The sequence below is a fragment of the Rhizobacter sp. OV335 genome (assembly GCF_900142965.1).
Classification (GTDB): Bacteria; Pseudomonadota; Gammaproteobacteria; order Burkholderiales; family Burkholderiaceae_C; genus Rhizobacter.
In genome coordinates, this window is record NZ_FRCQ01000018.1 from 1 (window position 1) to 55319 (window position 55319).

General features: G+C 70.0%; 55 protein-coding genes (1 of these 55 running past the window's edge). 24 read left to right on the forward strand and 31 right to left on the reverse strand.

Features of this window, described 5'->3' with window-relative positions; genetic code table 11:
* Positions 1-167 precede the first annotated feature (167 nt).
* Positions 168-1274 carry a substrate-binding domain-containing protein gene (locus tag BUE42_RS18455; RefSeq protein ID WP_235002446.1) on the reverse strand — a complete coding sequence of 369 codons (1107 nt, stop codon included), beginning with the start codon at positions 1272-1274 and terminating at the stop codon, positions 168-170.
* 160 nt (positions 1275-1434) lie between these two features.
* Between BUE42_RS18455 and BUE42_RS18460 the strand changes: the two genes are divergently transcribed.
* The 5 genes from BUE42_RS18460 to BUE42_RS18480 all read left to right on the forward strand — a co-directional run bounded on the left by BUE42_RS18460 (position 1435) and on the right by BUE42_RS18480 (position 8173).
* Positions 1435-3108: an OFA family MFS transporter gene (locus BUE42_RS18460; RefSeq protein ID WP_073466723.1), complete on the forward strand. Its 1674-nt coding sequence runs from the start codon at positions 1435-1437 to the stop codon at positions 3106-3108.
* Positions 3109-3186: 78 nt separating this feature from the next.
* Positions 3187-5541 (forward strand): FdhF/YdeP family oxidoreductase, encoded by a 2355-nt coding sequence (locus BUE42_RS18465; protein ID WP_073466724.1) that lies wholly within the window; start codon positions 3187-3189, stop codon positions 5539-5541.
* The gene (locus BUE42_RS18470) at positions 5516-5803 is read left to right on the forward strand and encodes a hypothetical protein (RefSeq protein ID WP_083614255.1); all 288 of its coding nucleotides are present in this window, start codon (positions 5516-5518) and stop codon (positions 5801-5803) included. Before BUE42_RS18465 ends, BUE42_RS18470 begins: the two co-directional genes overlap by 26 nt.
* Positions 5800-6648, forward strand: a complete 849-nt coding sequence (gene fdhD, locus BUE42_RS18475) for a formate dehydrogenase accessory sulfurtransferase FdhD (RefSeq protein WP_083614256.1) — start codon at positions 5800-5802, stop codon at positions 6646-6648. Before BUE42_RS18470 ends, fdhD begins: the two co-directional genes overlap by 4 nt.
* Before the next feature lie 106 nt (positions 6649-6754).
* The gene (locus BUE42_RS18480; RefSeq protein WP_073466725.1) at positions 6755-8173 is read left to right on the forward strand and encodes a Dyp-type peroxidase; all 1419 of its coding nucleotides are present in this window, start codon (positions 6755-6757) and stop codon (positions 8171-8173) included.
* Positions 8174-8176: 3 nt separating this feature from the next.
* Here the strand turns inward: BUE42_RS18480 and BUE42_RS18485 are convergent, their stop codons facing one another.
* Positions 8177-9400, reverse strand: coding sequence for an SUMF1/EgtB/PvdO family nonheme iron enzyme (locus BUE42_RS18485; RefSeq protein ID WP_073466726.1), 1224 nt, complete (start codon positions 9398-9400; stop codon positions 8177-8179).
* Positions 9401-9483: 83 nt separating this feature from the next.
* Between BUE42_RS18485 and dinB the strand changes: the two genes are divergently transcribed.
* From dinB to BUE42_RS33080, 4 genes are all read left to right on the forward strand, one after another.
* Positions 9484-10686: a DNA polymerase IV gene (gene dinB / locus BUE42_RS18490; protein WP_073466727.1), complete on the forward strand. Its 1203-nt coding sequence runs from the start codon at positions 9484-9486 to the stop codon at positions 10684-10686.
* Positions 10687-10807: 121 nt separating this feature from the next.
* Positions 10808-11743 (forward strand): DUF3034 family protein, encoded by a 936-nt coding sequence (locus BUE42_RS18495; RefSeq protein WP_073466728.1) that lies wholly within the window; start codon positions 10808-10810, stop codon positions 11741-11743.
* A 19-nt stretch (positions 11744-11762) separates the two neighbouring features.
* On the forward strand, positions 11763-12212 hold the full coding sequence (locus BUE42_RS18500) for a group I truncated hemoglobin (protein ID WP_073466729.1): 450 nt from the start codon (positions 11763-11765) through the stop codon (positions 12210-12212).
* A 30-nt stretch (positions 12213-12242) separates the two neighbouring features.
* A complete protein-coding gene (locus BUE42_RS33080; RefSeq protein ID WP_159445452.1) occupies positions 12243-12974 on the forward strand; it encodes a cupredoxin domain-containing protein in 732 nt (243 codons plus the stop codon).
* An 11-nt stretch (positions 12975-12985) separates the two neighbouring features.
* Here BUE42_RS33080 and BUE42_RS18510 read toward each other — a convergent pair whose 3' ends face one another.
* From BUE42_RS18510 to BUE42_RS18525, 4 genes are read right to left on the reverse strand one after another with little or no spacing between them, the layout of a single operon-like run.
* Complete coding sequence (locus tag BUE42_RS18510) at positions 12986-14692, reverse strand: flotillin family protein (protein WP_073466730.1); 1707 nt, start codon at positions 14690-14692, stop codon at positions 12986-12988.
* A 45-nt stretch (positions 14693-14737) separates the two neighbouring features.
* Entirely contained in the window at positions 14738-15367 is a 630-nt protein-coding gene (locus BUE42_RS18515; RefSeq protein ID WP_073466731.1) for a YqiJ family protein, read from the reverse strand.
* A complete protein-coding gene (locus BUE42_RS18520) occupies positions 15364-16035 on the reverse strand; it encodes a PspA/IM30 family protein (RefSeq protein ID WP_073466732.1) in 672 nt (223 codons plus the stop codon). The genes BUE42_RS18515 and BUE42_RS18520 overlap by 4 nt, the downstream gene beginning before the upstream one ends.
* Entirely contained in the window at positions 16028-16537 is a 510-nt protein-coding gene (locus BUE42_RS18525; protein ID WP_073466733.1) for a hypothetical protein, read from the reverse strand. The genes BUE42_RS18520 and BUE42_RS18525 overlap by 8 nt, the downstream gene beginning before the upstream one ends.
* A 105-nt stretch (positions 16538-16642) precedes the next feature.
* Between BUE42_RS18525 and BUE42_RS18530 the strand changes: the two genes are divergently transcribed.
* Positions 16643-17575 carry a LysR substrate-binding domain-containing protein gene (locus BUE42_RS18530; RefSeq protein ID WP_073466734.1) on the forward strand — a complete coding sequence of 311 codons (933 nt, stop codon included), beginning with the start codon at positions 16643-16645 and terminating at the stop codon, positions 17573-17575.
* 73 nt (positions 17576-17648) lie between these two features.
* Positions 17649-18785, forward strand: coding sequence for an alpha-hydroxy acid oxidase (locus BUE42_RS18535; protein ID WP_073466735.1), 1137 nt, complete (start codon positions 17649-17651; stop codon positions 18783-18785).
* 4 nt (positions 18786-18789) lie between these two features.
* Here BUE42_RS18535 and BUE42_RS18540 read toward each other — a convergent pair whose 3' ends face one another.
* Positions 18790-19692, reverse strand: a complete 903-nt coding sequence (locus tag BUE42_RS18540) for a LysR family transcriptional regulator (RefSeq protein ID WP_073466736.1) — start codon at positions 19690-19692, stop codon at positions 18790-18792.
* 105 nt (positions 19693-19797) lie between these two features.
* On the opposite strand from BUE42_RS18540, the gene BUE42_RS18545 reads away from it, so the two are divergent.
* From BUE42_RS18545 to BUE42_RS18555, 3 genes are all read left to right on the forward strand, one after another.
* Positions 19798-20439 carry an NAD(P)-dependent oxidoreductase gene (locus BUE42_RS18545; RefSeq protein WP_073466737.1) on the forward strand — a complete coding sequence of 214 codons (642 nt, stop codon included), beginning with the start codon at positions 19798-19800 and terminating at the stop codon, positions 20437-20439.
* Positions 20440-20515: 76 nt separating this feature from the next.
* Positions 20516-21760 (forward strand): glycoside hydrolase family 5 protein, encoded by a 1245-nt coding sequence (locus BUE42_RS18550; protein WP_143171591.1) that lies wholly within the window; start codon positions 20516-20518, stop codon positions 21758-21760.
* A gap of 34 nt (positions 21761-21794) precedes the next feature.
* Positions 21795-22061, forward strand: a complete 267-nt coding sequence (locus tag BUE42_RS18555; RefSeq protein ID WP_073466739.1) for a hypothetical protein — start codon at positions 21795-21797, stop codon at positions 22059-22061.
* 21 nt (positions 22062-22082) lie between these two features.
* On the opposite strand, the gene BUE42_RS18560 is transcribed toward BUE42_RS18555, so the two are convergent.
* From BUE42_RS18560 to BUE42_RS18600, 9 genes are all read right to left on the reverse strand, one after another.
* Complete coding sequence (locus BUE42_RS18560; protein WP_073466740.1) at positions 22083-22907, reverse strand: class I SAM-dependent methyltransferase; 825 nt, start codon at positions 22905-22907, stop codon at positions 22083-22085.
* Positions 22904-23992, reverse strand: a complete 1089-nt coding sequence (locus BUE42_RS18565) for a rhodanese-like domain-containing protein (protein WP_073466852.1) — start codon at positions 23990-23992, stop codon at positions 22904-22906. The genes BUE42_RS18560 and BUE42_RS18565 overlap by 4 nt, the downstream gene beginning before the upstream one ends.
* 14 nt (positions 23993-24006) lie before the next feature.
* Positions 24007-24420: a DUF6691 family protein gene (locus tag BUE42_RS18570; RefSeq protein WP_073466741.1), complete on the reverse strand. Its 414-nt coding sequence runs from the start codon at positions 24418-24420 to the stop codon at positions 24007-24009.
* 11 nt (positions 24421-24431) lie between these two features.
* Positions 24432-24875 carry a YeeE/YedE family protein gene (locus BUE42_RS18575; RefSeq protein ID WP_073466742.1) on the reverse strand — a complete coding sequence of 148 codons (444 nt, stop codon included), beginning with the start codon at positions 24873-24875 and terminating at the stop codon, positions 24432-24434.
* A gap of 98 nt (positions 24876-24973) precedes the next feature.
* Complete coding sequence (locus BUE42_RS18580) at positions 24974-25639, reverse strand: Crp/Fnr family transcriptional regulator (RefSeq protein WP_073466743.1); 666 nt, start codon at positions 25637-25639, stop codon at positions 24974-24976.
* A gap of 25 nt (positions 25640-25664) precedes the next feature.
* Positions 25665-26981, reverse strand: a complete 1317-nt coding sequence (locus BUE42_RS18585; protein WP_200798989.1) for an ABC transporter permease — start codon at positions 26979-26981, stop codon at positions 25665-25667.
* A gap of 13 nt (positions 26982-26994) precedes the next feature.
* Complete coding sequence (locus tag BUE42_RS18590; protein ID WP_073466745.1) at positions 26995-28161, reverse strand: ABC transporter permease; 1167 nt, start codon at positions 28159-28161, stop codon at positions 26995-26997.
* Entirely contained in the window at positions 28158-28850 is a 693-nt protein-coding gene (locus BUE42_RS18595) for an ABC transporter ATP-binding protein (protein ID WP_073466746.1), read from the reverse strand. Before BUE42_RS18595 ends, BUE42_RS18590 begins: the two co-directional genes overlap by 4 nt.
* A gap of 37 nt (positions 28851-28887) precedes the next feature.
* Positions 28888-30123, reverse strand: a complete 1236-nt coding sequence (locus BUE42_RS18600) for an efflux RND transporter periplasmic adaptor subunit (RefSeq protein ID WP_200798990.1) — start codon at positions 30121-30123, stop codon at positions 28888-28890.
* A 148-nt stretch (positions 30124-30271) separates the two neighbouring features.
* Between BUE42_RS18600 and BUE42_RS18605 the strand changes: the two genes are divergently transcribed.
* Positions 30272-30835, forward strand: coding sequence for a hypothetical protein (locus tag BUE42_RS18605; RefSeq protein ID WP_073466747.1), 564 nt, complete (start codon positions 30272-30274; stop codon positions 30833-30835).
* A gap of 22 nt (positions 30836-30857) precedes the next feature.
* On the opposite strand, the gene BUE42_RS18610 is transcribed toward BUE42_RS18605, so the two are convergent.
* A complete protein-coding gene (locus BUE42_RS18610; RefSeq protein ID WP_159445453.1) occupies positions 30858-32492 on the reverse strand; it encodes an FAD-binding oxidoreductase in 1635 nt (544 codons plus the stop codon).
* Positions 32493-32688: 196 nt separating this feature from the next.
* Here BUE42_RS18610 and BUE42_RS18615 point away from each other — a divergent pair, with 196 nt between their 5' ends.
* The gene (locus BUE42_RS18615) at positions 32689-34281 is read left to right on the forward strand and encodes a GGDEF domain-containing protein (protein WP_073466749.1); all 1593 of its coding nucleotides are present in this window, start codon (positions 32689-32691) and stop codon (positions 34279-34281) included.
* Positions 34282-34333: 52 nt separating this feature from the next.
* Positions 34334-35260, forward strand: a complete 927-nt coding sequence (locus BUE42_RS18620) for a YncE family protein (protein ID WP_073466750.1) — start codon at positions 34334-34336, stop codon at positions 35258-35260.
* A gap of 21 nt (positions 35261-35281) precedes the next feature.
* Here the strand turns inward: BUE42_RS18620 and BUE42_RS18625 are convergent, their stop codons facing one another.
* Positions 35282-36154 carry a CPBP family intramembrane glutamic endopeptidase gene (locus BUE42_RS18625; RefSeq protein ID WP_143171593.1) on the reverse strand — a complete coding sequence of 291 codons (873 nt, stop codon included), beginning with the start codon at positions 36152-36154 and terminating at the stop codon, positions 35282-35284.
* A gap of 176 nt (positions 36155-36330) precedes the next feature.
* On the opposite strand from BUE42_RS18625, the gene BUE42_RS18630 reads away from it, so the two are divergent.
* The 4 genes from BUE42_RS18630 (at position 36331) to BUE42_RS18645 (ending at position 42166) form a co-directional block, all read left to right on the forward strand.
* A complete protein-coding gene (locus BUE42_RS18630; RefSeq protein ID WP_200798991.1) occupies positions 36331-38640 on the forward strand; it encodes a carbohydrate-binding protein in 2310 nt (769 codons plus the stop codon).
* Positions 38641-38688: 48 nt separating this feature from the next.
* On the forward strand, positions 38689-39261 hold the full coding sequence (locus tag BUE42_RS18635; protein ID WP_073466752.1) for a TetR/AcrR family transcriptional regulator: 573 nt from the start codon (positions 38689-38691) through the stop codon (positions 39259-39261).
* Between the two features lie 165 nt (positions 39262-39426).
* Entirely contained in the window at positions 39427-39900 is a 474-nt protein-coding gene (locus BUE42_RS18640; protein ID WP_073466753.1) for a (2Fe-2S)-binding protein, read from the forward strand.
* 10 nt (positions 39901-39910) lie between these two features.
* Positions 39911-42166 (forward strand): xanthine dehydrogenase family protein molybdopterin-binding subunit, encoded by a 2256-nt coding sequence (locus BUE42_RS18645; protein WP_073466754.1) that lies wholly within the window; start codon positions 39911-39913, stop codon positions 42164-42166.
* A gap of 44 nt (positions 42167-42210) precedes the next feature.
* Here the strand turns inward: BUE42_RS18645 and BUE42_RS18650 are convergent, their stop codons facing one another.
* The 4 genes from BUE42_RS18650 to BUE42_RS18670 all read right to left on the reverse strand — a co-directional run bounded on the left by BUE42_RS18650 (position 42211) and on the right by BUE42_RS18670 (position 45660).
* Positions 42211-42546 carry a helix-turn-helix domain-containing protein gene (locus tag BUE42_RS18650; protein ID WP_073466857.1) on the reverse strand — a complete coding sequence of 112 codons (336 nt, stop codon included), beginning with the start codon at positions 42544-42546 and terminating at the stop codon, positions 42211-42213.
* A 358-nt stretch (positions 42547-42904) separates the two neighbouring features.
* Positions 42905-44260: a glycoside hydrolase family 19 protein gene (locus BUE42_RS31695; RefSeq protein WP_235002448.1), complete on the reverse strand. Its 1356-nt coding sequence runs from the start codon at positions 44258-44260 to the stop codon at positions 42905-42907.
* A 257-nt stretch (positions 44261-44517) separates the two neighbouring features.
* A complete protein-coding gene (locus BUE42_RS18665; RefSeq protein WP_073466859.1) occupies positions 44518-45144 on the reverse strand; it encodes a LysE family translocator in 627 nt (208 codons plus the stop codon).
* Between the two features lie 27 nt (positions 45145-45171).
* Positions 45172-45660 (reverse strand): NUDIX hydrolase, encoded by a 489-nt coding sequence (locus tag BUE42_RS18670; RefSeq protein ID WP_235002450.1) that lies wholly within the window; start codon positions 45658-45660, stop codon positions 45172-45174.
* 79 nt (positions 45661-45739) lie between these two features.
* Here BUE42_RS18670 and BUE42_RS18675 point away from each other — a divergent pair, with 79 nt between their 5' ends.
* Positions 45740-46564, forward strand: coding sequence for a DUF2272 domain-containing protein (locus tag BUE42_RS18675; protein ID WP_073466756.1), 825 nt, complete (start codon positions 45740-45742; stop codon positions 46562-46564).
* Here the strand turns inward: BUE42_RS18675 and BUE42_RS18680 are convergent.
* Together BUE42_RS18680 and BUE42_RS18685 are read right to left on the reverse strand one after the other, a co-directional pair.
* On the reverse strand, positions 46502-47194 hold the full coding sequence (locus tag BUE42_RS18680; RefSeq protein ID WP_143171594.1) for a hypothetical protein: 693 nt from the start codon (positions 47192-47194) through the stop codon (positions 46502-46504). The two genes, BUE42_RS18675 and BUE42_RS18680, sit on opposite strands and share 63 nt — an antisense overlap.
* A 10-nt stretch (positions 47195-47204) precedes the next feature.
* Positions 47205-48119, reverse strand: coding sequence for an aldo/keto reductase (locus BUE42_RS18685; RefSeq protein ID WP_073466758.1), 915 nt, complete (start codon positions 48117-48119; stop codon positions 47205-47207).
* A gap of 82 nt (positions 48120-48201) precedes the next feature.
* Between BUE42_RS18685 and BUE42_RS18690 the strand changes: the two genes are divergently transcribed.
* Positions 48202-48639 carry a YybH family protein gene (locus tag BUE42_RS18690; protein ID WP_073466759.1) on the forward strand — a complete coding sequence of 146 codons (438 nt, stop codon included), beginning with the start codon at positions 48202-48204 and terminating at the stop codon, positions 48637-48639.
* Between the two features lie 2 nt (positions 48640-48641).
* Here BUE42_RS18690 and BUE42_RS18695 read toward each other — a convergent pair whose 3' ends face one another.
* Positions 48642-49262, reverse strand: a complete 621-nt coding sequence (locus tag BUE42_RS18695; RefSeq protein WP_073466760.1) for a flavin reductase family protein — start codon at positions 49260-49262, stop codon at positions 48642-48644.
* A gap of 67 nt (positions 49263-49329) precedes the next feature.
* Complete coding sequence (locus tag BUE42_RS18700) at positions 49330-49602, reverse strand: DUF4242 domain-containing protein (RefSeq protein WP_073466761.1); 273 nt, start codon at positions 49600-49602, stop codon at positions 49330-49332.
* Positions 49603-49724: 122 nt separating this feature from the next.
* Between BUE42_RS18700 and BUE42_RS18705 the strand changes: the two genes are divergently transcribed.
* Entirely contained in the window at positions 49725-52250 is a 2526-nt protein-coding gene (locus BUE42_RS18705; protein ID WP_073466762.1) for an ATP-binding protein, read from the forward strand.
* On the opposite strand, the gene BUE42_RS18710 is transcribed toward BUE42_RS18705, so the two are convergent.
* The 5 genes from BUE42_RS18710 to BUE42_RS18730 all read right to left on the reverse strand — a co-directional run.
* Entirely contained in the window at positions 52247-53128 is an 882-nt protein-coding gene (locus BUE42_RS18710; RefSeq protein ID WP_073466763.1) for a KPN_02809 family neutral zinc metallopeptidase, read from the reverse strand. The genes BUE42_RS18705 and BUE42_RS18710 overlap by 4 nt on opposite strands.
* Positions 53129-53202: 74 nt before the next feature.
* Positions 53203-53493 (reverse strand): hypothetical protein, encoded by a 291-nt coding sequence (locus tag BUE42_RS18715; protein WP_073466764.1) that lies wholly within the window; start codon positions 53491-53493, stop codon positions 53203-53205.
* Between the two features lie 98 nt (positions 53494-53591).
* Entirely contained in the window at positions 53592-54164 is a 573-nt protein-coding gene (locus BUE42_RS18720; protein ID WP_073466864.1) for a deoxycytidylate deaminase, read from the reverse strand.
* Positions 54165-54194: 30 nt separating this feature from the next.
* Positions 54195-54962, reverse strand: a complete 768-nt coding sequence (eutC, locus tag BUE42_RS18725) for an ethanolamine ammonia-lyase subunit EutC (RefSeq protein ID WP_073466765.1) — start codon at positions 54960-54962, stop codon at positions 54195-54197.
* Positions 54959-55319 carry the final stretch of an ethanolamine ammonia-lyase subunit EutB gene (locus BUE42_RS18730; RefSeq protein WP_073466766.1) on the reverse strand. It continues 1046 nt past the right edge of the window, so only the last 361 of its 1407 coding nucleotides appear in the window; the start codon falls outside the window, past its right edge; the stop codon is at positions 54959-54961. The genes eutC and BUE42_RS18730 overlap by 4 nt, the downstream gene beginning before the upstream one ends.

Sequence of the window (55319 nt, forward strand, 5' to 3'; positions counted from 1 at the left end):
GACTCATCGGCACTGTCTGACCACAACGAACGAAGTGAGTGGAGGGAGTTTGCCGATGCACCCCCGAAGCCGATCTTCTTCGTGGAGTCGGCCCCCGGGGCCGACCACCCCGGCATGAGCCCCCACGGCCCACCTCCAGCCGCACCACGCGCGCGACCAACGCCCCATCACAACAGCAAAGACGGAAACGCATCCTCCAGCCGATGCACCTCCCCCGCATGCCGCGCGTCATACCCCGGCAGCTGATTGGCCGCGGCCCGGAACTCCTCGCTGCTCAGCACCGCCATCAGCTGCAGCATCGCCGGCGTGTCGAAGAACGCTTCGTCGCACAACAGAAAATACTGCTCCGTCGCCAGCGGAATGAAATCCAGCTCGAAACGCCGCGCCGCCGTCTCGACCCCGAAGCCCGCATCGGCCATCCCGCTGGCCACGTAGGCCGCCACCGCCGCATGCGTGCGCTCCCACGGCGCATAACCGACCGGCCCTGCCGGATCGACCCCCGACTGCTGCAGCAGCTGGTCCAGCAGCAGCCGCGTGCCCGACCCCGGATCCCGGCTGACGAAGCGCACATCCATGCGCGCCAGATCGGACACCCCCTGGATTCGCAACGGATTGCCACGCTGCAGCATCAGCCCCTGCCGCCGCGTGCTCACGTCGATCAGCATCTGCTCGCCCGGCCGCAACCACGGCCGGTAGTGCTCGACACCCGCTGCCTCGAACTCGCCGTGCGGCACGTGCACGCCGGCCACATCGCATTGCCAGCTCGACATCGCCGACACCGCTTCGATCGCGGTGCAGTATTTCCATTCGAGCTGCATGCCGTCGGCCGCCAGCTGCTGCTGCAGGATCTCGATCGCGAACCCATGGCTCGCATGCAGCCGCAACACCGCCGGCGGCTCCTGCATTGCCTGCGCGATCTCGGCCTCGAGCTCCGACGCGATCGATTCGAACAACGGCGTCAGCCGCGCCGCGATGCGGTGATCGGCCCACACCAGCTTCTCGCCCAAGGGCGCGAGCGTCGAATTGCGCCCCGGCGACATGCGCAGCAACGGCGCACCGAACAGCTCATGCCCCTCGCGCACCATCTGCCAGGCATGGCGATACGACAACCCGCTCGATTCGCAGGCGCGCGCCAGGCTGCCGTGCTGCTGCACGAGACGCAGCAATTCGATGAGCCGCGGCATCAGCGTGCCGCTGCCTTCACGGGTCAGCGACCACTGAGGCCTGATGGTGACTTTATTCACGAAATACAGCCTTATCGTTTTCCTGCCCATGTAAGCGATTGCTTGTTCACGGGCCTATGTCCGCGGCATCATATTGCGGCCACGCCGACGCCTGCCTACAGTCGGGAGCTTGCGTGTCACTGCAGCATCAAGCCCCGTGCGAGCCCGGCGGGATCCTTGAATACCGATACTCACAAACCCGGGAGCAAGAATGTCCACAACCACGGCGGATTCGACCTCATCCGCGCCAGCCCCTGCCGCTGGTCTGCTCGACAAAGAGCGCACCATCGCAGGCCCTGGCTTCAATCGTTGGCTCGTCCCACCGGCCGCCCTCGCGATCCACCTGTGCATCGGCATGGCCTATGGCTTCTCGGTGTTCTGGTTGCCATTGTCGAGGGCGCTGGGCATCAAGGAAGCCATCAAGTGCGGTCCTGAGGTCGGCTTCTTCGCCGAATTGTTCACCACCACCTGCGACTGGAAGGTCTCCACGCTCGGGTGGATGTACACCCTGTTCTTCGTGTTCCTCGGCTGCTCGGCGGCGCTGTGGGGCGGCTGGCTCGAACGGGCCGGTCCGCGCAAGGCCGGCGTCGTCAGCGCGCTCTGCTGGTGCGGCGGCATGCTGATCTCGGCACTGGGCATCCACCTGCACCAGTTCTGGCTGATGATCCTCGGCTCCGGCATCATCGGCGGCATCGGGCTCGGCCTCGGCTACATCTCGCCGGTGTCGACGCTGATCAAGTGGTTCCCCGACCGCCGCGGCATGGCCACCGGCATGGCCATCATGGGCTTCGGCGGCGGCGCGATGATCGGTTCGCCGCTCGCGGCCGAACTGATGAAGAACTTCGCATCGCCGACCGGCGTCGGCGTGATGCAGACCTTCATCGTGATGGCGCTGGTCTACTTCGTCTTCATGCTGGGCGGCGCCTTCGGCTACCGCGTGCCGCCGAGCGGCTGGAAGCCCGCAGGCTGGACCCCGCCGGTCGCGCAGACCGCCAACGCGATGATCACGCAGCGCCACGTGCACGTGAAGAAGGTCTGGGGCATTCCGCAGTTCTGGCTGGTCTGGCTGGTGCTGTGCATGAACGTCAGCGCCGGCATCGGCGTGATCGGCATGGCCAGCCCGATGCTCCAGGAAGTCTTCGGCGGCAGCCTGATCGGCGTGGCCAAGAAGATCGGCGAACTCGACACCGCGCAGAAGGCAGCGATCGCCGGCATCGCGGCCGGCTTCACCGCGCTGCTGAGCCTGTTCAACATCGGTGGCCGCTTCTTCTGGGCCAGCATCTCGGACAAGCTCGGCCGCAAGCTGACTTACACGATCTTCTTCGTGCTCGGCGGCGTGCTGTACGCCAGCCTGCCGGGCAGCGCAGGGGCCGGCAGCACGCTGCTGTTCGTCGGTGCGGTGTGCGTCATCCTGAGCATGTACGGCGGCGGCTTCGCGACAGTGCCGGCCTACCTGGCCGACCTGTTCGGCACGCAGATGGTGGGCGCGATCCACGGCCGCCTGCTGACGGCCTGGGCCACGGCCGGCATCCTCGGCCCGGTGATCGTGAACTACATGCGCGACTACCAGCTCAGCCTGGGCATCCCGCGCGAGCAGGTCTACAACCAGACGATGTACATCCTGGTCGGCATGCTGGTGATCGGCCTGATCGCCAACCTGTCGATCCGTCCGGTGGCCGACAAGCACTTCATGAGCGACGAAGAGCTGGCCGAAGAGAAGCGCCTGGCACATGACCGCGCGGCGGCGTCCGACGTGGGCAGCGGCCCCGGCGCGGGCGGCACCACGCCGACCTTCATGGTCGCGCTGGCCTGGGCGGCGGTGGGCATCCCGCTGGCCTGGGGCGTCTACAAGACCTTGCTGACCGTCGGCAAGTTCTTCGCCTGAAGCTGTAGAAACAACCCGCCACGCCGATATATCGGCGTGGTGGGTTCGGTGTGCGCAATTGGGAGCGTTTGAGAAAAAATGGCAGAGCAGAAGATCGAGTTCTACAAGGGTCCGGCCGGTGGCTGGGGCGCGCTGAAGAGCGTCGCGCGCCAGCTGCTGCAGCACGGCATCGCGGCCAAGGGCGCGAAGACGATGCTGTCGGCCAACCAGCCGGACGGTTTCGACTGCCCCGGCTGCGCGTGGCCCGACCGCGACCATGCCTCGACCTTCGAGTTCTGCGAGAACGGCGTGAAGGCCGTGGCCGCCGAGGCCACGTCCAAGCGCGCGACGCCCGCGGTGCTGGGCGCGCACACCGTTTCGTGGTTTGCCGAGCAATCCGATTTCTTCCTCGAAGACCTGGGCCGCATCACGCACCCGATGGTGTATGACGCGGCCTCCGACCGCTACCAGGCGATCGACTGGGACCAGGCGTTCGCGATGATCGCGCGCGAGCTGCGCGCGCTGCCGGACCCGAACCAGGCGATCTTCTACACCTCCGGCCGCACCTCCAACGAGGCGGCCTTCCTCTACCAGCTGTTCGTGCGCGAGTACGGCACGAACAACTTCCCCGACTGCTCGAACATGTGCCACGAGCCGAGCGGCTCGGGCCTGCGCCCGACCATCGGCGTCGGCAAGGGCACGGTCACGCTCGACGACTTCGAGCTGGCCGACGCGATTCTCATCTTCGGCCAGAACCCCGGCACCAACCACCCGCGCATGCTCGGCGAGCTGCGCCAGGCGTCGAAGCGCGGCGCGAAGATCGTCAGCTTCAACCCGCTGCGCGAACGCGGCCTGGAGCGCTTCGCCGACCCGCAGAGCGCGCTCGAGATGACCACGCTCGGCTCGACGCCGATCAGCTCGCACTACTTCCAGCTGCGCATCGGCGGCGATCTCGCGCTCGTCAAGGGCATGTGCAAGCACGTGTTCGAGCTGGACGACCGCGCGCAGCGCGACGGCGCCGCCCGCGTGCTCGACCTGGCCTTCATCGCCGAGCACACGCATGGCTTCGAGGCCTTCGAGGCCGACACCCGCGCCGAGAGCTGGGAAACGATCGAGGCCGAATCCGGCCTCACCGAAGCGCAGATCCGCCAGGCCGGCGACCTGTACGCCGGCGCCGGCCGCGTGATCGCCTGCTGGGGCATGGGCATCACCCAGCACCAGCATTCGGTCGCGACGATCCAGATGATCACCAACCTGCTGCTGATGCGCGGCAACCTGGGCCGCCCCGGTGCCGGCGCCTGCCCGGTGCGCGGCCACAGCAACGTGCAGGGCGACCGCACGATGGGCATCTACGAGAAGCCGGCGCCGGCCTTCCTCGACCGGCTGGGCGAGGTGTTCGATTTCGAGCCGCCGCGCGCCGACGGCTTCGACACCGTGGCCGCGATCGAGGCGATGCTCGACGGCCGCGGCAAGGTGTTCTTCGCGATGGGTGGCAACTTCGCGTCAGCCACGCCCGACACCCATGCCACCTGGAAGGCGCTGCGCCGCTGCGAGCTGACGGTGCACGTCGCGACCAAGTTCAACCGCAGCCACGTGATCCACGGCCGCCAGGCGCTGCTGCTGCCCTGCCTGGGCCGCACCGAAGTCGACCTGCAGGCCGCCGGCGCGCAGGGCGTGACGGTCGAAGACTCGATGAGCATGGTGCACCTGTCGTCCGGTCTGAACGCGCCGGCCTCGCCGAGGCTGCTGTCCGAACCGGCGATCGTCGCGCGGCTCGCCGCCGCCACGCTGCCGGCCAGCAAGACGCCTTGGATGTGGCTGGTCGAGGACTACAGCCGCATCCGCGACAAGATCGAGGCGGTGTTCGACGACTTCGCCGGCTTCAACGAGAAGATCAAGAAGCCGGGCGGCTTCCGGCTGCGCAACACCGCGTCGGAACGCGTGTGGGTCACCGCATCGAACAAGGCGCAGTTCAGCGCCCACCCGGTGCCGCGCGACACCGCCGTGCACCGCGCTCGCAAGCAGACCGATGCGGTTGTGCTGACGCTGGCCACGGTGCGCTCGCACGACCAGTACAACACCACGATCTACGGCATGGACGACCGCTACCGCGGCGTCTACGGGCACCGCCGCGTGGTCTTCATCAACCGCGACGACCTGAAAGAGATCGGCATGAAGGCCGGCGACTGGGTCGACATCACCAGCGTCTACTTCGGCGACGACGGCAACGACGAACGCCGCACCGCCGAGAAGTTCCTGCTGGTCGAGTACGACATCCCGCGCGGCTGCATCGCGAGCTACTACCCCGAGACGAACTCGCTGGTGCCGCTGCAGAGCTTCGCGATCGGCGCCCGCACGCCGACCTCGAAGTCGATTCCGGTGGTGCTGACGCTGCGACCGCTGGATTCACCGGTCACGAAGGCGCGCGATGTCGCCGACACCGCTGTCGCCTGAAGGGCCTGACGACGAACCCGCGCCGATCGAGGCGCGTGCGCTGCAGGAATTGCTCGTGCTCGACGAAGACGGCAGCGGCGTCTCGCTGACGCGACTGGCCAAGCGGCTGGAGGTGCGCGTCAGCGTGCTGATCCGCCTCTACACGCAGATGAGCGATGCCCGCATCGGCGACGCGGTCGGCCCCGGCTGGGTGCGCCTGCAGGTCGACGAGGCCGGACAATGGCGGGCCTTCGCGACCGACGCCGCACGGCGCCTGACATGAGCCTGCCCATCCCGCATCCCGACCCCGACACCTGCGACCTGCCCGACAGCCTGCCGCCCACCGAGGCGCTCTCGGTGCTGCGCCACGTCGGCGCGGTGGCCAGCGAGCGGCGCGACAACGTGGCGGTGGAGTCGCCGGTGGCGCTGGTCTTCAACGGCCTGTCGCATGCGGTGATGATGGCCACGCCGACCGACCTGGAGGCCTTCGGGCTCGGCTTCGCGTTGTCCGAAGGGCTGATCGCCAGCCGCGACGAATGCCGCGACATCGAGGTGATGGCGCATGCGCGCGGCTGCGAGGTGCACCTGACGGTGTCGGCGCGCGCGTTCGCCGCGCTGAAAGACCGCAAGCGCTCGCTCGAAGGCCGCACCGGCTGCGGCCTGTGCGGCATCGACAGCCTCGCGCAGCTCGACCTGATGCCCACCGAACGCCTCCCCGACCACGCGCTGATCCCGGCCGACGTGGTGCTGCGCGCATTCGGCGCGCTGCCGGCCCGGCAGGCGCTGAACGCCGTGACCGGCGCCTGCCATGCGGCCGGCTGGGCCACGCCGGCGGGCGAACTGCTCGACGTGACCGAAGACGTCGGCCGCCACAACGCGCTCGACAAGCTGCTCGGCCGGCGCGCGCTGGCGGGGCGGATCGGCGAGCCCGGCTTCGTCGTGATGTCGAGCCGCGCGAGCTACGAGCTGGTGCGCAAGTGCGCACGGCTGCAGGTCGGCACGCTGGCCGCGATCTCGGCGCCGACCTCGCTCGCGGTCGACATCGCGCGGCAGTCGGGCCTGCAGCTGTACGGCTTCTGCCGCGGCGAGCAGGCGGTCGACTACACCGCGCTCGCACCGCTCAGCTGACAGCCCCTGACATCGACAAACTGGGGGGTTCGATTTCCGCGAACTTGGGGATGCCGTGAACGCGGCGTGAAGGCACGCTGTCGTTGCTGCCTCACCAGGACCCCCCATGCCCCCGCCGGTCGTCGACCTGAGCAAGACCCTCTCGCTGGCCACGATCACCGCCGCCGAGCGCACGCTGCTGGCGCAGCTGCAGGGCAACCTGCTGAAGGGCCACGGCCGGCCGCACGCGGCGCACCTGCTGCTGCGCTTCCGGCAGGCACCTGCCGGGCGCGCCTTGCTGCGCGGGCTGCTGCCGCAGCTCAGCCGCGCCGATGTGCAGCTCGCCGATGCCGGGCGCGTGCGTGCCGCGCGCGCGGCCGGCACGCCGCTGCAGACGCCACCCTTCGTCGCGTGCCTGCTGTCGGCGAGCGGCTACCGTGCGCTGCAGGTGCCGCGCGAACGCTGGCCGTCGGACCCGGCCTTCACCGAAGGCCTGAAGGACCGGCAGCCGATGCTGCGCGACCCCGACCACGCCGGTTGGGAGCCGGCGTGGCGCGGCGAGGTGCATGCGCTGGTGCAGCTGGCCGGCGATGCGCCGCAGGTCGACGCGCAGCTCGCCGCCTGGACGGCCGCGCTGCCGGACGGTGTCGAGCTGCTCGGCATCGAGCACGCCCGCACCTGGCGCAACGCGCGCGGCGAGGGCCTCGAGCATTTCGGCTTCGTCTCTGGCCTCAGCCAGCCCTTGATGATCGAGGAGGACCTCGCCCGCGACGCATTGCGCCGCGGGGACAGCCAGCGATGGTCGCCGCGCTTCCCGCTGGGCCAGGTGCTGGTGCGCGACCCGTCGGTCGACGACCCTGCGGCGCACGGCTCGTACGTGGTCTGCCGCAAGCTCGAGCAGAACGTGCACGCCTTCCGGCAGGCCGAGGCCGCGCTGGCGCGCGGGCTGCGCAAGCTCGGCGCGGCGGCCGATGCGGCGCTGGCCGGCGCGATGCTGGTGGGCCGCTTCGCCGACGGCACGCCGCTCGCGCTGCAGGGCCACGACGGGCTGGCGCCGCCGCAGGCCGGCGATTTCGACTACGCCGACGATCCGCAGGGGCTGCGCTGCCCGTTCCATGCGCACATCCGCAAGACCAACCCGCGTGGCGACACGGTGCGCGAATTCGGCATCGACGCCGCGGCCGAGCGCGCGCGGCTGATGGCACGCCGCAGCATGCCGTATGGCGAGCGGCGGCAGGATGCGCAGATGCGCTTCAGCGATGCGCCGTCGCATGGCGTGGGGCTGCTGTTCATGGCCTGCCAGGCGAGCATCGTCGAGCAGTTCGAGTTCTCGCAGGCGAACCGGGCCAACGACGAGGGCTTCGTGCTCGGCCACACCGGCATCGACCCGCTGGCCGGCCAGGGCGGCGCGGTGAAGCACCGGCACCACGCCGGCTGGGGCGATGCGCAGGCGCCGACGCTGGCACAGCGCATGTCGGGCTTCGTGACGCTGAAAGGCGGGGAGTATTTCTTCGCGCCGTCGCTGGCGTTTTTTGCAGGCTTGTAGGTTCTACGCAGCGCAACTCCGGAAGCCGCTGAACTGCACATCGCAGCTCGGCAATTCGAAATTCCGATAGCAAGGATGCCGCAGCCGCTCGCGCGTCGCGAACGACGCGCCGCGCAGCACGCGATGCCGGTCGTCGAAGCCGGGCATCGTGTGGCCGCGGTCCGGACCCGGCTCGAAATGCGCATACGGCCGGAAGCGGCCTGCCGTCCATTCCCACACCTGGCCCCAGCGGAAGCCGCGCGATTCGCCGCTGCGCGCCGCATGCTCCCACTCCACCTCGGTCGGCAAGCGCCTGCCCGCCCAGCGGCACCAGGCATCGGCCTCGTACCAGCTGATGTGCAGGGCAGCCTGCGCCAGCGGCACGCGCGTCAGCCGGCCGAAGCGCTGCTGCAACACGCCCTGGCGCATCTGGTCGACGTACAGCGGGCTGCGCCGCCCGCCCGCCTGCACCCAGGCCCAACCTTCGGGCGTCCACCAGCGCGCTTCGTCGTAACCGCCATCCTCGACGAACTCGCCGTACTGCGCCCAACTCACCGCCTGCGCATCGATCTCGAACTCGGGCAACGGCTCGTCGTGCGCCGGCTGCTCGTTGTCGTACGCGAAGCCCTCGCCCGCTTCGCTGCCGATGCGCGCGCGCGACGCCGGGAACAGCAGCGGCGGCCGCGACGGCAGCGTCGACGGCGCCGGCCACAGCCCGGCGTCGAAGCCGAGCTGCTGCGACAGCACCGCCAGGCCCTCGGCATGCGCGTCTTCATGGAACAGCGCGAGGCGGAAGAAATACAGCGCGGCGTCGCCGTCGTGCGCATGCTCCAGCAGCTCGAGCGTGGTCTCCAGCGTCTCCGCCAGGTAGTGGCGCACCGCCTGCGCGTCGGGCAGCGCCAGCGCGCGGCGCGTGGCCACCGGCGCGAGCGAGGCGTCGAACCAGCCGTCGGCACCGGGCTCGATCGACGCGAGGCGCGGCGCGCGTTCGTCGCACTGCTCGCCGCGGTGGCGCTGCACGTTGCGGCCGATCCAGTACTCCTGGTACCAGCCGAGGTGGCCGATCGTCCACAGCGGCGGATCGACCTCGGGCCGCAGCGCTTCCGGCACCTCGACGCGCGCGTTCTCGAAGGCCTGCAGCCAGCGCAGCGAATGGTTGCGGGCGTCCATCAGCGCGAGCGACAACAGGTCGCGGCCGGCGCGGCGCATGCGGGCCGCATCGATGGGCGGGGCTTGGAAATCCAGCATGGAAGGGGCGAACAATTTGGCGCGAGCGAATTGGCGCGAGAATAGCGCGCCGCGAGATACTGTGGTTTCGTACAGCCACCCCCATGACCCGACGCCTGATCGCCCACCTCGACATGGACGCCTTCTATGCGTCCGTCGAACTGCTGCGCTACCCCGAGCTGCGCGGCCAGGCGGTGGTGATCGGCGGCGGGCGCGACAGCAAGCCGCGGCAGCTGGCCGACGGCAGCTGGCGCTACGCGAAGCTGCGCGACTACACCGGCCGCGGCGTCATCACCACCTCCACCTACGCGGCGCGTGCGCTCGGCGTGTACTCGGCGATGGGCATGATGAAGGCGGCCCTGCTCGCGCCCGACGCGATCCTGCTGCCGGTCGACTTCGACGAATACCGCCGCTACTCGCGCCTGTTCAAGGCGGCGGTGCGGCAGATCGCCCCGCTGGTCGAAGACCGCGGCATCGACGAGATCTACATCGACCTGACCGACGTGCCCGGCGCGCAGCACGACGCCGGCCGCAGCCTCGGCCAGGCGCTGAAGGATGCGGTGTTCGACGCCACCGGGCTGACCTGCTCGGTCGGCATCACGCCGAACAAGCTGCTGTCCAAGCTGTGCTCCGAACTCGACAAGCCGAACGGCCTGACGCTGCTGTCGCTCGACGAGATCCCGGCGCGCATCTGGCCGCTGGCCGCGAAGAAGGTCAACGGCATCGGCCCGAAGGCGAGCGAGAAGCTGGCCGGTTTCGGACTCCACACCATCGGCGACATCGCCGCGGCCGATCCGGTGTGGCTGGTCGAGCACTTCGGCAAGAGCTACGGCGCGTGGCTGCACGAGGCGGCGCACGGCCGCGACGAGCGCGGGGTGGTCACCTACAGCGAGCCGAAATCGATCAGCCGCGAGACCACCTTCGAGCGCGACCTGCACGCGGTGCGCGACCGGCCGGTGCTGTCGGCGATCTTCACCGAGCTGTGCGTCGAGCTGGCCGGCGACCTGGCGCGCAAGGGCTACGCCGGCAAGACCATCGGCATCAAGCTGCGCTTCGACGATTTCAAGATCGTCACCCGCGACCTGACGCTGCCGGCCCACACGATGGATGCACGCACGATCCGCCGCGCGGCGGGCGAATGCCTGAAGCGCGTCGACCTGTCGCGCCGGCTGCGCTTGCTCGGCGTGCGCGCCGGCAACCTGGCGACGCTGAGCGAGCTGGTCACGCCGAAGACGGCCCCGCCCGAGGTGCACGAGCCCGAGCCTGTCTACGCGCCGATGCCGCTGTTCGACCAGCAAGACCCGTAGGCCCACGCCCTTATTGCCAACAATTCACGTTCGATGGACGATGCATCTCTGCGCGATCGGCAGACTGCATCCGTGGCCGACCTCGGTACGTAGATCCCGGCACGACACCTGAGGAGACCCCATGCCCTTGCATCGACTGGCGCTCGCCTGCGCCATTCCACTCGCCGTCGCTGCCGCGCCGGTGCTGGCCCAGAGCAGCACGCACAGCGGCAAGCTGCTGCTGACCGGCGGCGTCAGCAGCATCGACGGTGCGGCCGGCGGCGGGCTGACGCCGTGGGCGGTGACCGGCGGCTACGGCACGACCCGCGAGTTCGGCGGCTCGGCCTTCGCGACCCGCGTGAAGACGCAGGACTACGGCCTGAGCGACTACGGCGTCGCCATCGCCTGGGACGACCGCGTCGAACTCTCGCTGGCCCACCAGGACTTCGACACCGGCCCGGTCGGCGGCGCGCTGGCCGGCGTGCTCGGCGACCCCTCGTTCAACGACCTGCGCCTGAAGCAGGACATCGTCGGCCTGAAGCTGCGCGTGGCCGGCGACGCGGTGCTCGACAGCGACAGCTGGATGCCGCAGGTCGCCGTCGGCCTGCAGTACAAGAAGGCCCATTCCGGGCCGCTGGCCGACGTGCTGACCGCGTTCGGTGCGAAGGACAGCGGCACCGACCTCTACGTCAGCGCGACCAAGCTGTTCCTCGGGCAGGGCGTGCTCGTCAACCTGACGCTGCGCGCCACCAAGGCCAACCAGAACGGCCTGCTCGGCTTCGGCGCCACCGACCACGACAGCTACCGGCTGCAGCCCGAGGTGTCGCTGGCGTACCTGTTCAGCAAGAACATCGCGGCCGGCATCGAGTACCGCGCCAAGCCGGACAACTTCCGCCACAACACCGCGCTCGGCGCCGGCGCGCTGAAGGAGGACGACTGGGCCGACCTGTTCATCGCGTGGGCGCCGTGCAAGAACTTCTCGCTGACCGCTGCCTACGTCGACCTCGGCAAGATCGTGCCGGGCGTCGTGACGCGCCGGCAGAGTGGCGCGTATGTGTCGGCGCAGATCGCGTTCTGAACCTGCCAGGAGATTCCTCATGAACCGCATCTTCTCTGCCCTGGCACATGCCGTCTTGCTGGGCGTCATGCTCGCCGCCGGCAACGCACGAGCCCAATCCACCCCCACCGACGACGCGCTCTACCAGCAGCTCGGCGCGCAGCCCGGCCTCGTGAAGCTGGTCGACGACTTCATGGTCCGGCTGCTGGCCGACCCGCGGATGAACCCGTTCTTCAAGGACGTCGACCAGGCGCACGTGAAGGCCGAGCTGGTCACGCAGTTCTGCGAGGTTTCGGGCGGCCCGTGCAGGCGCAAGGGCCCGGACATGAAGCAGGCGCATGCCGGCATGGACATCAACAAGAACAACTTCAACGCCTTGGTCGAGGTGCTGCAGCAGGCGATGGACGCGCAAGGCATCGCGTTCACCGCGCAGAACAAGCTGCTCGCGAAGCTCGCACCGATGCACCGAGACATCATCAACACACCCTGAACCGCCATGACCTGGACACTGAAGCACCCCATGACCTCTTTCAAACTGATCCCCCGTGCCGTCGCGCTCGCCGTGACCACCCTCGTTGCGCTGAGTGCGCAGGCCGCCAGCGTGCAGGTCCTCGTGACCGATGCCGACGGCAAGCCGGTCGTCGACACCGTCGTGCTGATCGAGCCGGCCATCAAGCCGCTGCTGAAGCCGGCCGCGGCGCCGGTCGTGATCGCGCAGGAGAACCTGCGCTTCGCACCCTTCCTGACCGTGGTGCCGGCGGGCAGCACGCTGCGCTTCCTGAACCGCGACAGCTACGACCACCATGTGCGCTCGGTGCCGAGCGGGCCGCTGGGCAGCATGCCGGCGGTGAAGAGCTTCGAGATGCGGCTGGATGCCGCGGAGTCGGCGCCGGCGCCCAGTGGCCGCGTTTCCGAGTACGGCGACGACAAGCCGGCGCCCGCGCGCACCAAGAAGACCGGCAGCTCGCAGGCCGACATCAAGGTCGAGACCGCCGGCCCGATCGGGCTCGGCTGCCACCTGCATGCATCGATGCGCGGGCAGGTGTACGTGACCGACACGCCGTGGTTCGCGAAGACCGATGAGAACGGCATCGCGCGCATCGACAACGTGCCCGAGGGCGCGGCGCAGCTGGTGCTGTGGCACCCGGACCAGCTGCAGGACCAGCCGGCGCAGCCGGTGCAGGTGAGCGCCGAGGCGCTGAAGGCGACCGGCAAGCTCAACTTCGTGCCGCGCAAGCGCCGCGGCGCCTGAACGTCACGACCTCACGACGCAGTGTCGGTGTGCCGCGTCGGCGGCAACATCGCCGCGATCGACTCGCTGATGCCGGTGATGCCCTGGTTGTTCAGGCCGGCGTCTTTCATCACCGCGTCGATGATGGGCTTGGCGATCTGGTACTGCAGTGCCGAATTGACGACCTGTTCCGGGAAGGTGCCGGTGCCACCGCCGCCGGCCTGAGCCGATCCCGCCGCGCCGCTCCCCTCGCCCCCCTGGCCCAGGCCATTGACCTGGAAGATGCGGATCGACTCGATCTGCTCCATCGGCTTGACGGCCTGCGCGATGATGTGCGGCAGCTGCTGCAGCAGCTGCATGCGCACCTGCAGGTCGATCTGGGCCGACGACAGCGTATTCAGCGCGTCGTTCAACGCGCGCCGCCCCTCGGCCTCGGCCAGCGCCGCCGCTTGGCGCGCCGCGGCCTCGATGCGGATCGCCTCGGCGCGATCGACCGTCGCGTCCTTCTCGGCCGCGGCGGCCACCTTCACGGCGATCGCCTTCTGCTGGGCGGTCTTGTCGGCCTCGATCAGCTCGATCTCCTTCAGGCGCTCGGCCACCGCGACCTCGCGCGCCGTCGTCACGCCTTCTTCCGACTTCACCGCTTCGGCGCGTGCCGCGTTGGCCGCGGCATCGGCGTCCGACTGCTCGCGCGACTTGTTGGCGATCGCGATCTGCGTGTCCTGGCGCGCGATCTCGACCTGCTTGCGCTGCTCGGCGCGCTGCACCTCGGTCTGGCGCTCGCTCTCGATGGTGCGCGTCTGCACGGCCAGGTTCTTCTCGATCTCGGCCGCCTTGATCTCGCGCTCGGCGACGATGCGCTTCTGGCTCACCTGGCGCTCCGCCTCGATCTTCACCGTCTCCGCTTCGCGGCTGCGCTCGGCCTGCTGCTGCGCGATCTGCGCCATCTGCTCGGCACGCGCGATCTCGATCTCGCGCTGCTGGGTCAGCGTCGCGAACTCCTGGTCTTTCTCGATCAGCAGCTTCTGGCGCGATGCATCGAGGTTCTTGGTGCGCACCTGCATCTCGGTGTCCTGCTCGACGTCGTTGCGCTGCTTGCGGCGCGACTCGGTCTGCTCGGTCAGCCGCGTCAGGCCCTCGGCGTCGAAGGCGTTGTTCGGGTTGAAGAACTGCTTGTCGGTCTGGTCCAGGCTGGTCAGCGAGACGGACTCGAGCTCGAGCCCGTTCTTCTCCAGGTCTTCGGCCACCGCGTTCTGCACCGCTTGCACGAACTCGCGGCGCTTGTCCTGCAGCTCCTGGATGGTCATGGTCGCGGCGGTCGCGCGCAGCGAATCGACGAACTTGTCCTCGACCAGCGCCTTCAGCTCGTTCGGGCTCAGCGTGCGCGCCCCCAGCGTCTGGGCCGCGGTGCTGATCGCTTCGGCGGTCTGCTTGACGCGCACGAAGAACGCCGCGATCACGTCGACGCGCATGCGGTCTTTCGTGATCAGGCTCTCGCGCTCGCGGCGCAGCACCTCAAGCTTGAGCGTGTTCATGTTCACCATCACCAGTTCATGGAACACCGGCAGCACGATGGCGCCGCCGTCCATGATGACCTTCTGGCCGCCCAGGCCGGTGCGAACGAACGCGGTTTCCTTCGTGGAGCGCTTGTAGAGCCGCGCCAGCACCAGGCCGATCAACACGATCGCCAGCAGCGCAATGGCGGCGAGCACGCCGATCTCGATCAGACTGTTCACCATGACCTCCTCCTCGATGGATCCGAAACGTTGTGGGTGCCCCGCACGCTACATCAGCGTCGGGTGCGGGTTTGCGATCACTCTGTAGATGCTGCCGACGCGCGACACCACCAGCACCTCCATGCCGTCGGCCAGCGCCATGCCTGCGACGTCGGGCTCGGCCAGGAGGAAATGCGCTCGGCCGTGGGCGTCGCGCAGCCGCGCCTGCGACGCGAGCCCGTCGCGGGTGGACGCGCAGGTGATGGTGGCGACGCGGCCGATGAACTCGCGTTCGCTGACGATGGAGCTTTCGTCGCGCGGGATGATCCGCCCGAGCGCGCCGCCGAGCAGGCGCACCGCCGCGATGGCGCCGGCTCCGGCCGGCACAGAGGCGACCAGGCCAGGCAGGTAGGCGCCGCTGACGCCCGAGGCGAGTATCTGCACCAGGTAGCCGCAGATCGAGAAGCCGGCCAGCAGCAGCACCAGCAGGATCAGCGTCGGCACCTTGCCCAGGTGCAGCCAGCCCAGCACGCCGTCCAGGGCGGCGTCGGAATGGGGCTCGGGCAGCAGCGAGTGGTCGATCCACTCGCTCGGGCTGAACGACGACAGCAGGCCGACCAGCTCCAGCACCGCGAGACCGAGCATCACCACGAAAGCCGCACCGAAGGGCACGGTCTGCGGCGCCGTCAGGAGGTTCATGCCTGGGTCGCCTTCAGCTTCATCAGGCGTTCCTCGATCTGGTTGTTCAGCACCATGTCCTCCAGCTCCTTCAGTCGCGCGGCATGCTCGATCGACGTACCGGCCGCGGCCGGCGACAAGCCGGTCTCGCGCTGGTAGATGCGATCGAAGGCGGAGCTGGCGGCCTCGACCCGGCGCTCGCTGCTGCGCGTGGTGGCGGCATGTGCCGTGCCGCCGGCCACCGCCTTGCGCGAGGCGCGGAAGTTCTGCAGCGCCTCGGTCATCTCGCGGCGCTTGGCGAGCAGCGCGTTGACGTAGCCGGTGAGCTCGGTCTCTTCGCCGGACAGCTCGGCCAGCGAGCGCTCGAGCACCGGGATCTGGGCCTCGATGTCGAGCTGGCGCGCCACCGCGACGCGGGCCAGGTCTTCGCGCGACTGCGCGATCGCCTCGTCGATGTGGGCCGACAGCTCGGTGTGGCGGCGGTTCAGCAGCGCGTGCTGTTGCTGTGCCAGGTGGCGGTTGGCCGCGGCGGTGCCCAGCTCGTGGCGCACCTCGTCAACCACCTTGTCGATTTCGCGCAGCGCCTGCTCCATCATCGCCTCGGGAGCGGCGCCTTCGAGCCGGTCGAGCAGCGCATGGGCACTGCCGACGATGACGCGACCGACGCGCGCCTTCAGGGAATCAGCCATGGGGACCTCCTTGCTTGTCGTTGAGAAGCTGGGCGAGTTCGAGCGTGCTCTTCCAGTGTCGCCGCACCACGCCGGGATCGAAAGCCGATGCCTCGCTGGTCGCGCCCTGGCGCAGCAGGCCATCGGCCATCGCAAACAGGCGGCGCACCAGCGCGTCTTCCAGCGCGCGCGCCTCGCCAGCATTGGCGGGGCGCGACGACACCACCAGCGCGAGCGTGGAGGTCAGCTGCTCCAGAGAAGCGGCCAGCAGGTCGGAGTGTCGGCCGGATTCGCGCTCGGCGGCCACCAGGCCGTCGCGCAGGCCGCCCATCAGGTCGCGCACCCAGGCATGGGCAGCAGCGTAGTCGAAGGCACCGTCGTACTGGCGCTTCAGCTGGGACAGCAGCACCCGCACCTTGTCGCTGTTGGTGGGCGCGCCTTCGATCTCCAGGCCGGCCAGCCAGAGGTAGATGTCGCCGGGCAATCGCGCGGACACCGGCTCCATGGACGCGGTTCTCACCATGACGCTTCCTTCGCAGTTGTTCCGTTGCGATCCAGTGTATTCAAATGAATTCGTTTGTCAACGAACGGATTCGATGCGCCTGCGAGCGGCCTATCATCGCGCTTCATGAACCTGCCCGACCTCCGCTACCCGTCGATCGACGGCCTGCGCGCCTTCGAGTGCGCCGCCCGCCTCGGCAGCTTCGAGCGCGCGGCCGATGAACTGCATGTGACGGCGAGTGCGATCGGAAAGCGCATCGCGACGCTGGAAGAACTGCTCGGCACGCCGCTGCTGGCGCGCTCGGCGCGGGCGCTGGTGCTGACGCCTGCCGGCAAGGAGTACCTGGCGCAGGTCGCGACGGCGCTCGGGCTGCTCGCCGCGGTGCCGCTGCACCAGCGCGCCGCGCAGCAGGTGCGGCGGCTGCGCATCACCGCGCCACCGACCTTCGCGCGCCAGGTGCTGGTGCCGCACCTGCAGCAGTTCACCGAGGCGCATCCGCAAGTCGAGCTGGAGATCGTGCTGTCGATCCCCTTCCTCGACGTGGCGGGCAGCGAGGCGGACATCGAGGTGCGGCACCTCGACGACACACCGGCCGACGCAGCGCCGCTGATGCAGGACGTCGTGATGGCGATGGCCGCGCCCGCGCTGATCGCCCGGCTGGCGCCGTTGCGCACGCCGGCCGACCTGGCCGAGGCGCCGCTGCTGCGCACGCCGATCGAACCGTGGACGCCGTGGTTCCGCGCCGCGGGCCTGGACTGGGGCGAGCCGATCCACGGCACGAAGCTGGTCGACCTGGGGCTGACGCTGGAGGCGGCGGTCAGCGGCCAGGGCGTCGTGCTGGCACGGCCGAGCCTGGCGCGGCCCTGGTTGGCGAGCGGTGCGCTGCGACCGCTGTTCGCGCTGGCCACGACGCCGACGCGGCAATACCGGCTGCTGCCGCATGCAGCCGAAGGCGCGGCGCCGGCCTTTGCGCAGTGGCTGCGCGAGACCTGCGGTGCGGTGGCGAGCGAAGCGTTGGCCGAAGCGAGAGCGTTGGTTGCGGCGCAGGTTTCGGGTTAGTCCGGAAGATCTTTCCGGCATCCAAGGCCAGCCCGGCGGCTAGCATCTCCGGTTGCCCCGAACCGGAGACCCCATGCCCGTCATCACCTGCATCGAAGACCTTCGCGTGCTCGCCGAGAAACGCGTGCCGCGCATGTTCTACGACTACGCCGACTCCGGCTCGTACACCGAGGGCACCTACCGCGCCAACCAGAGCGAGTTCCAGAAGATCAAGCTGCGCCAGCGCGTGGCCGTCAACCTGGCGAACCGCTCGCTGCGCACGCAGATGATCGGCGTCGACGTGGCGATGCCGGTGGCGCTGGCGCCGATCGGCATGTGCGGCATGCAGCATGCCGACGGCGAGATTCACGCCGCGCGCGCGGCCGAGAAGTTCGGCGTGCCGTTCACGCTGTCGACGATGAGCATCGCGTCGATCGAGGACGTGGCCGCCAACACCAAGGCGCCGTTCTGGTTCCAGCTCTACGTGATGAAGGACAGGGATTTTGTCGAGCGGCTGATCGACCGCGCCAAGGCCGCGAAGTGCGGCGCGCTGGTGCTGACGCTGGACCTGCAGATCCTCGGGCAGCGGCACAAGGACTTGAAGAACGGCCTGTCGGCCCCGCCGAAGCCGACCATCGCGAACCTGATCAACCTGGCGACCAAGCCGCGCTGGTGCATGGCGATGCTGTGCACGCAGCGGCGCACGTTCGGCAACATCGTCGGGCATGTGAAGGGCGTGGCCGACATGTCCTCGCTGGGCTCGTGGACGGCCGACCAGTTCGACCCGGCGCTGAGCTGGGCCGACGTCGAATGGATCAAGAAGCGCTGGGGCGGCAAGCTGATCCTGAAGGGCATCCTGGATGCGGAAGACGCCCGCCTCGCAGCCGACACCGGCGCGGATGCGCTGATCGTGTCGAACCACGGCGGGCGGCAGCTCGATGGCGCCTTGTCGTCGATCGAAGCCCTCCCGGGCATCGTCGACGCGGTGGGGTCACGCATCGAGGTCTGGCTGGACGGCGGGATCCGCTCAGGCCAGGACGTTCTCAAAGCGATGGCCCTGGGTGCCAAAGGCACGATGATCGGCCGCTCCTTCATCTACGGTCTCGGCGCGATGGGCGAGGCCGGGGTGACGAAGGCGCTTCAGGTCATCGCGAAGGAGCTGGACACGACGATGGCGTTTTGTGGGAAGACCGACATTCGCCATGTCGATCGCGCCGTGCTGAATCCGTGAGGGGTCAGGCCGATGCGCCCGGCACCGCGACCAGAAACTCCTCCAACGCCGCCACCGCGTGCCGCACCTTCGCCGGCTGACCATCGCGTTGCGGCGTCACGGCCCACACCGGAATTCCCGGCATCTGCCAGTCGGGCATCAGCTGCACCAAGCGCCCCGCGCGCAGGTCCTCATCCACATCCGCCCGCGTCAGCAGCGCGACCCCCAGCCCGGCCAGGCACATCTGCTGCAGGCTCAACTGGTTGTTGCTGGTGATGCGCGCCTCCAGCCGCAGCGATTCGTGCTCGCCCTCGGCGCGCCGCATCTCGAACGCCAGTACCGTGCCGTCGCGTGACAGCACGATCCACTGGTGCGCCAGCAATTCCTTCGGTGCCTGCGGCGTGCCGTGGCGGTGCAGGTAGGCCGGTGCGGCGCACAGGATCCACGAGAAGCTGCACAGCCGCCGCGCGACGTGCGTCGAATCGGGCATGCGCCCGGCGCGCAACGCGAGGTCGATGCGCGCGTCGATCAAATCGATCATCGCGTCGTCCACCAGCAGCCGCAGCGTCAGCGCCGGGTGGCCGGCCAGCAGCGGCGCCAGCGCCGGCGCGATGTAGCGTGCAAAGCCCACCGGCGCCGAGATCCGCAGCTCGCCCGTCGGCGCATCGTGCGCCAGCGTCAACTGCCGGCGCGCCTGCTCGGCGGCGTCCACCATCGCGCGGCAGTGCTCGGCGAAGCGCGCACCGGCATCGGTCAGCGTCAGCTTGCGCGTCGAGCGGTGCAGCAGCGTCACACCGCTGCCCTGCTCCAGCGCACGCATCTGCTGGCTCACCGCCGAGGTGCTCATGCCCTGCGCCCGTGCGGCGCCGCTCATCGAGCCGTGGCGCACCACCTCGGCAAACAAGGCCATGCGGCGAAGGTCATCCATGGTCGTGAAGCACAGCTAAAGAATGTTGTTCGAAATGAGCGACTGGCGCGCCCATTGTGAAGCCGGGATCATCCCATCATCGACAACCACTCCCAGGAACACGCCATGAAGATCGCCCTGATCGGTGCCACCGGCTTCGTCGGCACCGAGGTGCTGAAAGAACTGCTGTCGCGCGGCCACCAGGTGACCGCGCTGGCACGCACGCCGTCCAAGCTGCCCGCGCAGCTCGGCCTCAAGGTCGTGAAGGCCGACGCGCTCGACGCCGCCCAGGTGGCCGCCGCAGTCGAAGGCCATGACGCCGTGATCGATTCGTACAACCCGGGCTGGAGCGAGCCGCGCATCCATGACATGTTCCTGGAGGGCACGCGCGCCATCGTCGACGGCGTCAAACGCTCGGGCGTCAAGCGCGTGCTGATCGTCGGCGGCGCCGGCAGCCTGTTCGTCGCGCCCGGCGTGCAGCTGGTCGACACGCCGCACTTCCCGGCCGAATACAAGCAGGGCGCACTGGCCGCCCGCGAAGCGCTGAACCAGATCCGCAACGAGAGCGCGCTGGACTGGACCTTCCTGTCGCCCGCCGCATTGCTCGCGCCAGGCCCGCGCACCGGCAAATTCCGCATCGGTACCGAGGAGTTGCTGATGGATGGCGACAAGCCGGCCGGCCTGTCGGTGGCCGACCTCGCGGTCGCGATCGTCGACGAGATCGAGACGCCGAAACACATCCGCAAGCGCTTCACAGCCGCTTACTGATTCCCTGGGTTTGCGGGGGTCGGCTCGGGCGCTCGTTCTGGAGACAATCCCGCCACAAACACAGGAGGGGTTTCACGTGTCCGATGTCTTGCGCGCTGATCTGGCGAGCCGCCGCTTCGTCTTGAAGGGTCTGAGTTCCGCCGTGCTGCTGGCCCTGGCGGCCTGCGGCGGGGGTGGCGGCGACAGCAGCCCCGCTCCGGCCCCCGTCGGCGGCACGCCGCCCGCCCCCGTGCCGCCGGCCCCGGTCCCACCCGCGCCACCGGCGCCCGGCCTGCCGCCGCTGTCGGCCGCGCTGCCCCGCCTGCGCGGCACCAGCATCTTCCCGGACCAGGGCTGGACCGACCCCACCGCCAGCCATTGGCAGAACGTGCCCGAGCTGCCGACCGCCGGCGCCAACGTGGCACGGTTGTTCATCCAGCCGTTCGACTTCAAGACCGGCGCCGCGCTGCTGCCCGGCCAGCCGCTGGCCGCGCGCCTGCAGGCCTCGGTCGCGCAATGGGGCACGCTGATCGACTGGTGCCTGTCGAAGCGCATGCATGTGGTGCTGGCGGCCACGCTCGACGTCAACTGGCCGAGCCGCGGCGTGTGGCCCGACGACGGCCGCGCGCTGTGGTCCGACCCGTCGGCGCAGTCCGAGTTCGTCGAGGCCTGGGGCGAGCTGGCGCAGCAGTACCTCGGCGTGCAAGGCATCGTGTTCGACCTGCTGAACGAGCCGCAGGGGCGCACCGCTGGTGAGATCGACAACAACCACGCGGCGGCCAAGGACGCGTGGAACCTGCTGCACCAGCTCGCGCTGGCGCAGATCCGGCACGTGGATGCCGACCGCTGGGTGATCGTGCAGCCGGTGTGGGGCGACCAGAAGAACTTCGCCGACCTGCAACCCAATGGCGACGCGAAGACGGTCTACAGCTTCCACCACTACGGCCCGCATTACTTCACGCACCAGGGCGAAGGCGGCTTCCCGGCGGCAGGAACGGTGGGCTACCCAGGCGTCACCCGCGACAACGACTCCACCGCGCCGCAGCTGTGGAACAAGGCGGCGCTGGCCATCGACATGCAGCCGGCACTCGACTACGCCGCCACGCACTCGGTGCGGATGATGCTGGGCGAGGTCGGCTGCACTCGCGCGGCGCCGTCGGCCGACCGCGGGCGCTGGGTGGCCGACGCGATGTCGCTGGCCGAGGCGGCCGGGCTGGACATCGTCTACTACCAGTACGACGGCTGGGGCGTGCCGGGCGATTTCGCGGCCGGCTGGGCGTTCGAGAACTCGTCGGTCACCGACACGGTGCTGGCCTCGTTCGCGTTGAACAAGACGGCCTGACTGGCTACAGTCGTTGATTCAGCGGGACCCCACCATGACGCTCGACCAATTGCACGCCGTGAAGCAGTGGCATGTCGGCCACCGCGAGCTGCAGCCGGTCGAGTACCACGCCTGGGATGCCGTGCTGACGCTCTGGGTGATGGGCTGGATGGGGCTGCCGGCCTCGCTGCTGCTGCGCCAGCCGGTCGCGGTCGGCGCGTGCATGCTGCTGTTCTTCGTGCCCGGGCGCTATGTGGCGCTGCGGCGCTGGCTGCACCGGGCCCGGCGGCTGCGTTGCGACTGGCTGACCTCGCTGCGCTGAGGAACGCTCACCGCCCCTCGGCTACGCGTCCTTGCGCACCGCGACGACGTGTGCCTGGATCTGCCCGTCGACCGCACCCCGCCCGAAGCGCGCGGCCAGCGCCTCGGCGCAAGCCGCCGTCGCATCGGCCAAGTCGCCGGCGGACCGCGCCTCGATCTCGTTGCGCAACGGCGTGCCCTCGCAGTAGGCCCGTGCCACCGCCTGCGCCGACGCGGCCCGGCTGCGCGCGCGCAGCGTCTCGACATGCACCGTCTCGCGCCAGCCCCCGGCCTGCAAGTCGGCTTCGATCGCCGGGCGCTCGAAGTAGCCGTGCGGCGTGCGCGCCATGAAGCGCGGCGGGTCCTGCGGCCAGCGCACGGCCAGCGCCTGTGTCACCGTGTCGGCAAACTCGTTCTCCTCGATGCGGTCCCACACGTTGAACAGCAGCGTGCCGCCGCGCCGGAGCACGCGCCGCGCCTCGGCGAAGGCACGTGCCTTGTCCGGAAAGAACATCGCGCCGAACTGGCAGACGACGAGCTCGAAGCGCCCGTCCTCGAAGGGCAGCTGCAGCGCATCGGCCTGCTGCCACTGCACCGGCCGCGACGTGCCGACCGCGGCGGCGCGCGCCAGCATCGGTGGGTTCAGGTCGGTGGCCACCAGCGCCACCGCCTCGGGCAGGGCCGTCGCCAGCGCGCGCGTGACGACGCCGGTGCCTGCTGCCGTCTCCAGCACGCTGGCCGGCCCGATCTGCACCGCGCGGTGCGCCAGGTCGGCCGCATACGGCGCAAAGATCAACGGCACCAGCTGCGTGTCGTAGAGATCGGGAATCGAGCCGGCGAACACCGTGTCGGAACCAGGTCTGTTCATGGGCTTCTCCAGTGCGCTGCACCCTCCACCGGAAAGGCTTCGGCGTGCCAGCGCAGCATGCCACCAGCCAGGTTGGCCAGCTCATTGAAACCCGCTTTCTGCAGCAACACCAGCGCCTGCGCCGAGCGCGCGCCCGAGCGGCACACCGCCACCACCGGACGATCGCGCGCGATCTCGCCGCTGCGCGCCACCAGCTCGGGCAAGGGCACGAGCCGCGCACCGCGGATGTGGCCGAAGCCATCGCTGAACTCCGACGGCTCGCGCACGTCGATCACCTGCACGTCCCCGGCCGCCAGGCGCTCGGCCAGCGCCGTCGGCTGGATCTCCCACACACCGCCGAAGCTGAAGCTGAGCGGCGCCCAGGTCGGCTCCTGCGGCAGCGCGGCCTCGCTCTCGGGCCGCCCGCAGCGCAGGTTGGCCGGCACCGCGATCTGCATCAGCTTCGGGTGCGGCAGGCCCAGGTTCGTCATGTAGCCCTCGAAGTCTGCGAGGCTCGCGTCGCCGCCCAGGCGCGGGTTGTAGCGGCGCTCCTCGGCCACGCTGGTCACCGTGAGCCCGCGGTAGTCATGCGCCGGGTACAGCAGGCAGTCCGGCGACAGCGACAGGATCTGCTGCTGCACCGAGCGGTACAGCTGCCCCGCGCTGCCCTGCTGGAAATCGGTGCGGCCGCAGCCGCGGATCAGCAGCGCATCGCCGGTGAACGCCATGCGTTCGTCGTCCATCACATAGGTGAGGCAGCCGTCGGTGTGGCCAGGCGTGGCGCGCACCTGCAGGCAGCGCGTACCGAAGGCCACTCGATCGCCATGCGCCAGCAACCGGTCGGCCTCATGCACACCGGCCGCCTGCGACAACAGGATGAGGCTGCCCAGGCGCTGCTTCAGCAGCCACGCGCCGGTGACGTGGTCGGCATGCACATGCGTTTCGAGCGTCGCGATCAGCCGCAGGCCCAGTTCGCGCAGCAGGGCGGCATCGCGGCGCACATGCTCGTAGACCGGGTCGATCAGCACCGCCTCGCCCGTCACCGCATCGCCGAGCAGGTAGGTGTAGGTGGACGACGGCGCGTCGAAGAGTTGGCGAAAGACCAGCATGGCGGCTCCTCTCAGCGGGCGGCGAGCCAGCGGTCGTGGATCGCCATGCCGGCCAGCATCGCCGCGACGAACACCGCCGCCGGCCACCAGCCGCGGGCCAGCGCCACCAGCGCCGGCCCCGGACAGAAGCCGCCGATGCCCCAGCCGATGCCGAACAGCACGCCGCCGCCGATCAGCCGTGCATCGATGCGGGTGCTGCCCGGGATGTCCATCGCCGCGCCGGACCAGGCCGTGCGGCGGCGCCGCGCGATCGCGAAGGCCGGCAGCCCGACCGCGATCGCGCCGGCCATCACCAGCGCGAGGCTCGGGTTCCACGCACCGGCGAGGTCGAGAAACCCCTTGACCTTGGCCGGATCGGTCATGCCGCCGGCGATCAACCCGAGGCCGAAGACCAGGCCGCCCAGCAACGCGATGAAGGATCCCATCGGCGCCGCCTTCAGAAGAGGTGCCGCAGCACGAACACGGTGGCGAAGCCGGCGCCCATGAAGGCCAGCACGTTCACCAGCGAGCGCAGCGACAGGCGGCTCAACCCGCACACGCCGTGCCCGCTGGTGCAGCCGTTGCCCAGGCGCACGCCGATGCCCACCAGCAGGCCGGCCGCGATCAACGCGCCGGGCCCGACATCGACCGAGACGGCCGGCCACGGCGCCCACAGCCGCCAGGCCCAGGGCGCGAGGAGCAGGCCGCCGATGAAGGCCAGCGAGCCGCGATGCGCCTTCAGCGGCGCACGCGCCAGCAGCGCCCGCCACGGCGCCCCGACGATGCCGGCAATGCCGGCGATGCGGCCGTTGCCGAGCAGGTAAAGGGCAGTCGCCAGCCCGATGCCCAGGCCGCCGGCCAGCGAGGCCCACGGGGTGAAGCTGTTCCAGTCGATGCTCATGCGAGAACGCGGTGACGAGGCCGAAGCCGATCGGCGCAGTGTGGCGCAAGCGGCCGGCGGCCTCTGTGACCCAGGTCACACAGCCGGCGCGGCCACCCTCACAGCGAGACGAAGCGCGCCAGCGCCGCCGCGTCCAGCACCTCGATCTGCTCTCGCCCGAGCCGCAGCCAGCCCTGGTCCGCGAAGTTCTTCAGCAGCCGGCTGACGATCTCGCGCACGCTGCCCAGCTCGTCGGCCAGCGCCTGGTGCGTGGTGTGCAGCGGCGATTCGCGCGCCACCAGCAGCGCCGCCAGCCGCTGGTCGAGCTTCTGGAAAGCGACCGCCGACACCAGGGCCATCAGGTCGGTGAGCCGCTGCGAGAAGTTGCTGAACACATGCTCGCGAAACGACTCCAGCTGCGCCATCAGGCGCTTGAACGCCGCCGGCGGCAGCACGACGAGCTCGATGTCGCATTCGGCCGTGCCGCGCGCGTGGTACGGCGCGTGGCCGAGCAGGCAGCTGCTGGTCAGGATGCAGCTGTCACCCGGCCGCACCTGGTACAAGTGCAACGCGCGCCCGTTGGGCGCCGCCTTGACGATGCGCACGCTGCCCGACAGCAGCAGCGGCAAGCCCCGGCACGGCTGGTTCTCGTCGAACATCAGGCTGCCGGCCGGCATGCGCAGCAGCGCGGCGTCGGTCAGCAGCTCCGCCAGCTGCGCGGCGGGCAACTCGCGCAGCATCGGGTAGCGCTGCAGCACCAGGGCCTGGGTCGCGGCATCGATCATCGCCCCGCCTTCGGCTGCACCCCGCTCAGAGCTCGCGCAACGCGGTCGTCACCGGCAGCCGCGCCGCGCGCACCGCCGGGAACAGCCCGCCGATGAAGCCGATCGCGAGCGCCCATTTGAGCCCCGTCCACAGCAGGTCGGGCGACACCCGCAGCGCAAAGCTCAGCTTGCCGACCGAGCCGGCGGCCATCGTCGACGCGCCGTAGCCGTCGAACACCCCCCACGCCAGCAGCCCGCCGAGCACGCCGCCGAGCAGCGCCAGCAGCATCGTCTCGAGCATCACCGCCACCACCACCGGCAGGCCCGAGAAGCCGATCGCGCGCAGCGTCGCGATCTCGCGCGCCCGCGCCGCCACCGCGGCGAACATCGTGTTCAGCGCGCCGAACATCGCGCCGATCGCCATGATCGAGCCGACCGTGATGCCGATGATGCGCAGCACCTTGGTCACGCCTTCGGATTGCTTGCTGAAGTAGTCAAGCGTGGTCGTCACGTCGACCTGCAGCTGCGGGTTCGATTCGAGCGCGGCCTTCAGCGTCTTGAAGGACTGCGGATCGGCCAGCCGCGCCGTCACCGAGGTGCGGCTGGCGGCGCGGCGATAGGTGTCGGCGACCACGTTGCCGTCGGCCCAGATCTCGGATTCGAGCGCGTCGCCGGTCGCGAACACGCCGGCCACCGTCCAGGTCTGCGCGCCCAGCCGCACCGTGCCGCCCGGCACCAGCCCGGCGAACTGCCGTGCCGCGCCCTGCCCCACCACCAGCTCGCGCAGGCCCGGCCCGAAGGCCTTGCCGGCGATGATCTTCGCCTGCGGGCGCACCGCCCAGGCGCGCTCGCCGACGCCGCGCAGCTGCACGCTGCCCGTTTCATCGGGCGCGCCGCCCTTCACCGGCAGGTTGGCCGCCACCACCAGCTCTTCGGAGGCCAGCGGCTCGCCCTTGTCGTTGCGCGCGATGCCGTCGGCCTGCTGGATCAGCGCGATGCTGTCGCGCGTCAGCACCGACGACACCTCCGAGGCCGAGCCGCCGCGCATCACGATCACGCTGTCGGTGCCGCCGGTGCGACGCAGCGTCTCGGCATAGCCCTCGGCCATCGACAGCAGCGAGACCAGCACGCCGACCACGCCGGCGATGCCGACCACGATCACGCCCGAGGCGCCCAGCCGCTGCGTCAGCGTGCTGATGCCGACGTTGGCCACCGACAGCGTCTGCCGGCCGCGCCGCGTCAGCAGCAGCCAGCCGGCCAGCAGCACCGCCAGCGCCAGCGCGCCCGGCCACGGCAGCATCACCCAAGCCGCCAGCACGACGGCCAGCAGCACCAACAAGCCCACATTGATCAACCAGTTCACGCGCATCTCCCGTTCAGCGGCCCGCGAGGGCATCGACGATGTTCAGGCGCATCGCGTTCCAGGCCGGCAAGGCGCCCACCACGATGCCGATGCCGGCCATCAGCGCGAGGCCGAGCACCCAGCTGCTGGTACCGACCGACGGCAGGTTCAGCATGCCACCGCTGCCGGCACTGACCACCGGAATGATCACGGTCGCCAGGCCCAGCCCGATCAGCCCGCCCAGCACCAGCAGCAGCACCGATTCGGCCAGCACCATCGCGAGCACGCTGCGGCCCGAGAAGCCGATCGTCTTCAGCACCGCGATCTCGCTGGTGCGTTCGCGCACCGCCTGCATCATCGTGTTGCCCGACAGCAGCAGCAGCGTGAAGAACACCGCGCCCATGATCGAGCCGACGATCAGCCCGATGTCGGCCAGCTGCTTCATCCACGACGCGGTGGCCGCCTGCTCGGTCTGCGTGCGCGTCTCGTGGTCGGAGTTGGCCGACAGCGCATCGATCGCCTTCGCGACGCGGTCGGCCTGGTTCACGTCGGTCACGCGCGTCACGTACCAGCCGGCGTTGCCCTGGTTGTACGGCGTCGTCTCGTCGAAGTACTTCCAGTTCAGCAGGAACATCTGGTCGAAGAAGCCGCCGGTCTTCTTGTCGGTGGCATGCAGGATGCCGACGATGTCGAACTGCCAGTTCTTGCTGCCCGAGCGGTCGGGGAAGATGTTCGACTGCAACGGCACCCGGTCGCCCACCTTCCAGCCGAAGCGCTGCGCGAGCTTCTCGCCCACCAGCGCGCCGGTGCGGGTGCTGGCGAACGCCTTGCGCTCGGCCTCGGTCACCGCGACCTCGGGGAACAGGTCGAGGTAGTTCGGCGCCACCGCGAAGCTGAACACCTGGTTGTGCGGGTCTTGATACGCGCCGCCGAACCAGTTGGCATAGGCCACCGCCTTCACGCCGTCGACGCGCTCGATCTGCTGCGTGAGCGACAGCGGCAGCGTCTGGATGAACGACAGCTTCGAGCCGGTCTGCAGCCGCGCCGCGCCGTTGGCGCTCTGCCCGGCCTGCGAGAACGAGGTGCGCACGGCATCGAGCAGGCCGAACAGCAGGAAGGCCGCGATGATGGAGACCAGCGTCAGCACCGTGCGCGTCTTGCGCCGGAACAGCGAGGCCCAGACGAGGTGGAGGTACTTCATGCTGCCAGCTCGGCCTGCCCGACCAGGCTGCCCTTGTCGAGGTGGTGGGTGCGGTGGGCGTACTCGGCGGCCTTCGGGTCGTGGGTCACCATCACGATGGTCTTGCCGTGGTCGCGGTTCAGCACGCGCAGCAGGCCCAGCACGTCTTCGGCCGACTGGCGGTCGAGGTCACCGGTGGGTTCGTCGCAGACCAGCAGCATCGGGTCGGAGACGATGGCGCGCGCGATCGACACCCGCTGCTGCTGGCCGCCCGACAGCTCGGTCGGCTTGTGCGAGGCGCGGTCGGCCAGCCCCACCAGCTGCAGCGCGATGGCCGCGCGCTTCTTGCGCTCGGCGGACGACAGCTTGGTCAGCAGCAGCGGCAACTCGACGTTGCGCTGCGCCGACAGCATCGGCATCAGGTTGTAGAACTGGAACACGAAGCCGACGCGCGACGCGCGCCACTTGGCCAGGGCTGCCGACTTCAGCTGGTCGATGCGCTGGCCGCCGACGCTGATGCTGCCGCCGGTGGGCACGTCGAGCCCGCCGATCAGGTTCAGCAGCGTGGTCTTGCCCGAGCCCGACGGGCCCATCAGCGCGACGAAATCGCCCTGGGCGACCTCGAGGTCGATGTGGTGCAGCACCTCGACCTTCTGGCGGCCACGCTCGTACACCTTGGACAGGTCGCGGATCTCGATCAGCTGGGCCATGGTTTCTCCTGGGGGTTCCGTCTTGTTGAAATGCAGCTCACTCGGCGTCGTCGGCCCGCACGGCCGCACCGTCCTTCAGTGAATCCGGCGGCGACACGACGACGCGCTCGCCCGCCTTGACAGCGTCGGGCAACAGCTTCTGGCCGCCGATGTCGCCCGCCGCCGGCTTCACGCTGCGCTGCTGCACGCGGCCGTCGGCGACGACGAACACCACCGTGCCGCCGTCGCGCTGCGCCAGCGCCTGCGGCGGCACCAGCACGCCCTTGGGCGCGGGCCGTGGCGCACCGTCAGCGCCGGCCGCGGGCTTCGCGCTGAGGAAGGACACGCGCACGCCCATGTCGGGCACCATGCGCGCGTCTTTCTGTTCGAAGCCGACGCGCACCTTGACGGTCGCCTTGCCGCGGTCGGCCGACGGCACGATCGCGATCACGTGCGCGGGCACGCGCCAGTCGGGGTAGGCGTCGAGCACGGCCTCGACCGGCATGCCCGGCTTGACCTGGCCGATGTAGGCCTCGCTGACGTCGACATCGACCTCCAGCGAACTCATGTCGACGATGGTGCCGACGCCGGTGCGAGTGAAGCCGCCGCCGGCCGACAGCGGCGAGACGATCTCGCCGACCTGGGCCGCCTTCACGGTGATGACGCCGGCGAACGGCGCGCGCACGGTGGTGTAGTCGAAGTTGACCTGCGCCTGCGCGACCTGCGCGCGCGCCGCATCGGATTCGCGCCGGCGCGCCTCGAGCATCGCCGTGGCACTGGCGAGCGCGGTGCGGGCCTGCTCGGCGCCCTGCTTCGTCGTCATGCCGCTGGCGGAGAGTTCGTCCTGGCGCCGCGCATCGGCCGCGGCCTGGGTCAGCTGCGCCTGGGCTTGTGCCACCTGGGCCTGCGTCGAGGCCAGGTTGGCCCGCGCGAGGTTCAGCGTCGCGCGCACCGCGCCGTTTTCGAGGCGCGCGAGCACCTGGCCCTTCTCGACACGGTCGCCCTCCTCGATCAGCACCTCGGTGAGCGTGCCGGTCAGCTGGGTGGAGACGGTGGCCTGGCGGCGCGCGGTGATGTAGCCGGTGGCCTGCAGGATCGCGCCGGCCCCGCCGCCGGCCCGTGGGGCGGTGGCGGCCGCGGTCTTGACGGCGAGCGGCCGGCCGCCGAGGAACCACCAGGCGCCGCCGCCGAGCAAGGCGAGCACGACCACGGTCGCCAGAACCACCCAGACCCAGCGCGGCACGCCGCCACCTTCGTCGTCACGTTCGCGGTGGTCGATCCGCAGTTCGTTCAACAGATTCGCGTCGATGTCGCATCCCCTGGTCTGCACGCAGCCGGCGATTATTGTCGAGACTGGCCCGCATCGGCCATCCCAACATTGCGGATTCGCGTCGACACCCGATCGCTATCCTTCGCGTTCCACATCCAGGGAGGAAACAAGCATGAAACCATCGATCCTGCTGCTGAGCGCAGCGCTGGCCTGGCCCTTCGCCGCCATGGCCGACCACGTCACCGTCAACTTCACCGCGCGCGTGCTCACCTCGAGCGGCACGCGGCCGCCGGTCGGTGCCACCTTCACCGGGGCCTACGTGTTCGATTCGAACCCGGCCGCGTACACGCAATGGCCGGACCCGACGCTGCCGGGCTACCTCGGCTACGAGACCTTCGCAAGCACCTACGGGCTCACGATGCAGTGGCCCTCCGGCCCGATCGATTTCACGCAGGGTGGCGGCGTCACCGTGGAAGTGTTCGACAACGGCACGAGCTCGTACCCGCTGCCGGTCGCGGGCGACGCGACGCTGTTCGGCGTGAAGCGCAGCAACGTGATCTACCGGCTGTCGCTGTTCGGGCCGGCCACCTCGTTCACCGGCAGCGCGCTGCCCACCGAGCCCTGGCTCTCAGGCCAGTGGACCAGCGGCACCTTCACGATCCGCGACCAGAACATCTTCAGCACGGTGCTGACGGCCGAGATCATCGGCACCAGCGTCAGTTCGCTGCCGGACTGACGGAGGCCGCTGCCGGCAACGCTTACTGGTACGGCTGCAATTGCGACGCCGTCCAGCGCGCGTCGAGCACGATCGGCTGCTGCAGCCACTGCTGCAGCCACGCCGGCAGCTCGATCACCGGCCCGATGCCGCCGCCCGGCGGCATCAGCGGGCCGACCTCCTGCGCGAAGCGGAAGGCGTGCGTCGGGTCGTACTTCAGCTTCACCGCGTACAGCCCGGCCTGCGCATCGGCCCAGTAGGCCGGGCCATAAGCAGGCTGGTCCGGCCGCGGGTAGTTCTGGTAGATCTCGCCGTTCCACATCGGCGCCATCAGGTCCATCCAACCGAGCAGGAAATCCTGCGACGCCTGCTTGTGCGCCTCGTCGAACCAGAACACGTCGAGCACCGCGTTGAAGGCCGAGCTGCGGTGCACGAAGGCGTTGGCCTGCGGCGGCACCGCGTTGATCGCGCCGCCGTAGAACTCCATGTAGAAGTAGGTCAGCTCGTTCGGTGCGGTGACGAAGTACTCCAGCAGCCCGCGCCACTCGGCAGGCGCGAGCGGGCGCGTCACGTAGCGCGAGGCCTTGTCCTCGCACGGCATCGGGCTGTCGGGCGCCAGGCACGGCATGCCGTAGGGCTGGTCCAGCAAGGCCTTGTTGAGGTTGTAGTAGGTGTCCATCGCGGTCCACTGCGTGATCGCACCCGGCAGGTCGCACAGCGGCTGAATCGCCGCCTGCCCGTCAGCCTGCGATCCGACATACAGCCCGCGCACCATCAGATAGGGCTGCTGCGGCTCCAGCGGCAACCCGCCCTGCGTGCCCGGCTGGTAGCACAGCGACACCTGGATGTTCAGTTCTTGCGGCAGCGCCGCCAGCATGTAGCCCGACTGCAGTGCCATCAGCGCGCCGGTGGCGTTCGCGAAATCGCCCTCGCTCTGCAGCGGCCAGATCAGCGCCCAGCCGAACACGTCGCCGAGCGGGCGCAACTGATAGCGCACCGACAGCAGCACGCCGAAGTTGCCGCCGGTGCCGCCGCGCATCGCCCACCACAGGTCGGTGTTGGCGACCGAACTCGCGGTGACGACGCGGCCGTTGGCCAGCATCACCCGCATGTCGATCACGTTGTCGCAGTTCATCCCGAAGGTGACCGACGTGAAGCCGTAGCCGCCGCCCTGCAGGTAGCCGCCGATGCAGACGTCCTGGCACTCGCCGCCCGGCACGTGCAGGCCGGCCTGGTCGAGCGCGAGGTCGAGCTTGCTGAACGGGCAGCCGGTGCCGACAGTGGCGGTCTGCGCCGCGGCGTCGATCGTGACCTCGTTCAGCGCGCTGACGTCGATCAGCACGCCGTAGCCGGCCGAGAAGCCGGCCGTGCAGTGGCCGCCGGAGCGCACGGTGAACGGCAGGATCACGTCCTGCGCGAGCTTCAGCGCGATCGCGACGTCGCTCTCGACGGCGCAGTAGACGATCGCCACTGGGTAGGCGTTGAACACCGGGTTGAAGAGCTGGCGGTCGGCGTTGTAGTCGGGGTTGTCGGGCAGCACGATGTGCCCTTGCAGCGCGGCCTGCGCGGCCTTCAGCTGCGGCAGCGGGATCTGGTCGAAGGCGCTGGCCGCCAGCCCCTCCCAGTGTTGGAACAGCGCGCGGTCGCGCACGAGCTTGCGGTTGTGTTGAAGAGACATGCAGCGGAGCTCCCTGTGAGGACGCGGCAGCGTAGGCGATGCCCTGCCCCTGCGCAAGGCGCGGTTTCGAGGAAGTTCGCACATTGAATACCGCGCCGTTTCCGCTAGCATCGGCGCTGGACTCCCCGCGGGGCACGACCCCCACCCGAATTCGCCACCGAACAAGCGCATGGCAGCTGACGCGTCCACCCGACCCTTGACGTCTCCAGACGAAGCACTGGCCGCGGCCTACGCCGCGCTGGACGACGGCCATGTGCAGGCGGCGCGCAACATCGTGCAGGCGGTGCTGAAGAATGCGCAGGGCACCGACCTGCATGTCGAAGCCCGTGCGCTGTCGTGCCTGGCGCATTGCGACCGCGTCACCTCCCGCCTGCGGCGCGCCGCCGAGACGAGTCGCCGTGCCGCCCAGCTCTTCGAGCGGCTGGGCGACGTGCACGGCGAGGCCAACGCGCTGACCACCCTGGCCCATGTCTGCATGCTGCTCGGCCGCAATGCCGAGGCCGTCGAGGCGGCGCTGCTGTGCGTGCGCCTGTGCGACAAGCTGCCGACGCAGGCGCAGTCCGTGCTCGCGCACAACTGCCTGGGCCTCGCCTGCTCGTGGAGCGGTGACCACGACCGCGGCGACGCCTCCCTCGAACTCGCGATCCAGGCCGCGCGCCGCTGCGTGCCGCCGGTCAGCATCTACCAGCCGCGCCTGAACCAGGTGTGGATCGAGGCCTCGCGCCTGCTCGACGAGCGCTACCAGACCGGCCGCATCGCCAGCCTCGCGCGCATGGACAGCCTGATGCGCGAGTGCCGCGAGCTCGAACTTGCCGGCAACGGCCTGGCGGTGCTGCCGGGGCTGCAGACGATGGCGAAGACGATCTCGCTCGCGTCGTCCGGCGTGCTGGCGGCCTGGCAAGGCGACCTGGCCGGCGCCCGGCTCGCGGTCGAGGCCGCCGCCCGTTCGCTGACCGGCACGATGACCTGGCTCGACTCGTTCGTGCGCTGGTGCATCGCCGAGCTGGCGATGGCGCAACACGACTGGGAGACGGCCGAGCGCGAGCTGATCGAGATGCGCGAGATGGCGCTGGCCGTCGAGCACGAGCAGCTGGCGTGCCGGGCCCACCTGGTGCTCGCGCAGGTCTTCGAGCGGCAGGGCAAGCATGTGCTGGCACAGCGCGAGCACCGGGCGCTGCGCCGCCGCGAGCAGCGGGTGGTGGCCGAGGGCATGAGCAGCCGCGAATCGATGGTGGCGTGGCAGCTCGGCGCGCGCCAGAGCGAGCGCCACCTGCAGCAGGCGCTGGTGGTGTCGAAGCAGTTCGAACGCTGGTCGCTGGAAGACGCGCTGACCGGCCTCGCGAACCGGCGGCATCTCGAGCAGCAACTGGCCGCGCGGCTGCAGGCGCTGCAGTCCGAGCAACGCCCGCTCACCGTCGCGATGGTCGACGTCGACAAGTTCAAGTCGGTCAACGACCGCTTCACGCACAGCATCGGCGACCGCGTGCTGAAGACGGTGGCCGCACTGATGGCCTCGCAGGTGCGCGACGGCGACCTGCCGGCACGCTGGGCCGGCGACGAATTCGTGATCCTGTTCCCCGACACCACCGAGGACGAAGCGCAGCCGGTGTGCGAGCGCATCCGCGCGGCGGTCTCGGGCTTCGACTGGGAGTCGATCGCGCCTGGCCTGCGGCTGTCGGTCAGCATCGGGCTCGGTGAGGCCCGCGAAGGCGATACGATCGAGTCGGCGCTGCACCGCAGCGATGCATCGATGTACAGCGTGAAGCCGACCGAGTCGACGCACGCCTGAGCCGACGGGGCCCCTGATGGCCCCGTTTTCCTGACCCACTTTTCCCACCCCCATGACACGACGTCCTTTCCTCGCCAGCGCGCTGGCCGTTCTGCTGATCAGCCTGTCCGCCTGCGGTGGCGGTGGCGACGAAGCCGGCAATTCGTCCGGCAACGACGGCACCAAGGTGCTGTTCGTGCCCGACAAGGCGCATGCCGTCGTCGGCGCGCTGTCGACGCTGTCGCCGGCCGTGGGCAGCGTCAAGATCGACACCTTCGCGTTCGGCGCGTTCTCGGGCGACAACCTGCAGTACGACCCGGTGCGCGACGAGCTGTACGGCGCAACGCTCGCGGCCGCGCAGGTCAGCATCTCGGTCTACGGGTCGGCGAGCCGCGGCTCGGCCGGCGCCGCGCTGGTGCGTTCGTTCAAGCTGCCGGCCGACGTCGTCCGCGCGAACTGGCTGACGCTCGACCGCGCCACCGGCACGCTGTACATCTCGACGAACCGCCAGGCCGACAACACGCTGCTGGTCTACAAGAACGCGGCCACCTTGACCGGCACGCCGACGCCGGATCGAAACCAGGCGTTCAATGGGCTCCTGCAGCCGACCTTCGACTTCACGCGCGGCATCATCTACGCTGGCCAGTCCCGGCTCGCCCTCGCGACCGGCCAGCAGATCGCCACGCTGCCGGCACTGCCGGTCGGCGGCACCTCGATCGCGATCGATTCGCAGCGCGACGTGCTCTACCTCGCCAACTCGACCGACAACACGCTGCGCGTCATCACGCAGGCGAGCACCGCCAATGCCGCGATCGTTGCGACGCTGCCGGTGCCCAACATCCAGTACGTGACGGTGGACCCGGCGAACAACCGCCTGTACGTGAGCGTCCTCGCGACCGCGTTCGTGTTCGAGAACGCCAGCACGATCAGCGGCAATGCCGCGACGGCCTCCACGATCACGTCGGCGGGCTCGACGCTGGGCGGCGTGGCATTCCGCTGAACGAAGGCCGGCGGCGCCGGCTCAGGCGCGCAACAGGGCCGGGTAGGTGAACGCCACGAAGTGCACCGCATTGACGGCGAAGTGCACGGCGATGGCGGCCTCGATGCGCCGCGTGGCGTGCCAGGCGGCGCCGTAGCCGAGGCCGGCGACGGTCGCGAGCCCCGCCAGTGCCGCGCCGCCGGGCGCATGGACCGCGCCGAACAGCAGGCTGGCCGCGATCAGCGGCAGCCACTTCAGCGCGGGCCGCTCGCGCACCGGCGCCCAGTCCGCGAGGCCCTGCTGGACCACGCCGCGGAAGAACATCTCCTCGAGCACGCAGGTCGCGAGCAGGATCTTCAGCAGGTGGCCGGCGGCGAACCACGGCCACTTCGGATCGAACGCGACATAGCCCATCGCGAGGCCGAGGCCCATCACGACCACCGTCGTCGCCGACGCGATCAGCAGGGTCGGCCGCGAGACCGCCTGCAGCTCGGCCCAGGTCGCGAGGCGGCGCCCGTAGAAGGCCAGCAGCACGAGGCCCGCGATGCCGGCATCGAAGCGCAACACCAGTCGCATCGGCGGCGCGCCGGCGCTCACGACCGTGTCGCCGACGAACACGAAGGGCACGAAGCCCGGCAGCTTCGACAGGCCCAGCACGAAACACAGCAGCACGGTGCCGAGCTTCGCGGCGTGGCGCAGACCAGCATGCCGGGCACGAACCGAGGCGATCGCCAGCGCCAGGACCACCGCCACCGCGGCGAGGCCCCGCCACTCGATCAGTTGCTGCACGGCGGCCGACAGCAGCGCGCCGGCCAGCAGCGGCGGCCAGGCCGCGATGCGGCCCCACGGCGTGCGGAGGCCGGGAACCCAGACCGCGATCACCGCCAGCCCGAGCAAGAGGGTGCTGAGCATCATGCCTTGTTCTCCCTGTCGGATGCGGCCGCGAGTCTCGCACGAGCGGCGGGGTCGATCGGCTTTGCAAGGAGCATCCATCGCCCGGACCGAACGGTTACGTCCGTTGCATCCGCGTCGCGCGTGTGCGTGCGCACAGGTCGATGATGCGCGCCACCTCTGCGCACAAGGCCTCCACCGTGAAACACGCTTTCGACAAGACCCCCGCCGCGCTCGCCGCCGCCCTCCTCGTGTCGGTCGCCACCGGCGCGCTGGCCGCCGGCGCGACCACGCCGTTCCGCAGCATCGAGGCCGAATCGGGCACGCTGGTCAACGGCGCGCGGCTGGTGGCGCTCACCGCCGCGCCCACCACGCGCTTCGCGGCGCCCGAGCTCGAAGCGTCGGGCCATGCCTACGTCGCCCTCACCGCCACCGGCCAGGAGGTGTGGTGGTCCAACACCACCGGCAAGCCGATCAGCTTCATCAACGTGCGCGCCAGCATTCCCGATGCGCCCGGCGGTGGCGGCATCACCGCGACGCTGAGCCTTCATGTCAACGGCGTGTTCCGCCAGCGCCTCACGCTGAACTCGCGCCAGAGCTGGATCTACGAGGGCGCCAGCTACCAGGCGAGCGACCAGGACCCGGCCAGGGGCCGGCCGCGCGCGTTCTTCGACGAGGCCGCGGCCTTCGTCACCGGCGCGCCGATCGGCCCCGGCAGCACCTTCTCGCTGAAGCGCGAGGCGGGCGACAACGCCGCCTTCTACAACATCGACGTGGTCGACGTCGAGAACCCGCCGCCGCCGCTCGCGCAGCCGGCCAACTCGATCTCGATCGCGAGCTGCGGCGCGGTGGCCGACAACGCGCCGACCTTCGGCTCCGGCAACCCGCAGGCGCGCGACAGCACCGCCGCCATCCAGAGCTGCATCAACCAGGCGCAGGCGCAGCGCAAGACGCTGTGGATCCCGCCCGGCACCTTCTACCTGAAGGGTTCGAGCGGCCTGGTCGGCAACGGCGTGACGATCGAAGGCGCCGGCATGTGGTACAGCACGATCTACCGCGACGTGACGCTGCCGTACACCAACGGCGGGCTGGGCGCGCTGTTCCAGCTGACCTCGTCGACGGTACGCAACCTGCACCTCGATTCGAACGCGCGCAGCCGCGAGCCGGTGGATGGCGCCGGCGGCGCGATGGACATCACCGGCAGCAACTGGCTGGCCGAGAAGCTGTGGACGCAGCACGTGCTGTCGGGCTTCTGGGCCTCGGGCACCGGCGGCATGGTGCGCGACAACCGGCTCACCTCGATCTGGGCCGACGGCTGCAACCTGAACAACGTGTCGATGGGCGCCACCGTCGGCAACAACCTGACCGCGACCAACAACTTCGTGCGCGGCACCGGCGACGACGCGATGGCGATCAACTCGGTGAACTACAACGACACCGGCAGCGGCCGCGTGTTCTACACGCCGATGTCCAACATCACGCAGACGCACAACACGCTGATCGGCGCGTGGAACGGCAAGGGCCTGGGCGTGTACGGCGGCAGCGGCCACCTGGTGGCCGAGAACCACATCGCCGACACCGCGCGCTACACCGGGCTGGGCGTCGGGCGCTTCGGCGTCAACGGCAGCGACCTGCGCGCCTCGCGCATCGTCGGCAACCGCATCGAGCGCGCCGGCGGCAACGGCTTCGAGCAGGGCCAGCCGGCGCTGCACATCGGCAACGGCAGCGACGGGCAGAACACCGGTGTGGTCGACGACATCGACGTGGTCGGCAACGTGGTCGTCGGCGCGCTGTACGACGGCATCGGCTTCTCGACCGCGACCAACATCGACCTGGAACGCAACACCGTGATCGCGCCGTGGCGCAACGGCATCGTCGCCAACGCGCCGTTCTACCCGGCGCCGAGCGGCAGCGCGCGCCTGACCGGCAATGCGGTGAGCGCGCTCGCGGGCAGCGGCACGGCGTACGCGAACAGCTCGGGCGGCTTCAATGCGAGCCTGGGCCAGAACAGCTGGCAGCTCGGGCGCAGCGATGCGCCGTACCTCGGCAGCCCGGTGACGCTGCCGGGCACGCTGCAGGCAGCGAACTACAACAGCGGCGGCGCGGCACTCGGCTACAACGTGCTGTCGGTGAACGGCACGGGCAACGGCTACCGCGCCGACGGCGTCGACCTGGAGCAGACCGCCGACGAAGGGGGCGGCGTCAACCTCGGCTGGACCGCCAGCGGCCAGTGGTTCCGCTACGCCGTCAACGTGCCGAGCGCGGGCAGCTATGCGGTGAGCTTCCGCGTCGCGTCGCCCGCCGGCGCGCCGGCCGCCTTCCACCTGGCCGACGCCGCGGGGCGCAGCCTGAGCGGCAACGTCGACGTGCCAGCCACCGGCGGCTGGCAGAACTGGACGACCGTCACCGCCATCGTGAAGCTGCCGGCCGGCCAGCAGGTGCTGACGCTGGCGCAGGACGCGGCGGGCTGGAACCTGCACCGCTTCACGCTCGCGGCCGGCAATCCGTGAGGCGCACGGCGGTTTTTGAATGAATATTCACTCGGCTATGATGCCGGGGTGAAGCTCAAAGACGACGACAAGCTGCGGGCCATTGCGCAGGCGACATTCACGCTGGTCGAGCAGACCGGCCTGAGCGGCCTGACGATGGCGGCGATCGCGCGCGCGGCCGGCATCGCGACCGGCACGCTGTACGTCTACTTCGCGTCGAAGGAAGAATTGATGGTCGCGCTCTACGAGCAGGCCAAGACCGAGACCACCGCCAGCCTGCTGCACGGCGACGACCAGGCCGCGCCGTTGCGCAGCCGCTTCGAGCACCTGTGGCGCAACTGGCTCGATCGGCGGCTGACGCACTACGCGCAGATGGTCTTCATCGAGCAGTACTACAACTCGCCGTGGTTCAGCGAGGCGAGCCGCAGCCTGTCGGCCCGCCTGAGCCAGGGCTGGATGGCGGTGTTCGACGCCGCGAAGTCGCAGCAGATCGTGAAGGACGTGCCGACGCCGATGCTGATCGGCAGCTTCGCCGGCTCGGTGCGCGAGACGGCCAACCTGCTGCGCGCCGGCACGCTGCCGGACGACGACGCCACCCGCGCGACGGCCTTCGGGCTGTGCTGGGACGGCATCAAGCGATAACGGTCCATCCTCCTCGTCGGTCGGATAACCCTGCACTTCCGCTCGGCTATCGGATTGGGCAGACACTCCGCCCCGCTTGACGACCGGCCCGCCCGAGGCTATCGTTTAAACGAATTTCCGTTCACCAAAGAAGTCCCACCTCACCCACCAGGGAGCCAGCCAGCCATGAGCACGCTCAACATCAACGGCCAGAACCGCCAGGTCGACGCCGATCCCTCCACCCCCATCCTCTGGGCGCTGCGCGACACGCTCGGCATGACCGGCACCAAGTTCGGCTGCGGCCAGGCGCTGTGCGGCGCCTGCACCGTGCACCTGAACGGCCAGGCGATCCGCTCGTGCGTGACGCCGATCTCGGCCGCCGCCGGCCAGAAGATCACGACGATCGAAGCCGTGACCGCCGGCAGCGACAAGGTCGGCAAGGCCGTCCACGAGGCCTGGGTCAAGCACGACGTCGCGCAATGCGGCTACTGCCAGAGCGGCCAGATCATGTCGGCCACCGCCTTCCTGAAGACCGTGCCGCGCGGCAAGGTACCGACCGAAGCCGAGATCGATTCGGCCATGGCGGGCAACATCTGCCGCTGTGGCACCTATGCGCGCATCCGCGCCGCCATCACCGACGCCGCCAAGGCGTTGGCATAAGGAGCCCGCCATGCACTTCGAACCCACCCTCCTCGAACTGCCGAAGCACCTGCGCGCGATGCTCGATGCGCAAGGCGGCCCGGACGCCGCTGAAGGCCTGCCGCGCCGCAGCTTCCTGAAGCTCACCGCGGTCAGCGGCTTCGCGCTCGGCGCGTTCCCGCTCGGCGCGATGGCGCAGGATGCGGCCAAGCCCGGATCCAACGTTGAATCGGGCCTGAAGCCCACGCAGCAACCCTCGGCCTTCGTCCACATCGACAAGGACGGCACCACCACGATCACGATCAACCGCCTCGACTTCGGCCAGGGCGTGCAGACCGCGCTGCCGATGATCCTCGCCGAGGAGCTCGACGCCGACTGGTCGAAGGTCAAGAGCGCGCACGGCAGCAACGACCCGGCCTACATCGACCCGGTGTTCGGCATCCACCTCACCGGCGGCTCCGGCTCGATCGCGCACTCGTACACGCAGTACCGCGAGCTCGGTGCGCGCACCCGCGCGATGCTGGTGAGCGCCGCCGCGGCGCGCTGGAAGGTCGATGCGGCCACGCTGCGCACGCAGAACGGCGTGGTGATCGGCCCGGGCGGCAAGAAGCTCGGCTATGGCGAACTCGCCGAAGCCGCGATGAAGCAGCCGGTGCCCGAGGCCGTCACGCTGAAGGACCCGAAGAACTTCAAGCTGATCGGCAAGGCCACCGGCCGGCTCGACGCCAAGGCCAAGTCCAGCGGCAAGCAGGGCTACGGCATCGACGTGCGGCTGCCCGGCATGCTGACGGCCGTGGTCGCGCACCCGCCGGTGTTCGCCGCGAAGCTGAAATCGGTGGACGACAGCGCGGCCAAGGCCGTCAAGGGCGTGAAGGCCGTGCTGCGCATCCCGGTGGACCGCGGCGGCGAAGGCGTGGCCGTGGTGGCCGATGGTTACTGGGCTGCCAAGCAGGGGCGCGATGCGCTGAAGCTGGAGTGGGATGCGAGCGGCGTCGAGAAGGTCGACACCGCGGCGCAGCTGGTGCAGTACCGCGAACTGGCCACCAAGCCGGGCGCGCGCAAGTACGACGCCGATGTCTCGAAGTTCGACGCCGCGCCGCACAAGATCACCGCCGAGTACGTGTTCCCGTACCTGGCGCATGCGCCGATGGAGCCGCTGAACTGCACCGTGCGTGCAGCCGACGGCAAGGTCGAACTGTGGATGGGCTCGCAGATGCCGGGCTTCGACGGCCTGGCCGCCTCGAAAGTGCTGGGCGTGCCGCCGCAGAACGTGCAGGTGCACGTGCAGATGGCCGGCGGCGGCTTCGGGCGCCGCGCGATCGCCACCAGCGACTACGTGGTCGAGGCCTGCTCGGTGGTGAAGGCGGCGCAGGCTGCCGGCATCAACGCGCCGATCCGCACGCTGTGGAGCCGCGAGGACGACGTGAAGGGCGGCTACTACCGGCCGATGCACCTGCACACCGCGAAGATCGGCTTCGATGCGCAGGGCAAGGTGCTGGCCTGGGACCATGTGATCGTCGGCCAGTCGATCCTCGGCGGCACGCCGTTCGAGCCGATGATGGTGAAGGACGGCATCGACGGCACCGCGGTCGAGGGCATGAAGGAGCCGTATGCGGTGCCGATGCGCCTGACGGTGCACCACCCGAAGCAGAACGTGCCGGTGCTGTGGTGGCGCAGCGTGGGCTCCACCCACACCGCGTTCGCGATGGAGACGCTGGTCGACGAGATTGCCCGCACCACCAAGCAGGATCCGGTGGCCTACCGCATGAAGCTGATGGGCGACGAGCACCCGCGCCACAAGGCGGCGCTGCAGCTGGCGGTCGATCGCTCGGGCTACGGCAAGAAGACGCTCGCGCCGGGCCGCGCCTGGGGCGTGGCGGTGCACGAGTCGTTCAACTCGGTGGTGGCCTACGTGGTCGAGGCGTCGGTGAAGGACGGCACGCCGACGCTGCACCGCGCGACGGCCGGCGTGCACTGCAACCTGGTGATCAACCCGAAGACGCTGGAGGCGCAGGTGCAAGGCGGCGCGCTGATGGGCTTGTCGATGTGCCTGCCGGGGGCGGCGATCACGCTGAAGGACGGCGTGGTCGAGCAGAGCAACTTCGGCGATTTCGTGGTGCCGCGCATCACCGACATGCCGCAGATCGAGGTGCACACCGTGCCGAGCGGCGACGCGCCGACCGGCATGGGTGAACCGGGCCTGCCGCCGCTGGCACCGGCGTTCGCGAACGCGGTGGCCTCGCTGACGGGCAAGCCGATCCGCGAGTTGCCGTTCAAGCTGGCTTGATGTGGGTGGCCGGCGCGCAGGCGCCGGCCTCGACAGACCTCTTGCTACGCAGGATGGTCCACGTCACTCGTCTTCAGTGGCACAAGTTTGACTTGCAGTTGGCAGCCAACCGCTGCCGCGTATTTCTTCAGCGTCGCCAATGACGGAGCGTGCCGTCCAGCTCCTTCAAGCCTGGAGATCGCGCTCTTGGTCGTCCCCATGCGTTCAGCTACCGCGTCCTGGGTCAAGCCCGACTTGTTGCGAGCCTTGATCATCTGCGCGGCCAACGCGTACTCCAGCTCAAGGGATTCATACGCCTCGGCAAAGCCCGGGCGTTGCTTCGCCTTGGCCAGAAACTCGTCGTGATCGTGACGGACAGGCTTGTACTTCAGGTCAGCCATGCGACAACTCCTTGAGGCGCTTACGCGACCGATTCCTGAACGCCCGCGAGGGCGCAACTCAAACAGCCCATCGCCGAAGGCGCGGGAGTGAGGCAGGCGCAGGCTCGGGCCGTGCTCCATCAGGAGTTCCACCAATCGAGCGTAGCGGCGAGAACGTCAACCGGCCACGACTGGATCTCAAAGAGAACGCGCTCATGGAAATAGGTGATCTCGAACGCCATGGCGGATGTTAGCAAATGCGCTAACTTTCCGGTCGCTCGACAACACCCGGGTTGTCGTATCACCGTCACGACAATCGAGCTGGGACTTCGCGGGGTGCCACCACGCCAGCGTGTGGCACCCCGACCCACTCAGTCGATCAGCAGCCCAGGTTCCCACCCGGGTCGACACCGATGATGCCGGTGAAGCTGCGGTAGAAGTTGATCCGCGTCTGCACTGCATCAGGACGGCGGCCACCGCATTCCAAGCCACCGTTGATCGCGTTGATCGTGACGCCGAAGCCCCACGAATTGACCATCGCGTTGTGCGGCGTCACGCCGGCCGCGCCGGTGCCGGTCATCCAGTACCAGATGGCCGTCTTCCACGCGATCGTCGAGTCGGTCGCCACCAGGTCCGGGTTGCTCCACAGGTCCACGCCGATGGCCTGGCCGGCCGCGCGGTAGTTGTAGTTCCAGCTCAGCTGGATCGGACCACGGCCGTAGTACTGCTGGCCGGGTGCGCAACCGCTGTTCGAGTCGCAGTACAGCGGCCAGTTCGCCTGGTTGTACTCGCGCGTCGCGCGCAGGCTGTCCGACTCGTGCGCCACATTCGCGAGGAAGGCCGCGGCCTCCTGGCGCTTGATCGTGTCGCTGCCGGTCTTCGCGAACGCCGGCCATCCGGTCATCGCGTTCACCAGGCCGGCGTAGGTGTACAGCCCGTTGCGGCTCGGGAACATCTGGTTGAACTGGCCTTCGCTGACGATGAACGAGCCGCCGGTGTTGCCACCACCGCCACCACCACCGCCCGTGCCGCCGCAGGTCGTCGGCTGCCAGTACCAGGTGCTGATCGTCGGGTCGGTGCCGTCGCTGCCGTTGCCGCCGACGTTGACCAGCTTGTAGTAGCTGCCGTTGCCCGGATAGCGCACGACGTCGCCCTGGCGGTAGTACACGCCCGCCTGCCAGTCGACCGCGGTGCAGCCGGTGTTGCCACCGCCACCACCGCCGCCGCCCCCCCCGCCACCGCCCGTGCTGCCGCAGGCGGTCGGCTGCCAGTACCAGGTGCTGATCGTCGGGTCGGTGCCGTCGCTGCCGTTGCCGCCGACGTTCACCAGCTTGTAGCAGCTGCCGTTGTTGGGGTACTTGACCACGTCGCCGAGGTGATAGAACACGCCGGCCTGCCAATTCACCGTCGTGGCGCCGCCGCCGCCGCCGGTGCTGCCGCCGCTGTCGCAGGTGGTCTGCTGCCAGTACCAGGTGCTGATCGTCGGGTCGGTGGCATCGCTGCCGTTGCCGCCGACGTTGACGAGCTTGTAGTAGTTGCCGTTGTTCGGGTAGCGGACCACGTCGCCGAGGCGGTAGTACACGCCGTACTGCCAGGTCTGCGAGGTGCAGGCCGCCGCCGAGACGGCCGCGGCACTCATCACCTGCATGGCGGGAGCCGGCGCGGCACAGTAGCCGGCCAGCGGAATCAACAGGCTTGCGACGCAAGCCACCCAACGTCTTGTCTTGTAGAACATGGTTGTCTTTCCGGTGTTGTTGAGGAGTGGACTCACTGCTCCAGGGCCCCACGGACTGCCAATCGTGAAAGCGCTCGCATTTGACCGGGCGAGCGGCCGGATTCGGGTAACAGCGTGCAAGAAGCGGCTTGCAACGTGAGCGTGGACGCCAGCGCCGCGTGTGCGGCGGGCGTCATTCATCGCAGCGCAAGCGCGGTGCGGCGCCGGGTGGCGTGCTGGCGGGGCGCTGTCAGCGCGCCCTCGCTATCGGCCGATCCCTAGACAGGCCGCTTTGCCAGCAGCGCCCACACGCCGGCGGCCGACAACAGCGACCCACCGGCGAGGTTGAAGCGCCGCTGCGCCCGCGGCGACGACAGCGCCTTGCGGGCCGACGCGGCGAACACCGCGTAGAGCGTCGAGTTGAGGGTGGCCATCGCGACGAAGGTGACGGCCAGGATCCACAGCTGCTGCGTGGCGTTCACGCCCGGACGCAGGAACTGCGGCAGGAAGGCGACGAAGAACACGATGCCTTTCGGGTTCAGCGCGGTCACGAGCCAGGTGTTGGCGAACAGCTTCCAGTACGAACCGGGCGCCGGCGCCGCGGCGGCCGGAGCCGGTGAGATGCCGGCCCGCAGCAGCTTGATGCCGAGGTAGAGCAGGTAGAGGCCGCCCGCGAACTTGACCACCGTGAACCAGAAGGCCGAGGCCGCCAGCAGCGCGCCGAGGCCGAGCAGCGACACCAGCAGCGCGGTGGAGTCGCCCAGCGCGACGGCCGCGATCAGCGGCATGTTGGCGCGCCGCCCGTGCGCCATCGAGTAGCTGATGACGGTCAGGATGGTCGGGCCGGGGATGATCAGCAGCACCGCGGAGGCGGCGACGAAGGCAAGCCAGTTTTCGATGGGCATCGGGGTCATTCCTCGGTGGTTTGTCGATCAGCCCGCATTCTCGTCTCGCTGCACGACATGCGCGAAGGCGAGGTCTTGCGCTGCCAGCGTCCGCACCAGGAATGAAGGCCTCACATCCACGTCAGCCAACGCCGAGCGCGGAAACCACGCAAAGATGAGTTCCCGGGCGCCTTCGACACCCCGGTACGGACCGGGCTCGGTGAGCACCCGGCTGCCGGCTTGCGCTTCGGCCGTGAAGTACAGGCCGACCTCATGGTGTTTCAACCCGCCGTAGACGAAGAAGTTCTCGACCAGCAGCACGAGCGGACCGGCTTGGACGACCAGGCCGAGTTCCTCGTGCAGCTCGCGCACCACCGCCGTGGTCGCCTCTTCGCCGGACTCCACCCGCCCGCCGGGCAAGGCCCAGAAGTCGTCGCCTTCCGCGCGGTGCAACAGCACGTCATCGCCGCGCAGCACGATGGCAACCGCCCGGAGGTGAAAGCGATGCGAACCGGCATCGAAGGAAATCATGCTCATGGCGAAATCCGGACAGTGCAGAAGGAGGGCTCGCGACTGTATCCGTGCCCGCAGGTCGCCTGCGCACACAATCATCCCGATGCGAACCCTCCGCCGCACGCTCCTCCTGGCCGCGCTGCTCGTCACCGGCTGCATCACGCGCGGCCCGGTCGCTCCGACGACCGTGCCGCCGGAACGCATCGCGCGGATGCTGCAGATCGCCGAGGCCGAGTGGCGGCTCTGGGGCTCGCCGGTCATTGGCACGACGGCCGATGGGGCGCAATGCGCGGTGCTGGCCTCCGGCGACTGCGCCGAGGTCGACGACGGCTGCGGCCGCGAGATGAGCGCGGCGCTGTGCCCGGTCGTCAACGGCTACTGGGCCGCGCTCGGGCCCGGCGGCTCGGGCGGCATCGAGCGCCACACCTGCCCGCAGGCCGACCGCTGCGAGGCCCGCTGGCAGCCCGAGTGGGGCAGGCCGTACTGGACGCCCGCCTGGTCGGCCGCGTTCATCAGCGCGGTGCTGCGGCGCGCGGGTTTCAGCGAATCGGAGTTCCGCTTCGGCAAGTCGCATGCCGACTACGTCGTCGCGGCGCGCGACCACCTGAGTTCGGCCCACGACGTGGTGCCCACGCCCGCGATCGCGCTGCCCGGCGACCTGATCTGCGCGCTGCGCGAAGGCGCGCGCATCGCCCCTGCCGAGATCGGCCGCATCAGCGCCGGCGAGTCGCCGACGCCGATGCACTGCGACCTCGTCACGCGCGTCGACTTCGCCGGGCGCCGGCTCGAGGCCATCGGCGGCAACGTGCAGCAAGCGGTGTCGCGCACCACGGTCGAGCTCGACGAGCAGGGGCGCGTCGCCGCGTCACCCGGCGCCGGACGGGCGTGGAACCTGGTCATGCGCCTGCACGCCGAGCCGCTCGACTGACACGCCCGCATGGCGCGATGACGCCATCGTGGCGAGCAGCGCGGCACTGATCGCACACCACGCGAGCGGCAGAACCCACAGCAGCCGCAGCCCGCGCCGCGCCGCAGCGGTCGTGGGCGCGACGAGCAGCAGCAGCGCCAGCGTCGCCAGCACGGTCGGGTCGGGCGCAAGGCCGAAGAACCCGGCCTGCCGCCACGGGCGCCCGAGCAGGAGCCCGACCCACGGATGGCCGAACACCGCCCACGCCGCGAGCGCCGTGCCCGACACCACGCGCCAACGCCGCACCGACAGGCCGACGCCACCCCGCCACGCCAGCACCAGCAACCCGATGGCCTGCAGTCCGAACGCTGCGGCAAAGGAGGTCGCCGGCCAGAAGATCGGCGCGAAGCGCTCGAGCAGAAAGGCCCAGGCCGTGAACGCCCAGCACAGCGCGACGAAGGCGAAGGCCGCGCGCAGCATCCGCTCGTCGCGCCCGCCCCGGGCCCGCCAGACCAGCCAGGCCGAGGCCACGGCCATCACGGCCCACTGCAGCGGCCACCACGCGTCGTTCAGCGATTCGAAGAGCCGCCCGTAGATGCGCGGCGAGAACATCAGGAAGCTGGACGGCCGGTAAGTCCACCACTCGCTCAACGCTCGGCCCTCACAGCGCCGCCACCGTGCGCGCCATGCGCTCGCGCAGCGCCGCATCGGGCATGCGTCCGCGCGCCGCCGCCATGTTCTCGCGCAAATGCGCCACCTGGCTGGTGGCCGGAATCGCGCAGGTGACGGCCGGGTGCGAGACGACGAACTTCAACGCGACCTGCGCCCAGTTCGCGCAGTCGATCTCCGCCGCCCAGGCCGGCAGCCGCTGGCGCGCCAGCACATCCATCAGCGCGCCACCGCGAAAAGGCCGGTTCACCAGCACCGCGATGCCGCGCTCCTGCGCGAGCGGCAGCAGGCGCTGCTCGGCCTCGCGGTCGACCAGGTTGTGCGTGAGCTGCACGAAGTCGATCGGCTGCGTGCGCATCACCTGCTCCAGCTCGGCATGGCGCCGGCCCTCGGAGGTGGTGATGCCGACGTAGCGCAGCCGCCCCGCCTTCTTCATCTCGATGAGCCGCGGCAGGTGCTCCTGCCACGACAGCAGGTTGTGCACCTGCATCAGGTCGAAGCGCGGCACGCCCCAGAAACCGCGCGACGCCTCCATCTGCGCCGCGCCGCGCTGCACGTCGCCGATCCACACCTTCTCGGCCGAGAACAGCGCCGCCGGCCGGCCGAGTTGCGCCAGCGCGTGACCGATGGTCGGCTGCGACGAGCCGTACATCGGCGACGAATCGATCAGCCGGCCGCCCTCGGCAAAGAAGGCGCGGACCACCTCGGTGCAGGAGTCGCGCGCCGCACGGTCATTGCCGACGTTGAAGGTGATCCAGCTGCCGAGGCCGATGGCGGGCAGACTCTCGCCGCTGGACGGGATGCGGCGCTCGAGGGCTGCCGCCGCGCGGGCCGGTACGGCGCCGACCAACGCGGTGGCCGCCAGACCGGCCAGCCAGTCGCGACGGGTGCAGGGATCGACGCTCATGCGCCGATTCTGCGACCGTTGTCGATTTCGCACCGCGTCGTTCGTCGTCTGCACATTCACCTCTTCAAGCCAGGAGACATCGATGACCCGTCCCGACACCGACACGCCCGCCGCGATCCAGCAGCTTCTGCAAGGCTACGTGGAATCCGTCCTCGCCAAGGACGTCGAGGCCTTCGTGGCGCTCTACGATGCCGACCTGCGGGTGTTCGACATGTGGAACCGCTGGTCCCATGACGGCCAGCAGCCGTGGCGCGAGATGGTGCAGGGCTGGTTCGGCTCGCTGCACGACGAGCGCGTCGCCGTGGCCTTCAGCGAGGTGCGAACCCGGGTGTCGCAGGACCTCGCCGTGCTGCACGCCTTCGTTTCGTTCGCGGCGATCGACACTGGCGGCACCACGTTGCGCTCGATGACCAACCGCATCACGATGGCCCTGGCCCGGCGCGGCGACGACTGGAAGATCGTCCACCAGCACACCTCGGCACCGATCGACGGCGAGACGAAGGCGATCTTCCAGCGCTGAGATCAGAGCTCGTCGATCGCGTTGGCGCGCGCATCGCCGATCGCGAAGCGCTCGTTGGTCGTCACGTAGAAGCTCGCGCCGAAGCGGCCGACCGGGTGGTAGTCCTGCAGCCGCACGCGCCAGCGCTCGGTGTCGACCAGGCCGTCGCGCACCGTCAGCCACAGGATGCGGCCGAGGAAGACGTAGCGGCTGTCGGTCTCCAGCGTCTCGTGCAGCACGCACTCGAAGGCCACCGGCGCCTGCGCGATGCGCGGCGGCGCGACGCAGCGCGACGGCAGCGCGTTGAGCCCGGCGTGGTCCAGCTCGCTCTCGTGCGGCGGCAGCGCGCTGCCGCAGGCGTGCATCTGCGCGCTCATCGCCTCATCGGTCAGGTGCACGACGAACTCGCGGCTGCGCAGGATGTTGGCCGCGGTGTCCTTCAAGCGGCCATCATGCAAGCGGTTGACGCTGATGAACACCAGCGGTGGGTCTTCGCCGAGCATGTTGAACATGCTGAACGGCGCGGCGTTGACGACGCCGTCGGCGCCGAGCGTGGTGACCAGCGCGATCGGCCGCGGCACGATCAGGCTGGCCATCAGCTTGTAGCGCTCGTAGGCGCCGAGTTCGCGGAAGTCGATGTCCATCGGGGCGGCGACGCAAGATCGGTGCCGCGCCTGCGCATCAAGCGCGGCCCTCTTTCATGTCACGCGTTCACTCCGCCGTGGCCGGCTCGATCACCGAGCGCACCTGCGAGACGCGGTTGGCCGGAAAACCGCCCAGCTCCGCATGCCGGCGCACCGCGGCCGCATCGGGCGCCTGGTAGATGCAGTAGAGGCGGTCGTCGGTCACGTAGCTGTGCACCCACTGGATCGCCGGGCCCATGCTGTTGAGCACGCCGCATGACTTTCGGGATATGGCCTTCAGGTCCTGCGGTGTAAGCTGGCCGGCACCGGGGATGTCTCTCTCGATCACGAACTTGGGCATGTCGCACTCCTGTGGGGTTGAGGTGCCCGATGCTCCTGCGCGGGGCCCGGCCCGGTCATCAAGCGCGTCTGAATTCCGCATGAATTCCAGCCGGCGCGCCGCCACCCGAGGAGCGAACCGCCATGCCTCCCTTGTATCGATTCGGCGACTTCGAGCTGCAGCCCGACCAGCGCCTGCTGCTGCGCCACGGCCAGCCGCTGACGCTCACCGCGCGCGCGTTCGGCGTGCTGGTCGCGCTGGTCGAGCGCGCCGGGCAGCTGGTCTCGAAAGACGAGTTGATGCAGCTGGTGTGGGCCGGCCTCGTCGTGGAGGAGAACAACATCGCGGTGCACGTCGCGCAACTGCGCAAGCTGCTGGGCGCGCCGGCGATCTCGACCATCGCCGGCTGCGGCTACCGCTTCGCGCTCGAGGTCTCGCGCGTTGACGCGCAGCCCGCCGTTGCCGCCCGCGAATCCGACGAGTTCCCCGGCAACCTGCCGACCCGCACGCCGGCGCTGATCGGCCGCGAGGCCGAGCTGGCCGAGCTCGGCGCGCTGCTCGACGCCCACCCGCTGGTGACGGTCTGCGGCGGCCCGGGCGTCGGCAAGACGCAGCTCGCGATGGCGGCCGCCGTGCGTCGACGCGCCCACCACCCCGACGGCAGCTGGTGGATCGACCTCGCCCCGCTGACCGACGGCGCGCAGATCGCGTCGACGATCGCCGGCGCGATGGGCCTGAAGCCGGTGGCCGGCGAAGACACGCTCGCAGCACTCGTGCGCCGGTTGAAGCCGCGCACGCTGCTGCTGGTGCTCGACAACGCCGACCACCTGGCGCCGGAGGTCGCGCGGCTGGCCGCGGCGCTGGTGCAGGCGACGCCGCGCGTGTCGGTGCTGGTGACGAGCCAGGTGCCGCTGCGCGACCCGGCGCAGCGGCTGCTGCGCCTCGGGCCGCTCGGGCTGCCGGCGCCGGGTGCGTCGATCGACGAGGCCGCGCGCTGCGGCGCGGTGCAGTTGCTGGCCGAACGCGCCGCCGGGGCGGGCAGCCCGCTGGAGAGCGATGCCCGCAGCATCGACGCGGCCACCGACATCTGCCGCCGCCTCGACGGCAATGCACTGGCGATCGAGCTGGCGGCGGCGCGGCTGCCGGCGCTCGGCCTGGCCGCGCTCGCCGAGCGGCTGCAGCAGCGCCTCGGGCTGCTGGCGCCGCTGCCGCAGGTGCCGGCCTCGCGGCAGAACGCGCTCGCCGCGGCGCTGGACTGGAGCCACGGCTTGCTGTCGCCGACCGAGCAGCAGGTGTTCCAGCGGCTCGGCGTGTTCCCCGGCGCGTTCGAGCTGGACCGCGCCGCGTTGTGCCTGGCCGACGACGGCCTGCCGGCGCCGCGCGTCATCGAGACCCTGCTCGACCTGGCCGACCGCTCGCTGCTGAGCGTCGACCGCGCGAGCGCGCCCCGCTACCGCCTGCCGGAGAGCATCCGGCTGTACGCGCTCGACAAGCTGCAGGCCTCGGGCGAATCGGCGGCCGTGCGCGTTGCCTTCGCGCGCGGCATGCGCGCGGTGTTCGACGAGGCCTACGAGGACCACTGGCGATCGAACCCGCAGGGCGCGCCCGGGGCCTGGCGCGAGCGCTGGGCGCCCGAGCTCGATGACCTGCGCGCCGCGCTCGACGAGGCGACCGCGAACGACCCGGACACTGCGGTCGCGCTGTACGGGTCGTCGTCACCGCTGTGGGGCGCGCTGCTGCTGCAGGCCGAGGCCCGCGAGCGCGGCGAGGCGCTGGTCGGCCGGCTCTCCGACGGCCTGCCGCTGCAGGTGCTCGCGCGTTTCTGGGAGGGCGTGGCCCGTGCGCACAGCACCGAGTACCCGCTGCGCTGCCGGGCCGCGGCCGAGGTGGCGGCGCAGCGCTACGCCGAGCTGGGCGATGCGCGCGGCGAGTACCTGGCCTGGGCCGAGTTCGCGCTGAACTGGCGTCTTGACCACCCCGAGGCGCGGCGGGCGCTGGCGCGCGCCAAGGCGATCGAGGACCCGCGCTGGCCGGCGCCGGTGCTGGTGAACGGGCGCACCACCGAGGCGGTGCTGGACTTCACCGGCGGCGATGCCGAGCGTGCGCGCGAGGCGCTGTTGTCGCTCGCGGTGCTGTGCGAGCGCGACGGCCACCTCGAGGGCACGTTGCGCACTGGTGCCAACCTGGTCGACATCGACCGCCACGCCGGCCGCACCGTCGACGCGATCCGGCGTGGCGAAGCGTTGCTGGCCCGCCTGCCGCCGGGGCGGGCGTCGGCCAACGAGTTCACGCTGTTCGCGAACCTGGTCGGCGCGCTGCTCGACCACGGCGAAGTGGCTCGGGCGCGGGCCGTCGTCGGCGAGTGCGCACGGCGCCTGCGGCGGCTGCCCGAGGACAGCTGCATGTGGTCGATGCTCGACCTGTTCGGCGCGCTGCATGCGCTGTCGGGCCGCACCGATGCGGCCGCGCGGCTCGCGGGCGCCTCGGTGCGCAACTACCGCGAGCGGGGCCGGCTGGTGCGGCAACCCAACGAAGAGGCCGACCGGGTGCGGCTGGCCGAGCTGCTGGCCCGGCACCCGGATGCCGCCGAGCTGGCCGCCTGGCAGGCCGAGGGCGAGCGGCTGACGATCGCCGAGGCCTGCGAGCTGGCGTTCGAGGCGGGAGCCTAGAGCTGCCGCGCCTCGAAGGTATTGCACTGATCGACGCTGCCGGTCTGGAAGCCGCGCTTGAACCAGCTGACGCGCTGCGCGCTGGTGCCGTGCGTGAAGGTCTCCGGCACCACCGTGCCCTGCGACTTGCGCTGCAGCGTGTCGTCGCCGATCTGCGTCGCGGCGTTCAGCGCCTCTTCGACGTCGCCCTGCTCCAGGATCTGGCGCGCGCTCTGCGCGTCATGGGCCCAGATGCCGGCGAAGCAGTCGGCCTGCAGCTCCAGCCGAACGCTCAGCGCGTTCTGCTGCGCTTCGCTGCCCTTGCCGCGCATCGCGTCGACCTTGCCGCTGATGCCCATCAGGTTCTGCACGTGGTGGCCGACCTCGTGCGCGATGACATAAGCCTGCGCAAAATCGCCGGGCGCGCCGAGCCGCGTGCGCATCGTCTCGTAGAAGCCCAGGTCGATGTAGACCTTCTGGTCGCCGGGGCAATAGAACGGCCCCATCGCGGCCTCGCCGCGGCCGCAGGCGGTGGGCTCGCTGCCGCGGAACAGGCGCAGCTTCGGCTCGCGGTAGGTGCCGCCCATCTGCTTGAACTTGGCGCGCCACACGTCTTCGGTGTCAGCCAGCACCACCGAGACGAAGCGGGCCATCTTGTCGTCGGCCGGCGGCTTGCCGGCGGGCGCCTGCTGCTGCGTGGGCGCCGCACCGCCGCCACCGCCGCTCAGCAGGCTCAGCACCGTGAGCGGGTTGACGCCGAAGACCCAGCCGGCCACCAGCGCGATGGCCACCGAGCCGAGGCCGATGCTGCGGCCGCCGAAGCCGCGGCCTCCTCCGCCACCGCCACTGCTGCGGGCGTCTTCGACGTTGTCGCTTTCGCGGTTGCCTTCCCACTTCATGGCGTTCCCCCGGCTGGTGGCTGGAAGGGCCATGGTAACGAGAAGCGTCCCCGCAGGGGCTTCGGCGCGCGAAGTCAGTGCATGTCGGGGTCGGTCGCGAGGTAATGGCCGAACAGTTGCAGCGCGGCCCGCTGCAGCGCCGCATCGGCACTGCCGTGCGCCACGGCGATGCGCTCGTAGGCATAGGGCCGGTCGAACATCATGCGGGCGATGTTGACTGGCGTTCCCTCGCGGGCCATCAGCGTGCGGAAGACTGCCAGCGCGTGCAGGTCGGCGATCAGCGGCTGTTGGCGCAGCGCGTCGGGCGCCGGCAGGGGCGACGGCGAAAGCGTCGACGGGGAGAACGGATCGGTCAGGGCCGGCATGAGACCTCCATGCATCGCGGCGCGAGACCTGCGCCGTGCTGCCCACGATAGCCAGCGGGCGCGCACCGTGATCGGGCGATATGGAGGGCGTGCGGCGGCTACTTCGACGGCGGCGAGGGCGGTGGCCCCGGATCCGCGACGCCGTGCACGACCGGCCCGGTGTCGCGGATGAAGTCGTCGAGCTTGTCGCACCAGTCGGCGGCGGGCGCTTCGAGCGCTTCGAGCGACAGCACGTCGATGCCGGCATCGGCCAGCATCTTGTCCGAGGCCTGGTTCAGCGCGACCTGGTGGGACTTCTTCTCGAGGAACACCACCCGCTTGATGCCGACCTGGATGATCGACTGCACGCAGCGCGGGCACGGGAACTGGGTCGTGTAGATCGTGCTGGCGGTGAGCGGCAGCACGACGCAGTTGAGGATGGCGTTCACCTCGGCGTGCACGATGTAGCTGTGGCGCGACTGGACCGGGTCGTCGTCGATGTCGCTCCAGTACGACGGGTCGTCGTCGTTGCAGCCGCGCGGCAGGCCGTTGTAGCCGACGCCCAGGATCTTGTTGTCCGCACTCGCGATGCAGGCGCCGTTGCGCTTGCGGCCATCCTTGGAGCGTGCCGCCGCGAGCAGCGCGACGCCCATGAACATCGAATGCCAGTGGATCAGCGGGGTGTTTTGCATGGCCGACATGTTAGGGCCGGTTCAGCGTCGTCAAGCCGCCGGCAGCTCGGCCACGTCGCTGCGGTCCTTCAGGTTCACTCCGCTCAGCTGCAGGCGCAGCGATTCGCGCGCCAGCCACAGCAGCCGGCGCGCCGCGGAGGCATACGGCAGGCCCTCGGGCCGCACGTTCGAGATGCAGTTGCGCTCGGCATCGCTGCGCCCGCGGCGTGGCTCCCAGGTGAGGTAGATCCCCAGGCTGTCCGGCGAACTGAGCCCCGGGCGCTCGCCGATCAGCATCACCACCAGCCGGGCCCGCAGCAGCTCGCCGACCGGGTCGCCGAGCGCGACGCGGGCCTGCCGCGCGACGACGATCGGGCCGAAACGCCATTCGGGCGGCGCCTGCGCGCGGATCTCGGCGATCAGCGGCGCGGCATGCCGGCTCACCGCCAGCGACGACAGGCCGTCGCCGACCACCAGCTGCAGGTCGAAGCCGCCCGGCTCGTCGGCCAGCCGCGCCATCGAGGCTTCGTCGAGCCGCCGGCCCAGGTCGGGCCGCAGCAGGTAGGTCGCGCGGTCGGGCGCCGCGCTGTGCACCTGCAGCGTCGGCCAGCCGGCCTGCTGCAGCGTCGCGCACAGTGCGTCGGCATCGAGCGGCACATGCACCGCATCGCGCGCCTGGGCATGGGCAAAGCCGAATCGCAGCAGCTCGGCGGTCGGCAGGCTGACGCCCGCGCGGCCCAGCGCCACCCGCGCCGCGGTGTGCACGCGCAAGCCACCCCACGGGTCGCGGGTGATCGCGTCCTTGGCCTCGTTCGTCACGCGGCGAGCCTCGGCAGGTCCATGCGCTCGATCAGGCTGTGCCCGGCCGCGATCGGCAGCACGCGGCCGGCGTCGTCGGTGATGCGCATCTTGTGCAGCCAGTCCTCGAACTCCGGCGCGCGCTGCAGGCCGAGCAACTCGCGCAGGTACAGCGCGTCGTGGAACGAGGTGCTCTGGTAGTTCAGCATGATGTCGTCGGCGCCCGGCACGCCCATGATGAAGCTCAGGCCGGCCGCGCCGAGCAGCGTCATCAGCGTGTCCATGTCGTCGGAGTCGGCTTCGGCATGGTTGGTGTAGCAGACGTCGCAGCCGAGCGGCAGGCCCATCAGCTTGCCGCAGAAGTGGTCCTCGAGCCCG

What these genes read in the sequence shown, in the direction of transcription:
- BUE42_RS18580 (WP_073466743.1), bottom strand. Translation starts at nt 25,639, where the DNA reads ATGATCGATGCCGCGACCCAGGCCCTGGTGCTGCAGCGCTACCCGATG.
- BUE42_RS18560 (WP_073466740.1), bottom strand. Translation starts at nt 22,907, where the DNA reads ATGAACAGACCTGGTTCCGACACGGTGTTCGCCGGCTCGATTCCCGAT.
- dinB (WP_073466727.1), top strand. Translation starts at nt 9,484, where the DNA reads ATGACCCGACGCCTGATCGCCCACCTCGACATGGACGCCTTCTATGCG.
- BUE42_RS18510 (WP_073466730.1), bottom strand. Translation starts at nt 14,692, where the DNA reads ATGGTGAACAGTCTGATCGAGATCGGCGTGCTCGCCGCCATTGCGCTG.
- BUE42_RS33080 (WP_159445452.1), top strand. Translation starts at nt 12,243, where the DNA reads ATGACCTCTTTCAAACTGATCCCCCGTGCCGTCGCGCTCGCCGTGACC.
- BUE42_RS18610 (WP_159445453.1), bottom strand. Translation starts at nt 32,492, where the DNA reads ATGTCTCTTCAACACAACCGCAAGCTCGTGCGCGACCGCGCGCTGTTC.
- BUE42_RS18480 (WP_073466725.1), top strand. Translation starts at nt 6,755, where the DNA reads ATGCCCCCGCCGGTCGTCGACCTGAGCAAGACCCTCTCGCTGGCCACG.
- BUE42_RS18640 (WP_073466753.1), top strand. Translation starts at nt 39,427, where the DNA reads ATGAGCACGCTCAACATCAACGGCCAGAACCGCCAGGTCGACGCCGAT.
- BUE42_RS18590 (WP_073466745.1), bottom strand. Translation starts at nt 28,161, where the DNA reads ATGAAGTACCTCCACCTCGTCTGGGCCTCGCTGTTCCGGCGCAAGACG.
- BUE42_RS18710 (WP_073466763.1), bottom strand. Translation starts at nt 53,128, where the DNA reads ATGAAGTGGGAAGGCAACCGCGAAAGCGACAACGTCGAAGACGCCCGC.
- BUE42_RS18595 (WP_073466746.1), bottom strand. Translation starts at nt 28,850, where the DNA reads ATGGCCCAGCTGATCGAGATCCGCGACCTGTCCAAGGTGTACGAGCGT.
- BUE42_RS18720 (WP_073466864.1), bottom strand. Translation starts at nt 54,164, where the DNA reads ATGCAAAACACCCCGCTGATCCACTGGCATTCGATGTTCATGGGCGTC.
- BUE42_RS18485 (WP_073466726.1), bottom strand. Translation starts at nt 9,400, where the DNA reads ATGCTGGATTTCCAAGCCCCGCCCATCGATGCGGCCCGCATGCGCCGC.
- BUE42_RS18495 (WP_073466728.1), top strand. Translation starts at nt 10,808, where the DNA reads ATGCCCTTGCATCGACTGGCGCTCGCCTGCGCCATTCCACTCGCCGTC.
- BUE42_RS18715 (WP_073466764.1), bottom strand. Translation starts at nt 53,493, where the DNA reads ATGCCGGCCCTGACCGATCCGTTCTCCCCGTCGACGCTTTCGCCGTCG.
- BUE42_RS18460 (WP_073466723.1), top strand. Translation starts at nt 1,435, where the DNA reads ATGTCCACAACCACGGCGGATTCGACCTCATCCGCGCCAGCCCCTGCC.
- BUE42_RS18705 (WP_073466762.1), top strand. Translation starts at nt 49,725, where the DNA reads ATGCCTCCCTTGTATCGATTCGGCGACTTCGAGCTGCAGCCCGACCAG.
- BUE42_RS18535 (WP_073466735.1), top strand. Translation starts at nt 17,649, where the DNA reads ATGCCCGTCATCACCTGCATCGAAGACCTTCGCGTGCTCGCCGAGAAA.
- BUE42_RS18670 (WP_235002450.1), bottom strand. Translation starts at nt 45,660, where the DNA reads ATGAGCATGATTTCCTTCGATGCCGGTTCGCATCGCTTTCACCTCCGG.
- BUE42_RS31695 (WP_235002448.1), bottom strand. Translation starts at nt 44,260, where the DNA reads ATGTTCTACAAGACAAGACGTTGGGTGGCTTGCGTCGCAAGCCTGTTG.
- BUE42_RS18665 (WP_073466859.1), bottom strand. Translation starts at nt 45,144, where the DNA reads ATGCCCATCGAAAACTGGCTTGCCTTCGTCGCCGCCTCCGCGGTGCTG.
- BUE42_RS18545 (WP_073466737.1), top strand. Translation starts at nt 19,798, where the DNA reads ATGAAGATCGCCCTGATCGGTGCCACCGGCTTCGTCGGCACCGAGGTG.
- BUE42_RS18695 (WP_073466760.1), bottom strand. Translation starts at nt 49,262, where the DNA reads ATGGACATCGACTTCCGCGAACTCGGCGCCTACGAGCGCTACAAGCTG.
- BUE42_RS18605 (WP_073466747.1), top strand. Translation starts at nt 30,272, where the DNA reads ATGAAACCATCGATCCTGCTGCTGAGCGCAGCGCTGGCCTGGCCCTTC.
- BUE42_RS18690 (WP_073466759.1), top strand. Translation starts at nt 48,202, where the DNA reads ATGACCCGTCCCGACACCGACACGCCCGCCGCGATCCAGCAGCTTCTG.
- BUE42_RS18625 (WP_143171593.1), bottom strand. Translation starts at nt 36,154, where the DNA reads ATGATGCTCAGCACCCTCTTGCTCGGGCTGGCGGTGATCGCGGTCTGG.
- BUE42_RS18525 (WP_073466733.1), bottom strand. Translation starts at nt 16,537, where the DNA reads ATGGTGAGAACCGCGTCCATGGAGCCGGTGTCCGCGCGATTGCCCGGC.
- BUE42_RS18470 (WP_083614255.1), top strand. Translation starts at nt 5,516, where the DNA reads ATGTCGCCGACACCGCTGTCGCCTGAAGGGCCTGACGACGAACCCGCG.
- BUE42_RS18520 (WP_073466732.1), bottom strand. Translation starts at nt 16,035, where the DNA reads ATGGCTGATTCCCTGAAGGCGCGCGTCGGTCGCGTCATCGTCGGCAGT.
- BUE42_RS18685 (WP_073466758.1), bottom strand. Translation starts at nt 48,119, where the DNA reads ATGAGCGTCGATCCCTGCACCCGTCGCGACTGGCTGGCCGGTCTGGCG.
- BUE42_RS18500 (WP_073466729.1), top strand. Translation starts at nt 11,763, where the DNA reads ATGAACCGCATCTTCTCTGCCCTGGCACATGCCGTCTTGCTGGGCGTC.
- BUE42_RS18465 (WP_073466724.1), top strand. Translation starts at nt 3,187, where the DNA reads ATGGCAGAGCAGAAGATCGAGTTCTACAAGGGTCCGGCCGGTGGCTGG.
- BUE42_RS18455 (WP_235002446.1), bottom strand. Translation starts at nt 1,274, where the DNA reads ATGGGCAGGAAAACGATAAGGCTGTATTTCGTGAATAAAGTCACCATC.
- BUE42_RS18540 (WP_073466736.1), bottom strand. Translation starts at nt 19,692, where the DNA reads ATGGATGACCTTCGCCGCATGGCCTTGTTTGCCGAGGTGGTGCGCCAC.
- BUE42_RS18620 (WP_073466750.1), top strand. Translation starts at nt 34,334, where the DNA reads ATGACACGACGTCCTTTCCTCGCCAGCGCGCTGGCCGTTCTGCTGATC.
- fdhD (WP_083614256.1), top strand. Translation starts at nt 5,800, where the DNA reads ATGAGCCTGCCCATCCCGCATCCCGACCCCGACACCTGCGACCTGCCC.
- BUE42_RS18675 (WP_073466756.1), top strand. Translation starts at nt 45,740, where the DNA reads ATGCGAACCCTCCGCCGCACGCTCCTCCTGGCCGCGCTGCTCGTCACC.
- BUE42_RS18530 (WP_073466734.1), top strand. Translation starts at nt 16,643, where the DNA reads ATGAACCTGCCCGACCTCCGCTACCCGTCGATCGACGGCCTGCGCGCC.
- BUE42_RS18650 (WP_073466857.1), bottom strand. Translation starts at nt 42,546, where the DNA reads ATGGCTGACCTGAAGTACAAGCCTGTCCGTCACGATCACGACGAGTTT.
- BUE42_RS18645 (WP_073466754.1), top strand. Translation starts at nt 39,911, where the DNA reads ATGCACTTCGAACCCACCCTCCTCGAACTGCCGAAGCACCTGCGCGCG.
- BUE42_RS18515 (WP_073466731.1), bottom strand. Translation starts at nt 15,367, where the DNA reads ATGAACCTCCTGACGGCGCCGCAGACCGTGCCCTTCGGTGCGGCTTTC.
- BUE42_RS18570 (WP_073466741.1), bottom strand. Translation starts at nt 24,420, where the DNA reads ATGGGATCCTTCATCGCGTTGCTGGGCGGCCTGGTCTTCGGCCTCGGG.
- BUE42_RS18555 (WP_073466739.1), top strand. Translation starts at nt 21,795, where the DNA reads ATGACGCTCGACCAATTGCACGCCGTGAAGCAGTGGCATGTCGGCCAC.
- BUE42_RS18700 (WP_073466761.1), bottom strand. Translation starts at nt 49,602, where the DNA reads ATGCCCAAGTTCGTGATCGAGAGAGACATCCCCGGTGCCGGCCAGCTT.
- BUE42_RS18575 (WP_073466742.1), bottom strand. Translation starts at nt 24,875, where the DNA reads ATGAGCATCGACTGGAACAGCTTCACCCCGTGGGCCTCGCTGGCCGGC.